At 71.9% G+C, this 57,181-nt stretch carries 53 protein-coding genes and 1 riboswitch (2 of these 54 cut by a window edge); of the genes, 33 read left to right on the top strand and 20 right to left on the bottom strand.

The features are described 5' to 3' along the window. The 4 genes from macS to ACGFYU_RS17620 form a co-directional block, all read left to right on the top strand. A protein-coding gene (macS, locus tag ACGFYU_RS17635; RefSeq protein WP_393828184.1) for a MacS family sensor histidine kinase crosses the window boundary here: on the top strand, positions 1-209 show its 3' end. The gene continues 1,009 nt to the left of window position 1, outside the view; 209 of the gene's 1,218 nt are visible here — the last part of the coding sequence; its start codon lies beyond the left edge, outside the window; it ends in the stop codon at positions 207-209. A gap of 29 nt (positions 210-238) precedes the next feature. Then, positions 239-883: a response regulator transcription factor gene (locus ACGFYU_RS17630; RefSeq protein ID WP_215015121.1), complete on the top strand. Its 645-nt coding sequence runs from the start codon at positions 239-241 to the stop codon at positions 881-883. A 153-nt stretch (positions 884-1,036) separates the two neighbouring features. Beyond that, the gene (locus ACGFYU_RS17625) at positions 1,037-2,065 is read left to right on the top strand and encodes a 6-phosphofructokinase (RefSeq protein WP_393828272.1); all 1,029 of its coding nucleotides are present in this window, start codon (positions 1,037-1,039) and stop codon (positions 2,063-2,065) included. An 82-nt stretch (positions 2,066-2,147) separates the two neighbouring features. After that, positions 2,148-3,146: a 2-hydroxyacid dehydrogenase gene (locus ACGFYU_RS17620; protein WP_393828183.1), complete on the top strand. Its 999-nt coding sequence runs from the start codon at positions 2,148-2,150 to the stop codon at positions 3,144-3,146. Between the two features lie 39 nt (positions 3,147-3,185). Here the strand turns inward: ACGFYU_RS17620 and ACGFYU_RS17615 are convergent, their stop codons facing one another. Further along, on the bottom strand, positions 3,186-5,072 hold the full coding sequence (locus ACGFYU_RS17615; RefSeq protein ID WP_393828182.1) for an anthranilate synthase family protein: 1,887 nt from the start codon (positions 5,070-5,072) through the stop codon (positions 3,186-3,188). A 335-nt stretch (positions 5,073-5,407) separates the two neighbouring features. Here ACGFYU_RS17615 and ACGFYU_RS17610 point away from each other — a divergent pair, with 335 nt between their 5' ends. Both ACGFYU_RS17610 and ACGFYU_RS17605 read left to right on the top strand, forming a co-directional pair. Then, positions 5,408-6,772, top strand: a complete 1,365-nt coding sequence (locus tag ACGFYU_RS17610; protein ID WP_393828181.1) for a class II 3-deoxy-7-phosphoheptulonate synthase — start codon at positions 5,408-5,410, stop codon at positions 6,770-6,772. A gap of 157 nt (positions 6,773-6,929) precedes the next feature. Then, entirely contained in the window at positions 6,930-7,235 is a 306-nt protein-coding gene (locus ACGFYU_RS17605; protein WP_393828180.1) for a bacterioferritin-associated ferredoxin, read from the top strand. 14 nt (positions 7,236-7,249) lie between these two features. Here the strand turns inward: ACGFYU_RS17605 and bfr are convergent, their stop codons facing one another. Beyond that, on the bottom strand, positions 7,250-7,726 hold the full coding sequence (gene bfr / locus ACGFYU_RS17600) for a bacterioferritin (protein ID WP_030707395.1): 477 nt from the start codon (positions 7,724-7,726) through the stop codon (positions 7,250-7,252). A 173-nt stretch (positions 7,727-7,899) separates the two neighbouring features. Here bfr and ACGFYU_RS17595 point away from each other — a divergent pair, with 173 nt between their 5' ends. Next, positions 7,900-8,532, top strand: a complete 633-nt coding sequence (locus ACGFYU_RS17595; protein ID WP_393828179.1) for a sulfite oxidase-like oxidoreductase — start codon at positions 7,900-7,902, stop codon at positions 8,530-8,532. A 5-nt stretch (positions 8,533-8,537) separates the two neighbouring features. Here ACGFYU_RS17595 and ACGFYU_RS17590 read toward each other — a convergent pair whose 3' ends face one another. From ACGFYU_RS17590 to ACGFYU_RS17570, 5 genes are all read right to left on the bottom strand, one after another. Beyond that, entirely contained in the window at positions 8,538-9,158 is a 621-nt protein-coding gene (locus ACGFYU_RS17590; protein ID WP_393828178.1) for a DUF4396 domain-containing protein, read from the bottom strand. Between the two features lie 88 nt (positions 9,159-9,246). Then, a complete protein-coding gene (locus ACGFYU_RS17585; RefSeq protein WP_393828271.1) occupies positions 9,247-10,104 on the bottom strand; it encodes a deoxyribonuclease IV in 858 nt (285 codons plus the stop codon). A gap of 9 nt (positions 10,105-10,113) precedes the next feature. Next, positions 10,114-12,021, bottom strand: a complete 1,908-nt coding sequence (gene pknB, locus ACGFYU_RS17580) for a Stk1 family PASTA domain-containing Ser/Thr kinase (protein WP_393828177.1) — start codon at positions 12,019-12,021, stop codon at positions 10,114-10,116. Between the two features lie 735 nt (positions 12,022-12,756). Continuing rightward, positions 12,757-12,981 (bottom strand): hypothetical protein, encoded by a 225-nt coding sequence (locus tag ACGFYU_RS17575; protein ID WP_393828176.1) that lies wholly within the window; start codon positions 12,979-12,981, stop codon positions 12,757-12,759. Further along, positions 12,974-13,144 (bottom strand): hypothetical protein, encoded by a 171-nt coding sequence (locus tag ACGFYU_RS17570; protein ID WP_393828175.1) that lies wholly within the window; start codon positions 13,142-13,144, stop codon positions 12,974-12,976. Before ACGFYU_RS17570 ends, ACGFYU_RS17575 begins: the two co-directional genes overlap by 8 nt. Before the next feature lie 154 nt (positions 13,145-13,298). Between ACGFYU_RS17570 and ACGFYU_RS17565 the strand changes: the two genes are divergently transcribed. Then, a complete protein-coding gene (locus ACGFYU_RS17565; protein WP_393828174.1) occupies positions 13,299-14,390 on the top strand; it encodes a helix-turn-helix domain-containing protein in 1,092 nt (363 codons plus the stop codon). 16 nt (positions 14,391-14,406) lie between these two features. Further along, a complete protein-coding gene (locus tag ACGFYU_RS17560; RefSeq protein WP_393828173.1) occupies positions 14,407-15,075 on the top strand; it encodes a YdcF family protein in 669 nt (222 codons plus the stop codon). A 748-nt stretch (positions 15,076-15,823) separates the two neighbouring features. Here ACGFYU_RS17560 and ACGFYU_RS17555 read toward each other — a convergent pair. The 3 genes from ACGFYU_RS17555 to thiO all read right to left on the bottom strand — a co-directional run bounded on the left by ACGFYU_RS17555 (position 15,824) and on the right by thiO (position 18,053). Next, entirely contained in the window at positions 15,824-16,618 is a 795-nt protein-coding gene (locus ACGFYU_RS17555; RefSeq protein ID WP_393828172.1) for a thiazole synthase, read from the bottom strand. A gap of 5 nt (positions 16,619-16,623) precedes the next feature. Further along, positions 16,624-16,872 (bottom strand): sulfur carrier protein ThiS, encoded by a 249-nt coding sequence (thiS, locus tag ACGFYU_RS17550; RefSeq protein WP_393828171.1) that lies wholly within the window; start codon positions 16,870-16,872, stop codon positions 16,624-16,626. Then, entirely contained in the window at positions 16,869-18,053 is a 1,185-nt protein-coding gene (gene thiO / locus ACGFYU_RS17545; protein ID WP_393828170.1) for a glycine oxidase ThiO, read from the bottom strand. Before thiO ends, thiS begins: the two co-directional genes overlap by 4 nt. Next, positions 18,051-18,163, bottom strand: a riboswitch (TPP riboswitch). (Overlaps the previous gene by 3 nt.) Positions 18,164-18,249: 86 nt before the next feature. On the opposite strand from thiO, the gene ACGFYU_RS17540 reads away from it, so the two are divergent. The 5 genes from ACGFYU_RS17540 to ACGFYU_RS17520 all read left to right on the top strand — a co-directional run bounded on the left by ACGFYU_RS17540 (position 18,250) and on the right by ACGFYU_RS17520 (position 22,633). Then, positions 18,250-19,467, top strand: a complete 1,218-nt coding sequence (locus ACGFYU_RS17540; protein WP_393828270.1) for an NAD(P)/FAD-dependent oxidoreductase — start codon at positions 18,250-18,252, stop codon at positions 19,465-19,467. Positions 19,468-19,570: 103 nt separating this feature from the next. Further along, positions 19,571-19,936, top strand: coding sequence for an Rv2175c family DNA-binding protein (locus tag ACGFYU_RS17535; RefSeq protein WP_393828169.1), 366 nt, complete (start codon positions 19,571-19,573; stop codon positions 19,934-19,936). Positions 19,937-20,012: 76 nt separating this feature from the next. Next, on the top strand, positions 20,013-20,651 hold the full coding sequence (thiE, locus tag ACGFYU_RS17530) for a thiamine phosphate synthase (RefSeq protein WP_393828168.1): 639 nt from the start codon (positions 20,013-20,015) through the stop codon (positions 20,649-20,651). A 114-nt stretch (positions 20,652-20,765) separates the two neighbouring features. Beyond that, entirely contained in the window at positions 20,766-21,680 is a 915-nt protein-coding gene (metF, locus tag ACGFYU_RS17525; protein WP_393828167.1) for a methylenetetrahydrofolate reductase [NAD(P)H], read from the top strand. Between the two features lie 44 nt (positions 21,681-21,724). Next, complete coding sequence (locus tag ACGFYU_RS17520; RefSeq protein ID WP_393828166.1) at positions 21,725-22,633, top strand: hypothetical protein; 909 nt, start codon at positions 21,725-21,727, stop codon at positions 22,631-22,633. Positions 22,634-22,660: 27 nt separating this feature from the next. Here the strand turns inward: ACGFYU_RS17520 and ACGFYU_RS17515 are convergent, their stop codons facing one another. From ACGFYU_RS17515 to ACGFYU_RS17495, 5 genes are all read right to left on the bottom strand, one after another. Next, the gene (locus tag ACGFYU_RS17515; protein WP_393828165.1) at positions 22,661-24,079 is read right to left on the bottom strand and encodes a phytoene desaturase family protein; all 1,419 of its coding nucleotides are present in this window, start codon (positions 24,077-24,079) and stop codon (positions 22,661-22,663) included. A 31-nt stretch (positions 24,080-24,110) separates the two neighbouring features. Further along, positions 24,111-24,737 (bottom strand): DUF4126 domain-containing protein, encoded by a 627-nt coding sequence (locus ACGFYU_RS17510; protein ID WP_393828164.1) that lies wholly within the window; start codon positions 24,735-24,737, stop codon positions 24,111-24,113. Between the two features lie 82 nt (positions 24,738-24,819). After that, on the bottom strand, positions 24,820-25,221 hold the full coding sequence (locus ACGFYU_RS17505; protein WP_382645061.1) for a DUF3040 domain-containing protein: 402 nt from the start codon (positions 25,219-25,221) through the stop codon (positions 24,820-24,822). 267 nt (positions 25,222-25,488) lie between these two features. Continuing rightward, positions 25,489-26,247, bottom strand: a complete 759-nt coding sequence (locus tag ACGFYU_RS17500) for a class I SAM-dependent methyltransferase (protein WP_393828163.1) — start codon at positions 26,245-26,247, stop codon at positions 25,489-25,491. Positions 26,248-26,335: 88 nt separating this feature from the next. Then, entirely contained in the window at positions 26,336-26,866 is a 531-nt protein-coding gene (locus tag ACGFYU_RS17495) for an SAV_6107 family HEPN domain-containing protein (protein WP_393828162.1), read from the bottom strand. A 207-nt stretch (positions 26,867-27,073) separates the two neighbouring features. Between ACGFYU_RS17495 and ACGFYU_RS17490 the strand changes: the two genes are divergently transcribed. From ACGFYU_RS17490 to ACGFYU_RS17480, 3 genes are read left to right on the top strand one after another with little or no spacing between them, the layout of a single operon-like run. Then, the gene (locus ACGFYU_RS17490; protein WP_393828161.1) at positions 27,074-27,889 is read left to right on the top strand and encodes an ATP-binding cassette domain-containing protein; all 816 of its coding nucleotides are present in this window, start codon (positions 27,074-27,076) and stop codon (positions 27,887-27,889) included. Then, complete coding sequence (locus ACGFYU_RS17485; protein ID WP_393828160.1) at positions 27,861-29,948, top strand: YhgE/Pip family protein; 2,088 nt, start codon at positions 27,861-27,863, stop codon at positions 29,946-29,948. The genes ACGFYU_RS17490 and ACGFYU_RS17485 overlap by 29 nt, the downstream gene beginning before the upstream one ends. A 29-nt stretch (positions 29,949-29,977) precedes the next feature. Then, the gene (locus tag ACGFYU_RS17480; RefSeq protein WP_393828159.1) at positions 29,978-30,607 is read left to right on the top strand and encodes a TetR/AcrR family transcriptional regulator; all 630 of its coding nucleotides are present in this window, start codon (positions 29,978-29,980) and stop codon (positions 30,605-30,607) included. Between the two features lie 384 nt (positions 30,608-30,991). Here the strand turns inward: ACGFYU_RS17480 and ACGFYU_RS17475 are convergent, their stop codons facing one another. From ACGFYU_RS17475 to ACGFYU_RS17460, 4 genes are all read right to left on the bottom strand, one after another. Further along, positions 30,992-33,409 (bottom strand): transglutaminaseTgpA domain-containing protein, encoded by a 2,418-nt coding sequence (locus tag ACGFYU_RS17475; RefSeq protein WP_393828158.1) that lies wholly within the window; start codon positions 33,407-33,409, stop codon positions 30,992-30,994. Further along, positions 33,406-34,767: a DUF58 domain-containing protein gene (locus ACGFYU_RS17470; protein ID WP_393828157.1), complete on the bottom strand. Its 1,362-nt coding sequence runs from the start codon at positions 34,765-34,767 to the stop codon at positions 33,406-33,408. Before ACGFYU_RS17470 ends, ACGFYU_RS17475 begins: the two co-directional genes overlap by 4 nt. After that, positions 34,767-35,777 carry an AAA family ATPase gene (locus tag ACGFYU_RS17465; protein WP_393828156.1) on the bottom strand — a complete coding sequence of 337 codons (1,011 nt, stop codon included), beginning with the start codon at positions 35,775-35,777 and terminating at the stop codon, positions 34,767-34,769. Before ACGFYU_RS17465 ends, ACGFYU_RS17470 begins: the two co-directional genes overlap by 1 nt. Positions 35,778-35,913: 136 nt before the next feature. After that, positions 35,914-36,465: a beta-class carbonic anhydrase gene (locus ACGFYU_RS17460; RefSeq protein WP_393828155.1), complete on the bottom strand. Its 552-nt coding sequence runs from the start codon at positions 36,463-36,465 to the stop codon at positions 35,914-35,916. A gap of 320 nt (positions 36,466-36,785) precedes the next feature. Between ACGFYU_RS17460 and rsmH the strand changes: the two genes are divergently transcribed. The 16 genes from rsmH (at position 36,786) to ACGFYU_RS17380 (ending at position 54,980) form a co-directional block, all read left to right on the top strand. Then, complete coding sequence (gene rsmH / locus ACGFYU_RS17455; RefSeq protein WP_393828154.1) at positions 36,786-37,745, top strand: 16S rRNA (cytosine(1402)-N(4))-methyltransferase RsmH; 960 nt, start codon at positions 36,786-36,788, stop codon at positions 37,743-37,745. Next, positions 37,742-38,275, top strand: a complete 534-nt coding sequence (locus tag ACGFYU_RS17450; protein WP_393828153.1) for a hypothetical protein — start codon at positions 37,742-37,744, stop codon at positions 38,273-38,275. Before rsmH ends, ACGFYU_RS17450 begins: the two co-directional genes overlap by 4 nt. Before the next feature lie 213 nt (positions 38,276-38,488). Continuing rightward, positions 38,489-40,480, top strand: a complete 1,992-nt coding sequence (locus ACGFYU_RS17445; RefSeq protein WP_393828152.1) for a peptidoglycan D,D-transpeptidase FtsI family protein — start codon at positions 38,489-38,491, stop codon at positions 40,478-40,480. 36 nt (positions 40,481-40,516) lie between these two features. Next, positions 40,517-42,232: a UDP-N-acetylmuramoyl-L-alanyl-D-glutamate--2,6-diaminopimelate ligase gene (locus ACGFYU_RS17440; protein WP_393828151.1), complete on the top strand. Its 1,716-nt coding sequence runs from the start codon at positions 40,517-40,519 to the stop codon at positions 42,230-42,232. Next, the gene (gene murF, locus ACGFYU_RS17435; RefSeq protein ID WP_393828150.1) at positions 42,229-43,653 is read left to right on the top strand and encodes a UDP-N-acetylmuramoyl-tripeptide--D-alanyl-D-alanine ligase; all 1,425 of its coding nucleotides are present in this window, start codon (positions 42,229-42,231) and stop codon (positions 43,651-43,653) included. The genes ACGFYU_RS17440 and murF overlap by 4 nt, the downstream gene beginning before the upstream one ends. Continuing rightward, positions 43,650-44,720 carry a phospho-N-acetylmuramoyl-pentapeptide-transferase gene (gene mraY / locus ACGFYU_RS17430; protein WP_393828149.1) on the top strand — a complete coding sequence of 357 codons (1,071 nt, stop codon included), beginning with the start codon at positions 43,650-43,652 and terminating at the stop codon, positions 44,718-44,720. Before murF ends, mraY begins: the two co-directional genes overlap by 4 nt. Continuing rightward, the gene (gene murD / locus ACGFYU_RS17425; protein ID WP_393828148.1) at positions 44,702-46,291 is read left to right on the top strand and encodes a UDP-N-acetylmuramoyl-L-alanine--D-glutamate ligase; all 1,590 of its coding nucleotides are present in this window, start codon (positions 44,702-44,704) and stop codon (positions 46,289-46,291) included. The genes mraY and murD overlap by 19 nt, the downstream gene beginning before the upstream one ends. A 68-nt stretch (positions 46,292-46,359) precedes the next feature. Next, positions 46,360-47,721 (top strand): putative lipid II flippase FtsW, encoded by a 1,362-nt coding sequence (gene ftsW, locus ACGFYU_RS17420; RefSeq protein ID WP_393828147.1) that lies wholly within the window; start codon positions 46,360-46,362, stop codon positions 47,719-47,721. Positions 47,722-47,727: 6 nt separating this feature from the next. Continuing rightward, positions 47,728-48,822, top strand: a complete 1,095-nt coding sequence (murG, locus tag ACGFYU_RS17415) for an undecaprenyldiphospho-muramoylpentapeptide beta-N-acetylglucosaminyltransferase (protein WP_393828146.1) — start codon at positions 47,728-47,730, stop codon at positions 48,820-48,822. Between the two features lie 15 nt (positions 48,823-48,837). Next, positions 48,838-49,647 carry a cell division protein FtsQ/DivIB gene (locus ACGFYU_RS17410; RefSeq protein WP_393828145.1) on the top strand — a complete coding sequence of 270 codons (810 nt, stop codon included), beginning with the start codon at positions 48,838-48,840 and terminating at the stop codon, positions 49,645-49,647. 286 nt (positions 49,648-49,933) lie between these two features. After that, entirely contained in the window at positions 49,934-51,139 is a 1,206-nt protein-coding gene (gene ftsZ / locus ACGFYU_RS17405; protein ID WP_393828144.1) for a cell division protein FtsZ, read from the top strand. A 17-nt stretch (positions 51,140-51,156) separates the two neighbouring features. Continuing rightward, a complete protein-coding gene (gene pgeF / locus ACGFYU_RS17400; protein ID WP_393828269.1) occupies positions 51,157-51,870 on the top strand; it encodes a peptidoglycan editing factor PgeF in 714 nt (237 codons plus the stop codon). Then, a complete protein-coding gene (locus ACGFYU_RS17395) occupies positions 51,871-52,590 on the top strand; it encodes a YggS family pyridoxal phosphate-dependent enzyme (protein ID WP_393828143.1) in 720 nt (239 codons plus the stop codon). 149 nt (positions 52,591-52,739) lie between these two features. Next, positions 52,740-53,357 (top strand): cell division protein SepF, encoded by a 618-nt coding sequence (locus ACGFYU_RS17390; RefSeq protein ID WP_393828142.1) that lies wholly within the window; start codon positions 52,740-52,742, stop codon positions 53,355-53,357. Positions 53,358-53,416: 59 nt separating this feature from the next. Next, complete coding sequence (locus ACGFYU_RS17385) at positions 53,417-53,713, top strand: YggT family protein (protein WP_030155988.1); 297 nt, start codon at positions 53,417-53,419, stop codon at positions 53,711-53,713. 82 nt (positions 53,714-53,795) lie between these two features. Next, positions 53,796-54,980 carry a DivIVA domain-containing protein gene (locus ACGFYU_RS17380; protein ID WP_393828141.1) on the top strand — a complete coding sequence of 395 codons (1,185 nt, stop codon included), beginning with the start codon at positions 53,796-53,798 and terminating at the stop codon, positions 54,978-54,980. Positions 54,981-55,160: 180 nt separating this feature from the next. Here ACGFYU_RS17380 and ileS read toward each other — a convergent pair whose 3' ends face one another. Further along, on the bottom strand, positions 55,161-57,181 hold the 3' portion of the coding sequence (gene ileS, locus ACGFYU_RS17375; protein WP_393828140.1) for an isoleucine--tRNA ligase. The gene runs 1,126 nt beyond the window's last position; only the last 2,021 of its 3,147 coding nucleotides appear in the window; its start codon lies beyond the right edge, outside the window; it ends in the stop codon at positions 55,161-55,163.

Below are 57,181 nucleotides of genomic sequence, written 5' to 3'. Positions count from 1 at the left end.
GGGGCGACGAGGTGATCGTGACCGTCCGGGACGACGGCCCGGGCATCCCGGCGGGTCGGCTCGACCAGGCGGAGGGCGAGGGCCGGATGGGGGTGGCCCTGTCCATCCGCGGCAGGCTGCGTGACCTCGGCGGCACCGCCGAGCTGGTGTCCGTCCCCGGGCAGGGCACCGAAGTGGAACTGAAAGTACCCAGGGGGAGGACCCAGTGAGCACGCACGAACCGCACGAGATCAGGGTGATGGTCGTCGACGACCATCCGATGTGGCGGGACGCGGTCGCCCGCGACCTGGCCGCCGCCGGCTTCGACGTGGTGGCCACCGCCGGCGACGGCCCCGAGGCGGTCCGCCGGGCCCGCGCCGTCACCCCCGACGTGCTGGTCCTCGACCTCAACCTGCCGGGGATGCCCGGCGTGCAGGTCTGCAAGGAACTCGTCGGCGCCAATCCGGCGCTGCGCGTCCTGGTCCTGTCGGCGAGCGGCGAGCACGCGGACGTCCTGGAGGCGGTGAAGTCCGGCGCGACCGGCTACCTGCTGAAGTCCGCGGGCGCCCAGGAGCTGATCGACGCGGTCCGCCGCACGGCGGCCGGCGATCCCGTCTTCACCCCGGGCCTGGCCGGACTGGTGCTCGGCGAGTACCGGCGCCTGGCCACCGACCCGGCGCCGACCGCCTCCGACGAGCCGAAGGCGCCGCAGCTGACCGACCGGGAGACCGAGGTGCTGCGACTGGTGGCCAAGGGGCTCTCGTACAAGCAGATCGCGGAACGGCTGGTCATCTCGCACCGCACGGTGCAGAACCACGTCCAGAACACCCTGGGCAAGCTCCAGCTGCACAACCGGGTGGAGCTCGTCCGGTACGCGATAGAGCGAGGCCTCGACGACGCGTAGGGGCGCAGGCGCTGTCGTACGTCGTACTTACGTCCTCGTACGAGTGAACGGGCGTACGCAACGCCCCGCGATTCCACCGGAATTGACCCCTCCAGGGCCCTTGCTGTGACCTGGCTCACCACTAGCGTGACCGTCATGGCGAAGGGAGATTCCATGAAGGTCGGAGTGCTGACCGGCGGCGGCGACTGCCCCGGGCTCAACGCGGTCATCAGGGGCGTCGTCCGCAAGGGCGAGCAGGAGTACGGCTACGGGTTCATCGGCTTCAAGGACGGCTGGCGCGGCGCGGTCGAAGGCGCCACGGTCCCGCTGGACATCCCGGCCGTCCGCGGGATCCTGCCCCGGGGCGGCACCATCCTCGGTTCCTCGCGCACCAACCCGTTCAAGACCGAGAACGGCGTGCGCAACATCAAGGAGAACCTCGCCAAGTACGAGGTGGACGCGCTCATCGCGATCGGCGGGGAGGACACCCTCGGGGTCGCCGCCAAGCTGTACGAGGAGTACGGCGTCCCGTGCGTCGGCGTGCCGAAGACCATCGACAACGACCTGTCGGCGACGGACTACACCTTCGGCTTCGACACCGCGGTCGGCATCGCGACCGAGGCCATCGACCGGCTGCACACCACGGCCGAGTCGCACATGAGGGTCCTCGTCGTCGAGGTCATGGGCCGGCACGCGGGCTGGATCGCCCTGCACTCGGGTCTCGCGGGCGGCGCCAACGTGATCCTCATCCCGGAGCAGCGCTTCGACATGGACCAGGTGTGCGCGTGGGTGACCTCGCGCTTCAAGGCGAGCTACGCGCCGATCGTGGTGGTCGCGGAGGGGGCCATGCCCAAGGACGGGGACCTGGTCCTGAAGGACGCCACCAAGGACTCCTTCGGACACGTGCGGCTGTCGGGCGTGGGTGAGTGGCTGGCCAAGGAGATCGAGGCGCGGACCGGGAAGGAGGCCCGTACGACGGTGCTCGGGCACATCCAGCGGGGCGGTACGCCGAGCGCCTTCGACCGGTGGCTGGCGACCCGGTTCGGGCTGCACGCGATCGACGCGGTGCGCGACGGGGACTTCGGCAAGATGGTCGCGCTGAAGGGGACGGACATCGTGCGGGTGCCGATCGCCGAGGCGACGGCGAAGCTGAAGACGGTGGATCCGGCGCTGTACCAGGAGGTCGGCGTCTTCTTCGGCTGAGCCGCCGGGCGAGCGTGATCCATGGGTCGTAGGGTGACAAACGACCCATGGATCGACGTACTTCGACGGATCGGGAGCAAGCGTGGAGATCCTGGCATTCGGTGTGACCGCCGACGAGAAGCCGCTCCTGGAGCAGGCCTTCGCGGGACAGCACGAGGTCCGCTGCCTCGAAGTCTTCATGACCGAGGACACCGCACCCATCGCGGCCGGCTACGAGATCGTCTCCTCCAGCGTCAACGCCGACCTGAACGGGCGGGTGCTGCGGATCCTCGCCGCGGGCGGGACGAAGATGATCGCCCAGCGGTCGACGGGCTTCAACAACATCGACCTGGACGTGGCCCGGGAGCTGGGCATGACGGTCAGCCGGGTCTCCTACTACTCGCCGTACTCGGTCGCCGAATTCGCCTGGGCCCTGGCGATGGCGGTCAACCGGCGGATCGTACGGGCTTCGAACCGCACGCGGGACTTCGACTTCCGGCTGAACGGGCTGATGGGCCGGGACATGCGGGGCCGTACGGTGGGCGTCCTGGGCACCGGCAAGATCGGCGAGGCGTTCACGCGGATCGCGCACGGGTTCGGCATGAACCTGCTGGGGTGGGACGTGGCGCAGAATCCGGCGTGCGTGGAACTCGGCATGAAGTACGTGGACAAGGAGACGCTGTTCACGTCCTCGGACCTGATCAGCCTGCACGTGCCGCTGCTGGAGTCCACGCACCACATCGTCGACTCGGCGGCGCTGAAGCTGATGCGGGACGACGCGATCCTGGTGAACTCCAGCCGGGGCGGTCTGGTCGACACGGACGCGCTCGTAACGGAGCTGCGGGCGGGGCGCTTCGCGGGGGTGGGCCTGGACGTGTACGAGGCGGAGGCGGGGGTCTTCTTCCTCGACAAGTCCCTGGTGGCGGTGGAGGACGACACGCTGGCGCGGCTGGTCACGTTCCCGCACGTGGTGGTGACCTCGCACCAGGCGTATTACACGAGCGACGCGGTGGGGCAGATCATCGACACCACCGTCGCCAACGTGGCGGACTACGTGGCGGGCCGCCGCTCCGAGAACACCCTGGTTCCGTCTTCGGCGTGACACCCCCGCCGGGCCTTCCCGGCCCGGCAGGGGTGACGGCTACGCCGGTGTCGGGGTCGTGACGCGCGTCAGGAGGTCGCGCAGGAGGTCCGCGCCGCGGAGGGTGAGGACGGACTCCGGGTGGAACTGGACCCCCGCGAAGCCGCCCGCCGCGGAGCGGAGCGCGTGGACCTCGCCCGTGGCCGGGTCCCGGGAGACCTCCACGCCGGACCCCGCGAGGCGCTCGGCCGTCGCCGCGTCGCAGCGCGCCGTGTACGTGTTGTAGAAGCCGACCACCTCCTGCGCCCCGAAGAGGTCGATCCGCGTCTGCGCCCCCTGCGCCGGCTCCGCCTTGCGGACCAGCGGCAGTCCGAGCTCGGCCGCCAGCAGCTCTTGGCCCAGGCAGACCCCGACCAGCCCGTGGCGGTGCCCCGCCAGCAGTTCCGCCGCCAGCCCGCGCAGCATCCGCATCTTGGGGTCGGCCGCGTCCGCCGGGTTCCCCGGCCCCGGGCCCAGGACCACCGGTCCCTCCCACGACAGGGCCGCCGCCCGCAGCCCCGGATCGTCGTAGCGGCGTACGGTCACCTCCAGCCCGGCCACCCGCAGGACGTGGGCCAGCATCGCCGTGAAGGTGTCCTCCCCGTCCACCACCAGGGCGCGGCCGGTCAGCGAGGAGGGCTGCTCCTGCATCCGGAGCCAGAAGGGCGCCAGGTCCTGCCGGCGGGCCGCCAGCGCCGCCCGCACCCGGGGGTCGTCCGCCAGCCGGGGGCCGGCGCCGGCGGGCCGCGGGGCGGCCGGTCGGACCCCGAGCGCCGCCAGGACGCCCGCCGCCTTGGCGTGGGTTTCGGCCACCTCGCCCGCCGGATCCGAGTGCCGTACGAGCGTGGCCCCGACCGGTACCCGGAGCACGCCGTCCGCCGCGATGTCGGCGGTACGGATCAGGATGGGGGAGTCGAGGGTCTGGGCCCCGGCCGCGTCGACGCCCAGCAGCGCCAGCGCGCCCGCGTAGTAGCCGCGGCCCCCGGCCTCGTACCGCTCGATCACCCGGCAGGCGTTCTGCACGGGCGACCCGGTCACCGTCGCCGCGAACATCGTCTCCCGCAGCACGTCCCGCACGTCCAGCGAGGAGCGTCCCCGCAGCTCGTACTCGGTGTGGGCGAGGTGCGCCATCTCCTTCAGCCGCGGCCCGACGACGACCCCGCCCCGGTCCCCGACCGTGCACATCATCTTCAGTTCCTCGTCGACGACCATCGACAGCTCCTCGGTCTCCTTGCGGTCGCCGAGGAAGGCGAGGAGCGACTCGACGGTGGGACCGCCCGCCGGATGGCGGTACGTGCCGCTGATCGGGTTCATCACGACCGTCCCGCCGGACATCCGCACGTGCACCTCGGGGCTGGCCCCGACCAGGGTCCGGTCGCCCGTGTGGACCACGTACGTCCAGTACGCGCCCCGCTCGCCCTCCAGCAGGCGCCGGAACAGCGCGAGCGCGTCGGCCCGGCCGAAGCCCTCGATCCGGCCCTCGTAGGTGCGCCGGATGACGAAGTTCGCGCCCTCGCCCCGGCCGATCTCGTCCTCGATGACCCGCGCGACGGTGGCCGCGTACGCCTCGTCGGGCACGTCGAAGCCGCCACCCTCCACCCGGACCTCGTGCGCGGGGAGTCCCTCCAGGGCGTGCGCGAGCGGGATCTCGTACGCCTCCTCGGCGACCAGCACGCTCAGCGGCGTGCCGTCGTCGCGTACGTCGAACCCGCGCTCCCGGATCTGCCGGAAGGGGACGAGGGCGAGGGTGGGCAGCTCCCGTACGGGCAGGTCGGCGAGGCGCTCGGCCTCGTGGACCGCGCCGAGCAGCACCTCGACGGTGTCGTGGTCGCGGCCGGGGGTCCGCCGTCGCAGCAGGGCGAACGGCGGGCAGGAGTCGTCGAGCAGTCGGCTGATGTCCAGCGGCATGGGGTGGGCGTCCTTCCGGTGGGAGGAGCGGCCCGGTTTCCCTGCGCGGTGTTTCTTCACCGCATGCGGAAGGCCGCCCCTCGGGGCGGCCTTCGCGTCGGTCGTGTCAGTGGGTACGCGCGAGGAGTGGGCCGCCGGGAGCGGGCCACCACCAGTTCTGGTTCGAGTGCGCGTACATGCGAGGCACCTTAGCCCAGAGCGGCCTCCGGGCGCAGGATCCGTCTCATGGCGCGGGATGAACCATGGATTCCGTATCAATGCGTGCCGTCTGCCTTCGAGCCACTCCCGTCTCACCAGGTGGTCGCTGGGCCGGACGTGACCAATGACGCCGTAATGTGTACGAGGTGACCGTGAACGCTGAAACCCAAGCCCTCGCCGCCAAGGCGACCTGGCGAGACCTTCCCGCGGCGCAGCAGCCTTCGTACCCCGATGCCGAGGCTCTGCGCGCTGTCGTCGCGGACCTCGAGTCGTATCCTCCGCTCGTCTTCGCGGGCGAGTGCGACCAGCTGCGCGCCCGTCTGGGAGCCGTCGCCAAGGGCGAGGCGTTCCTGCTTCAGGGCGGCGACTGCGCCGAGGCCTTCGACGCCGTGTCCGCAGACCACATCCGCGCCAAGCTGAAGACGCTGCTCCAGATGAGCGCCGTCCTGACGTACGCGGCCTCCGTGCCCGTCGTGAAGGTCGGCCGTATCGCGGGCCAGTACTCCAAGCCGCGCTCCAAGGACACCGAGACCCGCGACGGCGTCACCCTGCCGACCTACCGCGGCGACTCCGTCAACGGCTTCGCCTTCACCGAAGAGGCCCGCGTCCCGGACCCGGAGCGGCTCAAGCGCATGTACCACGCGTCGGCCTCGACGCTGAACCTGGTGCGCGCCTTCACCACCGGTGGTTACGCGGACCTGCGCCAGGTGCACGCCTGGAACCAGGACTTCGTGAAGTCCTCCCCGTCCGGGCAGCGCTACGAGCAGCTCGCGCGGGAGATCGACAACGCGCTGAACTTCATGAAGGCCTGTGGCACCGACCCGGCCGAGTTCAAGGCGGTCGAGTTCTACGCCTCCCACGAGGCGCTGCTGCTCGACTACGAGGGCGCGCTGACCCGCACGGACTCCCGTACCGGCAAGCTGTACGACACCTCCGGCCACATGGTCTGGATCGGTGAGCGCACCCGCCAGCTGGACCACGCGCACATCGAGTTCTGCTCGCAGATCGCCAACCCGATCGGCATCAAGCTCGGCCCGACCACCACGGTGGACGAGGCGCTGACCTACATCGACCGCCTGGACCCGGAGCGCGAGCCGGGCCGGCTGACCTTCGTCGTCCGCATGGGCGCCGACAAGGTCCGCGACAAGCTCCCCGAGCTGGTCGAGAAGGTCACCGCGTCCGGTGCGACCGTCGCCTGGGTCACCGACCCGATGCACGGCAACACCTTCGAGGCGGCCTCCGGCCACAAGACGCGCCGTTTCGACGACGTGCTCGACGAGGTCAAGGGCTTCTTCGAGGTCCACAAGGGCCTCGGCACCCACCCGGGCGGCATCCACGTCGAGCTCACCGGTGACGACGTCACCGAGTGCGTGGGCGGCGGCGACGAGATCTTCGTCGACGACCTGCACCAGCGCTACGAGACGGCCTGCGACCCGCGCCTCAACCGCAGCCAGTCCCTGGACCTGGCGTTCCTGGTCGCCGAGATGTACCGCGACCAGTAAGTAGCTGCCTGTGACGATGGGGCGCGGATCGATGTGATCCGCGCCCCATCGTCGTATCCGGGTCTTTTAGGGAACCCTAACTTTGGGTACGGTTAGGTAAGCCTCACCGATCTAGGGGATGGCTGGCCGAACCATTCCGCCCTGGGAGGTGAACCGCGTGTACGTCTGCTCTTGCTTCGGCATCACCGACAAGCAGGTCAAGGAGCACGCGGCGGCCGGTGCCTGCACCCCGCGCCAGATCGCCTCGGCCACGAAGGCCGGCACCGACTGCGGCTCCTGCGTGCGCACCATCCAGGGAATCCTCGGCCGCGGGGCCTGCCCGCGCCGGGAGCTGCTGGAGAAGGGCAACGTGGCGGCCGTGCTCGCCGCCGACCCGGAGCTGACCTCCGCGCCCTCGCTCTCGCCCGTTCCCGCGCCGGTCGCCTCTCCCTCGCTCTCGCCGGTGCTGGCGGACGCCGCCTGACCGTCTGACCGCTGCTAGCTCGGCTGCTCGATCAGCTGCGCGATGTACAGCGGCTCGCCCAGGGACTCGATGAGCTCCAGCTGGGTGTCGAGGTAGTCGATGTGGTGCTCCTCGTCCTCCAGGATCTCCTCGAAGAGGCGGGCGGAGGTGATGTCGCCCTTGCCGCGCATGACCTCGATACCGCGCTTGAGGCGGTCGATCGCCTCGACCTCGACCTGCCGGTCCGCCTGGAACATCTCCGTGATCGTCTGCCCGACGCGTACGTGGAAGAGGCGCTGGTAGTTCGGCAGACCGTCGAGCATGAGGATGCGCTCGGTGATCTTGTCCGCGTGCTTCATCTCGTCGATGGACTCTTCACGCGTGTACTTGGCGAGCTTGGTCCAGCCCTTGTTGTCCTGGATGCGGTAGTGCAGCCAGTACTGGTTGATGGCCGTCAGCTCGCCGGTCAGCTGCTCGTTCAGAAACTCAAGGACCTCGGGGTCGCCCTGCATCGCAGAGGCTCCTTCCAGGCAATGTCAGCCACGTGACGGGGTAGGTGGGCGCATCCTTGCACCGCCGTCGGGGGCCGTCCAGTAAGTGCCTCCTTAGTGCGAGTTACCGTGACTTGCCCGAATCGGCCCAGACCTGGTCATGACCACCCCGCCACGTCTGTCACCATGGAGTCATGGGTCAGCCGGAAAGCCGGGAATCTCCGGGAGCAGAGCAGCTGGAGCTTCCACCGGGGCAGCGGTTGCAGCGGGGCTGGCCGGTCACCCACTACGGTCCCGTGCCCAAGTTCAAGCCGGACCGCTGGGAGTTCCGGGTCTTCGGTGCGACGGCCGACGGTGACAAGCACTGCTGGAACCACGAGGAGTTCACGGCCCTGCCCTTCGACTCCGTCGTGGCGGACCTGCACTGCGTCACGAAGTTCAGCATGCAGGGCGCCGAATGGGGCGGTGTGCTCGCCCGTACGATCCTCGCCCTGGCGCCGCCGGCGCCGCAGGTCACGCATGTGATGGTGTGGGCCGAGTACGGCTTCAGCTCCAACATGCGGCTGGCCGACTTCGCCTCCGAGCGGACCGTCTTCGCCACCCACCAGGGCGGTGAACTGCTCACCGCGGAGCACGGGTTCCCGCTGCGGCTCGTGGTCCCGCACCTGTACGCCTGGAAGGGGCCCAAGTGGGTCCGCGGCGTCGAGTACATGACCGCCGACCGGCGCGGCTTCTGGGAGGAGCGGGGCTACCACAACATCGGCGACCCCTGGCGCGAGCAGCGCTACTCGTACCAGGAGGAGCCGGGGGACGGCCCCGAGCTGTAGTTCGCTCAGTGGTGGTACTGGTGGACCACCGCGTGTCCCTTGCCGCGGCCGATCATCCACTTGTTGACCGGGGTCGTGATCACGAAGGCGGCCGCCAGAGCGATGGCCAGGACGATCCAGAACAGCGCCTCCGACAGGTGTGCGTCCATCGCGCCCGGCCACAGGGCGATCACGCCGTTGTCGATCAGCTCCATGACGGCGATCGACAGGGTGTCCGCGGCGAGCGCCACCCGGATGGCCGAACGGAGGTCGACGCCTGCCGCGAGGATCCCGCGCAGGGTGAGCGCGTAGCCGAAGAAGAACGCGAGGACGATCGCCAGGATCATCGTGCCGACGTTCCCCCAGCCCAGCGCGGTGCCGATGATCATGCCGAGCACCTCGCCGATGGCGCATCCGGTGAGGCAGTGGAGGGTGGCCTTGGCGGCCATGGCCCAGCTGACCGGGCCGTGGCCGTGGTGGCCGTGCTGGCCGTGGTCGTGGCCCTGGTGCTCTTGCGCGTGATGTCCGTGATGCTCGTGGTGTTCGTGTTGCTGATGGTCACCGTGGTGCTCGTGGTGGCCCTGGTGCTCGGGCTGCTGTCCGGTGGGCGCGTGCTGCTCTCCGTGGTGCGTGTGTGCGTGGTCCATCGAATCCCCCTGGGAACGCCGGATTACGGTCCTGCGGATATGCAGAAACGTATACCCCCATGGGGTATTCCTCAAGGGGTTGAGTGGATCACTCCGGGCCGCGCAGCTCCTTCAGCAGCGCCACGTCCGCCGCGTGCCCTTCCTTGCCGCCGGGCGTCTCGATGATCAGCGGCACGCCCTCCGTCGCCGGGTGCGTGAACAGCTCGGCGAAGGCGTCCCGGCCGATGTGGCCCTGGCCGATCTGGGCGTGCCGGTCCTTGTGGGCGCCGACGCCCTCCTTGGAGTCGTTCGCGTGGATCAGCTTCAGCCGGCCCTCGCCGACCGTGTCCACCAGCAGGTCGAGGGTCTGCTTGGTGCCGCCCGGCTCCGCCAGGTCGTGGCCGGCGGCGAAGATGTGGCAGGTGTCGAGGCAGATCCCCAGCTTCGGGTGGTGGTCGAGCGCCTCGAAGTACGGCCCGAAGTCCCAGGTGCGCGAGCACAGCGAAGAGCCCTGGCCGGCCGTGGACTCCAGCAGCAGGAACGGGTCGTCTTGGTGCGTCAGCTCGTCCAGCAGCGGCAGCATGTGCTCCCTGACCTGCGCGTACGCCGCCTCGCGCGGGCGGCCTCCGGTAGCCGAGCCGGTGTGGACCACCACGCCGAGCGCGCCGATCTCCCGGCCCCGGCGCAGCGAGTGGCGCAGGGACTCCACCGACTTCTCCACGGTCGCCTCGGTGTGCGAGCCGAAGTTGATCAGGTACGGCGCGTGCACGTACGCCGGGATCGACTCGGCCGCGCACTGCTCCCGGAAGAGCTCGTCCTGCTTCGGATTGCCGGACGGGGTGGCCCAGCCGCGCGGGTTCGCGACGAAGACCTGGACGGCCTCGGCGCCCATCTCCCGGGCGTAGGTCAGCCCGACCGAGGCGAGACCGCCCGCGACGGGGACGTGCCCGCCCACTGGATTGCGTATCACTGCTGCCTACAGCCCCTTGGTCCGGATGGTGATCGTGCTGCCCTCGGGGGCGTTCTGCCCGGCCGGTACCGACTGGGCGTCCACGGTGTTGCTGAAGGAGAGGAAGGGCCGGTCCACCTTCACCTTGAAGCCCGCGGCCTCCAGGGCCTTGCGGGCCGCCTCCACGTCCTGGCCGGTCACGTTCGGGACCGGGAGCTGGCGGGGACCCTTGGACAGGGTCAGCGTGACCGTGTCCCCGGCCGCGGCCTGGGTGCCGGCGCCGACCGACTGGTTGGCGACCGTACCGGTCGGCGAGGGGGAGTTGACCTGCTCGGGGGCCGTGGCCACCTTCAGGCCGAGGCCCTCCAGGGTGGCTCGGGCCTGCTCGAAGGGGACCCCGGCCACGCTCGGGACCTGCACCGGGCGGCCCTTGCTGACCACGAGCGCGACGGCCGTGTCGGGGGCCCGCTTCTCGCCGCCCGGCGGGTCCGAGGCGATCACCGAGCCCTGGGCGACGTCCTGGCTGAAGGCCAGCGTGACCATGCCGGGGGCCAGGCCGGCGTTCGTCAGCTCGGTCTTGGCCTCCTCCAGGGGGCGGCCCTTGAGGTTGGGCACGGCCACGACCTGGGGGCCGCGGGAGATGGTGATCGTCACCGCGCCGTTGCCGCGGATGCGCTTGCCGCCCGGCGGGTCGGTGTTCATCACCGTCCCGCGGTCGAAGGAGTCGCTGAACTTCCGGTCGACGCCCTTGACGCCGAGGCCGGCCGCGGACAGCTGTTCGCGGGCCTGCGCCTCGGTCTTGCCGAGCAGGTTGGGGACCTTGGTGAACTGGCCGGAATTGATGTACCAGACGCCGGTGCCGATGCCGAGGGCCAGCAGGACGCCTACGACGACCATGAGCGTGCCGCGGCGGGGCCGCCGGGAGGGGGCCGGCCGATGCGTGGGCGGAGCGGGCGGCGGCAGCGTCTCCAGCCGGGAGGTGTGGTTCACGGGCTGCGCGGCCACCGGGCGCGGGATCACCCCCGTACGGTCCTCGGCGGACGAGCGCTCCTCGGCCCGGGCCTGCGGGGGCAGGGCGTCCAGCTCGGCGTCGCTGAGCTGGAGCCGGGCCTCGCGGGTCAGGCCGAGCAGGGCGGCGGCGTCGTAGGGGCGCAGCTCCGGATTGCGGGCGGTCGCGTGCGCGACGAGCTCGTCGAGGCCGACGGGGAGGCCGGGGACGGCCGCCGACGGGGGCGGGACGTCCTCGTTGAGGTGCTGGTAGAGCACCTGGGCGGGGGTGCCGCCGGTGTGTGGCTTGGCGCCGGTGAGCATCTCGTACAGCACGACACCGCAGGCGTAGACGTCCACGCGGGTGTCGGCGACGCCGTTCTCGATCTGCTCGGGGGCGAGGTAGGAGACGGTGCCGAGGACCGACCCGGTGGTGTTGGTGACGGAGTCGACGGACCGGACCAGCCCGAAGTCCGCCACCTTGACCCGGCCGTCGTCGCCGATCAGGACGTTCTCGGGCTTCATGTCGCGGTGCACGAACCCGGCCCGGTGCGCGGCGCCGAGCGCGGCGAGGACGGGCTCGGCGATGTCGAGGGCCGCCCGGGGCTGGAGCGCGCCGCGCTCGCGGAGCACGTCGCGCAGGGTGCAGCCGGAGACGTACTCCATGGCGAGGTACGTGTACGGCCCGTCGGTGCCCTGGTCGAAGACGGCGACGACGTTGGGGTGGGCGAGGCGGGCTACGGACTTCGCCTCGCGGATGAACCGGTCGACGAAGGCGGCGTCGGCGGCGAGCGCCGGGTGCATCACCTTCAGGGCGAGGACGCGGTCGAGGCGGGTGTCGACGGCCCGGTAGACCGTGGCCATGCCGCCCGCCGCGATACGGGCGTCGACGCGGTAGCGGCCGTCGAGCACGCGCCCGACGAGGGGGTCATCCAGGGTCGTATCCACCCGCCGATTCTATTGGCGCGCCATGCCCCCCTGGCCCGTGCGGGGTGGCTTGCAGCTCAGCTGTGACGTGGGGGCGGGGGCGGGGGCGGGGCTGTCCCCGCGCACTCGGGCCTTCACCCCCCCGCTCACCACCACCTCGGGCGGGGGCTGCCCACCCGCCCCCCTCGGCAGCGAGACCGAGAGGCGTCCAGTCGGCGAGCGGGGTCGGTCCCATCGGCATTTCCCTCAACCAAGCCGACCCGCTGGTCGGCGGCTTCGGGATTCGGGACCCAGCCACCCGGTATCAGGGAGGGTTTGGGGGCTTCCCGTCAGTCTCATCGTCTCTCCGGTTCGGGCCGCCCTGTCAAGGGCGCTCCTCCTTCGTCGTCGCGTCGCTTCGCGATGGCCTTCGGCCACCCTTGACAGGGCGTCCCGAACCGGAAAAACGAAGACCGACGGGAAACCCCCAAAAGAACGGGCCGGGTCAGAGACGTTCACACGGGGAGGCCAGGGAGGCGCGGCCCCGCTCCGCCAAGTCAGCCAAGGCCCGTCATCGAGGCTGGACGGCGCCAGGGCCACGGGCATCGGGCACGCCTCCGCCCAGGACCCTGTACGCGCATGATCCGGGCCGGGGGGGCGGCTCCACCCGCACGAAACAGCGGCGAGAAGCCCATCGGGAGCCCCAGCGCGTCAAATCGCTACGCGCTCCTCAATGACGGCGTCCGACGGCCGCCTGGGGCTGGGCGGCCCGAGCCGTCAGATGGTGCGCTGGTCATTGGCTGGCTGGACGTTGCCGACTACGGTGGTGAACTCACGGCCGGACGCGGCTCGGATGTAGGCAAGCTTCATCCAGTGTTCGTGAACGGAGTCAGACACGTCCTCGTTGACCACGGCCATCAGCTCGCCCTCAACCCCGGATGCAACATCGCGTACACGGTGGCCCAGCAGGTGGTGGGGGACGTACTCGTACTGTTCAGCCATCGGACGGCTCCTGGATGGAGGAGACGAAACGCTCCCAACCGGCCAGGGCGCGGTCGAGGAGTTCCTGGCTGAGCTCGGACCTGCCCCACGGGATTGGCCAGGGCCCGTCGGGGGTCTTGGGGAGATTCTTGACGCCCCTTTGAGATGTGGTCTTGGGTTCCATGCTCGTGTCCCTCCAGATGGGGCGTCGGCTGGTCACCCCTCAGCCTGGGCCTCCTCCAGTGCTGCGGAAATGACCCTCTGTTGTACTTCCGTTGCACTTCCGTCCCCCCACGCGTCGGGGCCGTGCTTCGATGGCGGCAGGAGGGGAGCGACGCGTGGCGACCGTGCACCATTGGACTGGCCTGGAGGCCCGCGCCCTGCGCCTTGCGCTGCGGATGAGCGTCCGATCGTTCGCAGGCCACCTCGGCGTCGGCATTCGGACGATCTCCAAGTGGGAGAAGCTCCTGGCCGCGACCGAGCCCCGTCAGGACACCCAGGCAATCTTGGATACCGCTCTGGCCCGCGCGGATGCCGCCGCGCATCTCCGGTTCGAGACGTTCCTGTCCGAAGTCGGCCGGGCCATCTACGCGGAGGGCGCCGGCGGGCCGTTGGCCTGGGAGTACGAGTCGTGGACCGACGATCTCGACCGAGCCGTGGTCGCCCTCTCCCGGCAGGATTTCGCCTTCGCCGACAGCCTGATCCGCCGCTGGCTCGGCCGGTTCAACCTGAGAAGCGGCCTCGACGACAAGGGTCTGTATCTCTTCGCCCGCTCCACCACCCTGCTGGGCGATCTCCAGCGCGACCAAGGGGCCGTGCTCGGCCCCCTGTCGGCCCAGCACTCCTATGCGTCAGCGAAGTCGTTGTTCGGTCAGTTGGGCATCCCCCGCCGCGTCGCCCAGCTCGACCTGTCCCTCGCGGTCGTCGCGGAGATGTCGGGGAAGCTGGAGATCGCTGCCCAGCAGTACGAATCCCTGGCCGTTGACGACCGGCTTTCCCGCCGTGACCGGGCCCGGGCCCGGCTGTGGGTGGGCACAGCCCTCAGCAAGGACGGAAACTACAGCTATGCCTCTCGCGTCATGCTTGCCGCGACCAGGGAGTTCGAGGATCTCGCCGAGCCCGAGGACTGGTCGGTCGCACACCAGAAGCTCGCCCTCGCCCACCGAGGGGCCGGAGACCTGGCCAAAGCCCTGCACTTCATCGGCATCGCCCGCAGCACAGCGGCCACGGACGCGCCGATGCAGAGGGTCCGCCTGGAAACCGCCCACGGCCACATCCTGCTGTCCGATCCGGCCACCCGCGATGATGGGCTGACCACCCTCGACAAAGCCGCCAGACTGGCGGGGCAGTTCGGCCTCAGCCACCAGCTGGCCAGCATCGAGGGCATCAGGGCCATGAGCGAGGGTGCATCCGCCCCCCGACGACGGTGACCAGGGAGAGAAGCGCGTGACGGACACCCACCAGGCGATCACCGAGGATCAGTGGCAGCGGGCGAAGCTGATCTGGGACTACCACCAAATGGGGCACGATGTGGCGCCCGTGGATGTCGCGATCGGTCTGGGCAGCCACGACCTCGGCGTCGCCGCGGCCTCCGCCGACCTCTACAGAACCGGCCTGTTTCCGGTACTCGTATTCACCGGCGGAAACAGCCCCACCACCCAGGCTCGGTTCCCCCGCGGGGAAGCCGTCCACTTCCGCGAGCACGCCCTCGAACTCGGCGTCCCCGACCACGCGATCCTCGTCGAGCCCAACGCCGCCAACACCGGCCAGAACATCACCCTCACCCGCGACCTTCTGGCCGCGAACGGCATCACACCGAAGACCGTATTGCTGGTCTCCAAGCCCTACATGGAGAGGCGCTCCTTCGCCACCGCCCGCAAGCTGTGGCCCGAGGTCGAGGTGCTGTGCGCGTCCGAGCCGCTGGAGCTGGACGACTACATCAAGAGCATCGGCGACGAGAAGCTCGTCCTGGACATGCTCGTCGGCGATCTCCAACGCGTGATGGAGTATCCGAAGCTCGGGTTCGCCATCGCCCAGGACGTCCCCGAGGAGGTGCGTGCCGCGTATGAATCCCTCATCCGCGATGGCTTCACCAGCCGCCTCATCGACTCCTGACCCCAACCGCCGCTTGTTCTTGACCACTCCCATTCCGCCGCCCAATGGGCACAGAGAGCCGCTGTCGCCGTCCTGGGGTCGCTTGTAGCGATCTTGGGCGGCTTATGTCCAGCCCCAGGCGGCCGTCGGACGCCGTCATTGAGGAGCGCGTAGCGATTTGACGCGCTGGGGCTCCCGATGGGCTTCTCGCCGCTGTTTGGTGCGGGTAGAGCCCGTCCCGGCCCGGAGCATCCATGTGTGTGGGCCTGGGCGGAGGCCTGCCCGGTGCCCGGGCCCTCGTGCCGCCCGGCCTGGGTGGTGGGCCTTGGCTGTGGCGCAGGGAGGCGGGCCCGCGCATCCCTGGCGGGCCCGTGCCTGTGTCTCTGACCCGTGACCGTTCTTTTTGGGGGTTTCCCGTCGGTCTTCGTTTTCCGGTTCGGGACGTCCTGTGAAGGGTGGCCGGAGGCCATCGCGAAGCGACGCGACGACGAAGGAGGAGCGCCCTTGACAGGGCGGCCCGGACCGGAGAGACGATGAGACTGACGGGAAGCCCCCAAACCCTCCCTGATGCCGGGTGGCTGGGTCCCGAATCCCGAAGCCGCCGACCAGCGGGTCGGCTTGGTTGAGGGAAATGTCGATGGGGCCGACCCCCGCTCGCCGACTGGACGCGTCTCGGTCTCGCTGCCGAGGGGGGCGGGTGGGCAGCCCCCGCACCGCAGCGGCGGTGAGAGGGGGCGAAGGCCCCGGCCGGCGGCGGGGCCCCACCCCCTCAGAACGCCGGCCGCTCCGGGTCCAGCGTCGCGCGGCCGTCCGTCGGGGACGAGGCGTGGGCGAAGCGGCGTTGGGGGATGCGGCCCGCGCGGAAGGCGAGGCGGCCCGCCGTGACGGCGTCGCGCATCGCGGCCGCCATCAGGACCGGTTCCTGGGCGCGGGTCACCGCCGAGGCCAGCATCACCGCCGCGCAGCCCAGTTCCATGGCCAGGGCGGCGTCCGAGGCCGTGCCGGCCCCGGCGTCCAGGATCACCGGGACCCCGGCCCGCTCCACGATCAGCTCGAAGTTGTGCGGGTTGCGGATGCCCATGCCGGAGCCGATCGGTGAGCCGAGCGGCATGATGGCCGCGCACCCGACGTCCTCCAGCTTGCGCGCGAGCACCGGGTCGTCGTTCGTGTACGGGAGCACCGTGAAGCCCTCGTCGACCAGGATCTCGGCGGCGTCCAGCAACTCCACGCCGTCGGGCAGGAGGGTCCGCTCGTCGGCGACCACCTCCAGCTTGATCCAGTCGGTGCCGAGCGCCTCCCGGGCCAGCCGGGCCGTGAGGACGGCCTCGCCCGCCGTGAAGCAGCCCGCCGTGTTCGGGAGGACGGCGATGCCCAGCTTGGACAGGACGGACAGGACCGAGCCCTGGACCGTCGGGTCCAGGCGGCGCATCGCCACCGTGGTGAGTTCGGTGCCGGAGGTGACGAGGGCCCGTTCCAGGGTGTCCAGGCTCGGGGCGCCGCCCGTGCCCATGATCAGGCGGGAGGAGAAGGTCCGGTCGCCGAGGGTGAAGAGGTCGTCCGCCATGCCGATCAGCCTCCCTGGACCGCGGTGAGGATCTCGACCCGGTCGCCCTCGCCCACCGGGGTGGCCGGCCACTGCCCGCGCGGGACCACGGTCTCGTTGAGCGCCGCGGCCACGCCCGAGGGGGCCGTGGTGAGGGTGGCGACCACCGCGTCGAGGGTGGTGCCGGCCGCGACCTCGCGCGGCTCGCCGTTGACCGAGATGGAGACCGGGATGGAGACCGGGTCGGATCCGGAGTCGGAGGAGAGGAGGGTCATGCGAACGACTCCTGTCGTGCGGCGGAGAAGCGGCGGGGGGTGAAGGGGCGTGCGATGTCCGGCAGTTCGCCGGTGGTCAGCAGCTCCGCCATGACCTCGCCGGTGAGCGGGGTCAGCAGCACCCCGTTGCGGTAGTGCCCGGTGGCCAGGTGAAGGCCCGGCAGGTCGGTCGGGCCCAGCAGGGGGGCGTTGTCGGGGGAGCCGGGCCGCAGTCCCGCCCGGGTTTCGGTGAGGGGGAGTTCGGTGATGCCGGGTACCAGCTCGTGGGCGTCGCGCAGGAGTTCGTAGACCCCGCCCGCGGTGACCGTGGTGTCCCAGCCGAGCTCCTCGCTGGTGGCGCCGACGACGAGTTCGCCGTTCTCGCGCGGCACCAGGTAGACGTGGCTGCCGCGCACGACCGCCCGTACCGTCCGCGACAGGAACGGCGCGTACGCGGCGGGCACGGTGAGCCGCAGCACCTGCCCCTTGACGGGCCGTACGGGGGCCACGACCTCCGGCGGTACGCCCGCCAGCCGGCCGCTGAGCGAGCCCGCCGCCAGGACCACCTGGTCCGCGCGCAGCTCCGTACCGTCGTCGAGGACGGCTCCGGCCGCCCGGTCGGCGGTGACGAGCAGTCGTTCCGCGGCCGTCCGGTGGATGGTCACCCCGGCCCCCTCGCACGCGGCGAGCAGGGCGGCCGCGAGCCGGCGCGGGTCGACCTGGTGGTCGCCATCCACGCGCAGGCCGCCGCGGACGCCCGGGGCCAGCATCGGCTCCAGGCGGCGGCACTCGCGGCCGGTGAGCCACTCGGACTCCAGGCCGCAGCGGCGCTGGAGGGCGTGCAGCTCCCGCAGGTGGAGCCGGTCGTCGGCGTCGAGGGCGACGGCGAGGGTGCCGCAGGCGCGGTAGCCGATGTCGGTGCCGCCGGTCGCGTCGGCGAGCTCGGCGGCGAACTGTGGGTAGCGCTCGGCGGAGGCGAGGCCCAGGCCCAGCAGGGACTCCTCGCCGTAGTGCAGCTCGGTGACGGGGGCCAGCATGCCGGCCGCGACCTGGGCGGCTCCGCCGCCGGGCGCCGGGTCGGCGAGCACGGTGCGCAGGCCCCGCCGCGCCGCCTGCCAGGCCGTGACCAGGCCGATGATGCCGCCCCCGATGACGAGGACGTCGGATCCGTTTCGTCCGGATCCCTTACGGGATGAGTGCATGGGCGTCCAGCCCCTCCCTTCGCCGGCATGACCCGGATCAGGTTCGTACGGTCGGAGGCCGGCCAGCCTCCCTCTCAGCCCGGTGCGCCCGGACTCCCGCGATAGGTACGGTGGCCAGACTAACCCCGCCGTGGACGGCGGGTAAGGGGCACCTCTTCCTGACGGGTCGTCAGATGATTAGGCTGTGCGGATGATCATGCAGAAGGAACAGACCGAGAACGGCGTCGTCATCGTCGGCGCCGGAATGGCCGGGGTGCAGACCGCGGTCGCCCTGCGGGAGCAGGGGTTCACCGGCCCGGTGACCCTGCTCGGCGCCGAACCCCACCAGCCCTACGACCGGCCCCCGCTCTCCAAGGCGGTGCTGCTCGGCAAGGCCGAGGACTCCGCCTTCGACGTGGACTTCGAGGGGCTCGGCATCGAGCTCAGGCTCGGGTTGGAGGTCACCGGACTGCGGGCCGCCGACCGCGAACTGGACACCGAGGCGGGCTCGGTCCCGTACGGGATCCTCGTACTGGCCACCGGCGCCGAACCGCTGACCCTGCCCGGCACCGCCGGCGTCCCCGGCGTGCACCTGCTGCGCACCCTGGACGACGCGGCGCGGCTGCGCCCGGTCCTGGCCGAGGCGCCGTCGACGGTGGTCGTCGGGGCGGGCTGGATCGGCGCGGAGTTCGCCACCGCGGCCCGCGAGGCGGGCTGCGAGGTGACCGTGGTCGAGGCCGCGGACCGGGTCCTCGCCGGGGCGATGCCCGCCGAGGTCGCCGAGCCCATGGCGGGCTGGTACGCGGAGGCCGGCGCCGAGCTGATCACCGGCGCGAAGGTCGCGGGGATCGAGGAGGGCCGGGTCCTGCTCGCCGACGGGCGGACCCTGCCCGCCGGCGCCGTGGTGGTCGGCATCGGTGCCCGCCCCGCCACCGGATGGCTGGCCGGGACCGGCGTGGAGCTGGGCCCCGACGGGGCGGTCGTCGCCGACGAGTACCTGCGCACCTCGCTGCCCGGGGTGTACGCGGTCGGCGACTGCGCCTCCTTCCCGTCCGGTCGGTACGGCAAGCGGCTGCTCGTGCACCACTGGGACAACGCGCTCCAGGGGCCCCGCGCGGTCGCCGCGAACATCCTGGCCGGCGAGCCGGTCAAGGTCTACGACCCGGTGCCGTACTTCTGGTCCGACCAGTTCGGGCGCTTCGTCCAGTACGCCGGCCACCACGGCGGGGCCGACACCCTGCTCTGGCGCGGGGACCCGGCCGAGCGCACCTGGTCGGTGTGCTGGCTGCGCGACGGCGCCCTGGTCGCCGTCCTGGCCGTGGGCCGCCCGCGCGACGTGGCGCAGGGCCGCAGGCTCATCGAGACGGGCGTGCCCGTGGACCCGTCGAAGGTCGCCGACCCGGCGGTCCCGCTGAAGTCGGCGCCCTCGGCCTGACGGCCGCCCGGATCCCCCCGGGTGCGGGCCCGGGGGAGGCCGGGTGACCCGGACGGGGCGGCTCGGGTACCGGCGGCGCAGCCGAGGTGGCAGGCTTGTGCCCGTGACCGAGATTGACGCAAAGATCGATGCCCTTGTCCCCGCCTGGCTCCACCTCCCCGACATCGCGGAGATGCTCGACATCGAGGTGACCCGGGTCCGCCAGATGGTCAAGGAAGGGCAGCTGATCGCCGTTCGCAGGGGCGAGAACCGCACCCTGCAGGTGCCGGCCCCCTTCATCGACGGCGACAAGGTCGTCAAGGGACTCGTCGGCCTGCTGACCGTGCTGCGCGACGACGGCTTCACCGACGAGGAGATCCTGGAGTGGCTCTTCACGGCCGACCCGACCCTGCCCGGCACCCCCGCCCAGGCGCTGAGCGAGAATCGCGGCACGGAGGTCAAGCGCCGCGCCCAGGCGCTCGCCCTCTGACCTGATCCGCATCCGCTCCACCGCGGTGTACGGGCCCGCGGGGTCCGTACACCGCCTCCACCACGGGGGTACACCCATGCAGCAGCTGTCCGACGCCCGGCTCTACCTGTGCACGGACGCCCGCAAGAAGCAGGGTGACCTCCCCGAGTTCCTCGACGCGGTGCTGGCCGGCGGCGTGGACATCGTCCAGCTCCGCGACAAGGGCATGGAGGCCGGCGAGGAGCTCGAACACCTCCAGGTCTTCGCCGAGGCCGCACGCCGCCACGGCAAGCTCCTCGCCGTGAACGACCGCGCCGACGTCGCCCACGCCATCGGCTCCGACGTGCTGCACCTGGGCCAGGGCGACATCCCCGTCCCCGCCGCCCGCGCCATCCTGGGCGAGCAGGTGCTGATCGGCCGCTCCTGCCACGCGGAGGCCGAGGTCGACGCGGCCGTCGCCGAGCCCGGCGTGGACTACTTCTGCACCGGCCCCTGCTGGCCCACCCCCACCAAGCCCGGCCGCTACGCCCCCGGCCTCGGGCTGGTCCGCTACGCGGCCTCCCTGGAGCAGGACCGGCCCTGGTTCGCCATCGGCGGCATCGACGCCACCAACCTGGACGAGGTGCTGGACGCCGGAGCCACCCGCGTGGTGGTCGTCCGCGCCCTCACCGAGGCCACCGACCCCGGCGCGGCCGCCGCGGACCTGGCCAAGCGGGTCCGCGCCCGCCTCGGCTAGAGGGACTGGAGGGACGCACGACGACACGCGCGTCCACCGGCGCGTTTGTCCAAAAACGTGTCCAAAACATGGACACCGCTTCGACGCCCGCCTGGCCCCGTCTAACCTGCCCGTATGGCCCATGGCACCTCTTCCACCTGGACGGACCGCGCACACACGGTCCGCGACCTCCTCGCGTCCGGGCGCTCGTACTCCTTCGAGTTCTGGGCCCCGAAGACCGAGAAGGGCGAGCGCAACCTCTGGAACGCGCTCCGCCGGATCGAAGCGGTGTCCCCGAGCTTCGTCTCCGTCACGTACGGAGCCGGCGGCTCCACCCGGGGCGGCACCGTCCGCGCCACCCAGCAGATCGCCGCGGACACCACGCTGACCCCCGTCGCGCACCTCACCGCCGTGGACCACTCGGTCGCCGAGCTGCGCAACGTCATCGGGCAGTTCGCCGACGCGGGCATCCGGAACATGCTCGTCGTGCGCGGAGACCCGCCGGGCAACCCCATGGGCGAGTGGGTGCCGCACCCGGAGGGCGTGCACTACGCCGCCGACCTGGTGCGCCTCGTGAAGGAGTCCGGCGACTTCTGCGTGGGCGTCGCGGCCTTCCCCGAGATGCACCCGCGTTCGACGGACTGGGACACGGACATCCGGCACTTCGTGGACAAGTGCCGCGCGGGCGCCGACTACGCCATCACCCAGATGTTCTTCGATCCCGAGAATTATCTGCGGCTGCGCGACAGCGTCGAAAGGGCGGGCTGCGAGACCCCGATCATCCCCGAGGTCATGCCTGTTGTGGCGATCAAGCAGCTCGACCGGCTGCCCCAACTCAGCAACGCAATCTTCCCCGCGGACGTGAAAGAGCGCATGCTCGCGGTCAAGGACGACCCGGCCGCTGTACGCTCCATTGGCATCGAGTTCGCCACGGAGTTCTGCGCGCGGCTGCTGTCCGAGGGTGTCCCGGGGCTGCACTTCATCACGCTGAACAATTCCACGGCGACTCTCGAGATCTACGAGAACCTGGGCCTGCACCAGCGGGCCTGACCGGCCGGACCCGTGGGCGGCGGCCGTACCGAGAGGGGCCATGCATGGGTATGACGGTCCTCTACATCGCGTTCGGCTTCGTCGCGCTGTGGTTGCTTGCCGAGGTCCTGATGCAGTACAAGGCCCGGCTGCGCTGGCGCCTGCTGGCTTTCACCGGCTTCCTCGGGGTGGTCGCCGGGGTGGTCCTGCCGTCGGTGCCGGTCATCGGCGCCGGCGCGGCCGCGTTCGCCCTGGGCCAGACCCTGGTGACGCTCTCCTTCCGCAAGGGCTTCGTGGCCGGCTGGGCGCTGCGCCGCGGCGGCGAGCCCGTGCGGCAGTCCCGGCGCCGCCGGTCGGGCGGTCCGCGCCCGGAGCCGGCGCTGGAGGTCACCGCGCTCGAGTACGAGTCGGAGTCCGAGGCCGGCTCCGACTCGGCGTACGAGTCCCCGTACGGCTCGCGGGACGCGGCCGGAGCGGCCGAGGAGGTCTACCGCCCGGAGCCGGTGCCCGAGGAGACCGGGTCCTACGGGATCCAGAGCTTCGCCACCCCGCAGGTCCCCGACCCCGGCCAGACGGCGGCCTTCGCCTCGCCGTTCACCACGGCCGAGCAGGACGCCCACCAGTACGCCGCGTACTACGACCCGTCGTACCAGGCGGGCACGGGCGGGTACGACTACTCCGCCGGCTATCCGACGGGCGGGCAGCAGCAGGTCTACGCCGCCTACTCCGACCCGTACATCGGCACGGGCGGCTCGATCCCGCCCCAGCCGTACGACTACACCCCGTACGCCGGCTACGGGGCGGGGCAGGGCCAGGAGCAGTACTCCATGGACACCCCGCCCGGCGGGGTCTGGGTCCCGCAGCAGCGGTCCACCGACGAATACGGGCGGCCCTACCCGGAGGAAGGGCAGGCCGAGGCCCCGCCGCAGTACCCGTACCCGCAGCAGGGCGAGTACGGGCAGTACCGCTACTAGCCACTAGCCACTAGCCACTAGCCCTCGTCACTGCGAGCCGCGGAACTCCGCGCCCTCCACGATCAGTCCGGCCACCAGCGCCCCGGTCATCCCGGCGTGCGGCAGCCCGCCGCCGGGGTGCGCCCAGCCGCCCGCCAGGTACAGGCCGGGCACGGCGGTGGTGTTGGCGGGGTACAGCAGCCGGCCCCCGGCACCCGCCAGGGCCGGCGGGGGCACCGCGCCGCCCAGCGCGCCCGTCGCCGCCTCGACGTCGGCCGGGGTGCGCACCTCGTGCCACAGCAGCCGCTCCCGCAGCCCGGGCACGGCCTGTCCGGCGAGCTCCAGCAGCTCCTCGGCCGCCGGGGCCTGCTGCGGGCCGCACACCGCGCTCACCGTCACCGCCTCGTGCTCGGCATCGGGCCGCGTGGCGGCGTCGTCCGGGCGCAGCACGGTGATCTGCGGCCCGGGGGAGTGCACGAGGGTGCGGTGGGCGGCCCCGGCCGGGCGGGAGCCGCGCAGGGCGAGGAAGAGCGTCATCCGGCTGGGCACCCCCGCCCCGCGGGCGGGGACCGCGTCCGGCGGCCAGGGCAGCGAGGAGGCCGGCAGCCGCCGCGGGTCGATCCCGCAGACGACGTGGTCGGCGGCCGGCTCGGTACCGTCGGCGAGCAGCAGACCGGAGGCCCGGCCTTCCGTGGTGCGGACCTCCCGGACCTCCGCCCCGAAGACGAACTCCACCCCCCGCTCCCGGCAGCGCTCGTACACGGCGGTGGCCAGCGCCCGCATCCCGCCGCGCACGTACCAGGTGCCGAAGGTCTGCTCCATGTACGGCAGTACGGCGGCCGAGCCGGGCGCCCCGCCGGGGTCGACCCCGTACGAGCGCACCAGGCCGGTCAGCAGCTCCCCGAGCCCGCCTCCGAGCTCCCGGGCGGCGACCTCGGCGAGGGTCGGCGGGCGGCGGCGCAGCAGGCCGCTCTTGCGCAGGGCCGGGTACGGGTCATCGCCGAGCTGCTGCCGTTCGGGCCGCAGCGGTTCCTCCAGCAGCGGGCGGCGGGTGGCGTCCCAGGCGTCACGGGCCCGGCCCAGTACGCCGTTCCAGCGCTCGCCCGCGCCCTCGCCGAAGGCGGTGTCGAGGGCGGCGGCGGCACCGCCGCGCGAGGCGCCGGGGAGGGTGACGTCGATGCCGTGGTGGGGGAGTACGTGCCGGACGGCCGGGTCCACCTGGACCATGTCGACGCAGTCCTCCAGGGACCGCTTGCCGGTCTTCACGAACAGGTCGCGGTAGACGGCGGGCAGGTGCAGCAGCCCCGGCCCGGTGTCGAAGGCGAATCCGTCGCGCTCGTACCGGCCGACCGCGCCCCCGTACGTCGCCCCGCGCTCGTACACCGTCACCTGGTGCCCCGCCACGGCCAGCCGGGCCGCCGTCGCCATCGCGCCCATGCCGGCGCCGATCACCGCAATTCGTGCCATGCGGCTGAGCCTATCGAGGTACCCCCTGCGGTCAGGGGGGCGGTGCGGTGGTGTGCGCGCGAGCTTCGGAGGCGAGGCGCTTCTCCTCGCGGCGCTGGGCGCGGCGGCGCAGGAAGCGGCGGATCCGGCTCCAGAGGAAGATCAGCAGGGCGAGCCCGGCGGCGAGCAGGACGGCCGCGATGATCGCGGCGGCCTCGGGGTTGAACATCGCGAACGTTATGATCCCGCCCACGCCGAGGTCCTCGGCGATGCTCATCGCGACGTTGGTGAACGGCTCGGGTGAGGTGTTGACCGCCATCCGGGTGCCGGCCTTGACGAAATGACTGGCCAGGGCGGTGGAGCCGCCGATCGCGCCGGCCGCGATGTCGGAGAGCGAGCCGCTCTGCCCGGCCAGCAGCGCGCCGATCACCGCACCGGACACGGGGCGGATCACGGTGTGGACGGTGTCCCATATCGAGTCCACGTACGGGACCTTGTCGGCGACGGCCTCGCAGAGGAACAGGACCGCTGCGACGATCAGCACGTCGGTGCGCTGCAGGGACGCGGGGACCTCGTCGGTCAGGCCGGTCCGGCCGAAGATGCCGAGCAGGAGGACCACGGCGTAAGCGTTGATCCCACTGGCCCAGCCGCTGGTGAAGACCAGAGGGAGCACACTCATTGGATCATCATGCCGTACGCAGAGCAGTGAGGGGACGGCCGCGCGGAAGCGGCCGTCCCCTCACTCACGATGTCGGGGGCTGCTACTGCCCCTGTTCGTCACGGCGGCGCTGCCACCGTTCCTCGATGCGGGTCATCATCGACCGACGCTGCCGGTTCTGGCCACGGGCCGAACCACCTGCACTTCCGGAGGCGGGCTGCTCGCCGGGCTTGGGTGCTTTGCGCCAACCGGTGACCACGAGGACCGTGCAGCCCAGCATGACGAGGAACCCCACCACGCTGATCCAGAGCACGTTCGGAATGATCACACCGGTCATGAGGAGCGCGATACCCACCACAATGCCTGCGACTGCCTGGTAGACCCGTCGCCGGGTGTACGTACGCAGTCCGCTTCCCTCAAGCGCTGTCGCGAACTTGGGGTCTTCGGCGTACAGCGCTCGCTCCATCTGCTCGAGCATTCGCTGCTCGTGCTCCGAGAGCGGCACGGGAGTCCTCCTCATCCGTCGGTCGCGGGGGGTAGCGACCAGGGGTCCCCTTCAGGATAGGCGGGGAATCGCCCCCGTGATACCCGCCCTCTACGCCACGTTCCAAAAAGCAAAACCACTGCGCAGAACCGTACCGCCGCGGGAGCGGTCACTGAGGCGCTTATTCCCCACTGGCCCGTTCACCATGCCGGTCACTGCCCCGATCATACGGTCCCGGCCGTCGTATCGGAGGGTGTGTGGCCGACTCCGTCCGAGGAAGATCGCAGATCAGGCCTGCTTCTCGCCGAGCACGTGCAATTGGGTGGCGACCGCGTGGAAGGCGGGCAGCTCCGCGGCGGCCTCCTCCAGGCGCAGCAGCGCCTCCACCGCGCCCGGTTCGGTGTCCACCAGGACGCCCGGAACGAGGTCGGCGAAGATCCGTACGCCGTGGACCGCACCGACCGCCAGACCGGCCCCGCCGACCAGCTCGGAGAGCTGCTCGGCGGTGAAGCGGCGCGGTACCGGGTCGCCGGATCCCCAGCGGCCGGCCGGGTCGGTGAGGGCCGTACGGGCCTCCGTGAAGTGCCCGGCCAGCGCGCGGGCGAGCACGGCCCCGCCGAGGCCGGCGGCGAGCAGGCTGAGCGTGCCGCCGGGGCGCAGGGCCGCGACGGCGTTGGCCACGCCCTCCGCCGGGTCGTCCACGTACTCCAGCACGCCGTGGCACAGCACCACGTCGTACGCGTCCCGCTCGACGACGTCCAGCAGGCCCTGGGCGTCGCCCTGGACGCCGCGGACCAGATCGGCGACGCCGGCCTCGGCCACCCGGCGCTCCAGCCCGAACAGCGCGTTCGGGCTGGGGTCGACCACGGTGACCCGGTGGCCCAGGTGGGCCACCGGCACGGCGAACTTGCCGGTGCCGCCACCCGTGTCGAGCACGTCCAGCACATCCCGCCCGGTCGCCTTCACCCGGCGGTCGAGAGCCTCCTTGAGGACCTCCCACACCACGGCGGTGCGGAGGGAGGCGCGGGGGCGGGAAGTGTCCGACACGGCTGATGGCTCCTCGGCGCGGTAGGGAAGGGGTCAGTGGTGTGGGCCCCATTCCGCCCTACCCTATTGCCTCCCGCCGCCGGTCAGCTCATCCCGCGTCGGGACGCTGCGGCCGTGGCCGGGGACGCGGCTGCGGCACGGCCTGCCCCGGCGCCTGGCCCCCCTTCGGGTCGAGGGTCGGCTGCGCCGCGGGGAGGGCGAGCATCCGCTCCACGAGGCGCAGGAACATCGAGACCGCGCGCACCAGGTCGTCCGCGTCCCGGCCGCTGGCCGCGTCCGGTATCCCCGCCTCGGCCCGGGCCCGCCGGGCGGCGCCGGAGGCGAAGAGCGCGCTCCACTCCGTCAGCTCTGGCGCTATCTCCGGCAGTACCTCCCACGCGCTGCGGATCCGGGGCCGCCGCCGCGGGTGCACCGGTTCGGGCCGCCCGCGCGCGGCGAGCACGGCCGCGGCGGTGCGCAGCGCGGCGAGGTGGGCGGTGGCGTACCGCTCGTTGGGACGGGGCAGCCGGGCGGCCTCGGCCAGGCCGCTGTGGGCCTTGGCGAGCAGGTCGAGCGCGGCGGGCGGAGCCGCCGACCTCCGCGGGACCGGGTGGACAGGGGACGGGGACGGTGTGGCCATGACGAACCTCCTGTCGATGCGTTCGTGCGTGCGGCGCTTCGATGCTTTCGATGCGCTCCAACCATCGTGACGGCCCCCACTGACAATCGCTCTGACCTGCGGTTTTGCGCTCCCGGGCGCGGCAACTGCCCCCTCCTGCCCACCCGGTGCGCCAGGGGATGCTAGTTTTTAGACTGACCGGTCAGTTCAAAAGAAGGGGGGACCGGCGTGGACAGCCCGCACGGCGCGGCCGTCAAAGCCGAGGACTTCGGACTCAAGGGCCCGCGCGGCTGGGCCTTCCGGGGAATCGGCGTCGACGCGGCGCCCGGCTCGCTCATCGCGGTCGAAGGCCCCTCCGGCAGCGGCCGCACCTGCCTGCTCCTGGCTCTCACCGGCCGGATGAAGCCCACCGAGGGCCACGCCGAGATCGGCCGCCACCGGCTGCCGAAGAAGATGGCCGCGGTCCGCCGGATCGCCGCCCTCGGCCCGGTCGCCGGGGTCAACGACCTCGACCAGGCCCTCACCGTCGCGGAACAGCTGCGCGAGGGAGCCCTGCTCCAGCGCCGCTACGAGGGCCCCTTCCGGGCCCTGCTGCGCCCCCGAGCCGAGCGCCGCACCGCCACCCAGGCCCGGATCGACGCCGCCCTCGCGGCCGCGGGACTCGACCTCGCCACCCTGCCCAAGGGCCCGCGCACCTCCGTACGGGACCTGGAACGCCTGGAGTCCGTACGGCTGTCCGTGGCCATCGCACTGCTGGGCTCCCCGCGGCTGCTGGCCCTCGACGACCTCGACCTCAAGCTCTCCGACGCCGAGCGCGCCGAGGCCTGGGACCTGCTCCGCTCCCTCGCCGCCGCCGGCACCACCGTGCTCGCCGTGTGCAGCAAGGCACCCGCCGACGCCGTGGTCCTGCGCACCGCCGCAGCGGACACCGAGCCCGAAAGCGCCGAGCCCGAAGCCGCGGACACCGCACCCGCGGACACCGAAGACGCGAACGACGACACGAAGGGGGCGGACGATGCGCTCGCCGAAGCTGGCCGCGCTTGAGCTGAAGCGGTTCGGGCGGGGGAAGCTGCCCGCGGCCGCTCTCATCGCGCTGCTCCTGATCCCGCTGCTCTACGGAGCCCTGTACCTCTGCTCCTTCTGGGACCCGTACAAGCGTCTCGACAAGGTGCCCGTCGCCCTCGTCAACGCGGACAAGGGCACGACCGTCGAGGGCAAGCGCCTCGACGCCGGCGGCGAGATCACCAAGAAGCTCCACGCCAGCAAGACCTTCGACTGGCGCGAGGTGAGCGCCGAGGAGGCGGCGAAGGGGCTGGAGAAGGGCACGTACTACCTGACCCTCACCATGCCCGCCGACTTCAGCGCGAAGATCGCCTCCAGCTCCGGCGACGACCCCACCACCGGGGCCCTCCAGGTCCGCACCAACGACGCCAACAACTACATCGTCGGCTCGATCTCGCGCACCGTCTTCTCCGAGGTCCGCGCGGCCGCGTCCACCAACGCCTCCCGCGGCTTCCTCGACAAGATCTTCGTCAGCTTCTCCGACCTGCACGACAAGACCGCCGAGGCCGCCGACGGCGCCGACCAGCTCAAGGACGGCGCGGGCAAGGCCCAGCAGGGTGCGAAGGACCTCGCCGACGGCCTCGACACGGCCAAGGAGAAGACCGGCGAGCTCACCGGCGGCCTGAAGAAGCTCAACACCGCCGCCGGGCAGCTGGAGACCGGCTCCCAGCAGGTCGCGGACGGCACGCAGGCCCTCGCCGACAAGGTCAACGGCGCCGCGGCCAAGGCCCGCCCCTTCGTCAAGGACCCCAAGAACCTGGCGGACACCGCCAAGCTGGTCGCCGACACCGCCAAGGTGGTCAACAACCACCTGGAGAAGTTCGCCGAGAAGGCCCCGGCCGCCGCCTCCGCCGCCAAGAAGGCCTCCACCGGCGCCGACGCCTACTACACGAAGCACTGCCTCACCCCGGGCACGGAGCCGCACCTGGCCTCCTGCCCCGACCTCAAGAAGGTCAAGGACGACGCCGCCGAGGCCGCCCTCCTCTCCGGCGACGTCAACACCCTCGTCGGCAACACCAACGGCGACGTCACCAAGCTCCGCACCCAGCTGACCGACCTGGAGAACAAGGCCCGCGAGCTCGTCGACAAGGCCCCCGGCCTCGCCGGCGACCTCGACGCGGCCGTCGCCAAGGTCAACGCCCTCAACACCGGCGCCCACAAGGTCGCCGACGGCATGGTCCAGCTGCACGCGGGCATCGGCACCGCCACCGGCGGCTCCGGCGCCATCAACGCCGGCGTCGGCAAGCTCGGCGACGGCGCGCACACCCTCGACGGCGGCATGTACAAGCTCGTCGACGGCACCGGCGCGCTCGCCGGCGGTCTGCACGAGGGCGCGGGCAAGATCCCGGACTACGACGAGCAGCAGCGCGACACCCGTACCGAGGTCATGGCCGACCCCGTCCGGCTCGCCAACCAGTCCCTGCACAAGGCGCCCAACTACGGCACCGGCTTCGCCCCGTACTTCATCCCGCTGTCCCTCTGGGTCGGCGCGATGGTCGCCTACATGCTGATCGCGCCCATGAACCGGCGGGCCCTGGCCGCCGGCGCCTCGCCCTGGCGGATCGCCTTCGCCGGCTGGCTGCCCGTGGCGGGCATCGGCGTCGCGCAGGTGGGTGCGCTGATGTCCGTACTCCACTGGGGCCTGGGCCTGGAGATGGCCCGGCCGGCCCTCACCATCGGCTTCCTGATGCTGGTCACCGGCTGCTTCGCGGCGATCGTCCAGTGGCTCAACGCCAAGTTCGGCGCCGCCGGGCGGATCCTGGTCCTCGCCGTGCTGATGCTCCAGCTGACCTCGGCGGGCGGCACCTACCCCGTGCAGACCAGCCCGGACTTCTTCAACTGGATCCACCCGTACCTGCCGATGTCGTACGTCGTCGAGAGCCTGCGCCGCCTCATCACCGGCGGGGACCTCACCCCCGTCTGGCAGGGCTGCGCGGTCCTGGTGGCCTTCACGGCGGGCGCCCTGGCGCTCACCGCGCTCGCGGCCCGCGGCAAGCAGGTGTGGACCATGGACCGGCTGCACCCGGAACTGAGCCTGTAGGGAGCGGTTGACCTGTGAGAATCAGCGTCATGGAAAGCAGCACCGGTACGGGCACCGGCGGCACTCGACGCCAGGCCACCCGCCAGAAGCTCTACGAAGCGGCCGTCACGCTCATCGCCGAGCAGGGTTTCTCCGCGACCACGGTCGAGGAGATCGCCGAGCGGGCGGGCGTCGCGAAGGGCACCGTCTACTACAACTTCGCGAGCAAGAACGACCTCTTCGAGGAGCTGCTGCGGCACGGGGTCGGCCTGCTGACCGCCTCGCTGCGGACCGCGGCGGAGGAGACGGAGGCGCGGGGCGGCAGCCGGGTCGAGGCGCTCGACGCGATGATCCGGGCCGGGCTCGTCTTCATCGACCGGTACCCGGCCTTCACCCAGCTCTACGTCGCCGAGCTGTGGCGCACCAACCGGGCCTGGCAGTCCACGCTGATGGTCGTACGGCAGGAGGCGGTGGCCGTCGTGGAGACGGTGCTGCGGGAGGGCGTCGAGCGGGGGGAGCTGAGCGCGGAGATCGACGTGCAGCTGACGGCCGCGGCGCTGGTGGGGATGGTGCTGGTGGCGGCGCTGGACTGGCAGTCCTTCCAGAGCGAGCGGTCCCTGGACGACGTGCACTCGGCGCTGTCGCTGCTGCTGCGGGGGCGGGTCAGCGGGAACCGCTGACGCGGCGGGAGGTACGGCGGCACCCCCCAGTCGGCGGTGCCGCCGGGGGCCGGATGGCCGTACAACTGGTGGGGCCCGCCGCGGCGACTGAGTATCCGTACCTAGGTGCAGAGATGAGTACGTGCGCGGATGGGCTCCCACCTGCGCGAACGCCAGACTGGGGGCAGCGGACAGGAGACCCGGTCCGCACCGCGGACACGGGGCCGCGGAGCGGACCGGGTGCCTCCTCCGCGATGCGGTACGCCTGCGCGGCGGGGCTCGGGGGGATCGAGCCTCGCCGCGTTCGCGCGTCCGCGGGTGCCTCGGCGCCGCGCCGTTGCCGGGGCTCCGCCCCGGACCCCGCCCCTCAAACGCCGGCGGGGCTGGATTTCGGCCCCCGCAGTGTCAGCCGCGGCCCCGGAGGGGCAGGCGGAGGCGGAGGGCCGTCAGCCGGGTGGACACGGTGCTGGTCAGGGCTGACCAGCGGGTGGAGATCGCCCAGCCGACGCGGGCCGCCGAGCGGGGGAAGAGGAGGGCTCGCAGGCGGGTGGCGCGGCCTGCCGAGGCCAGCAGGCCCGTGCGGGCCTTCAGGACGTCGGCCGACAGGGTCGGGTACGAGGTCGCCGAGCCCGGCGGTGCGTACAGGGCGCGTTCCACCGCTCCCGCGACCCGGTGGACCGCACCGGCGGACTCGGGGTCCAGGCGACCCAGCTGCACGATCCGGGCCGCCGCCCGCCGGGGCGACAGCGCCTCGTCCGGCGGTACGCCCACGTCCCAGGCGGCGTCGCCCAGCTCGCGCCAGGCCGCCGCCACCTCCCCGGTGCCCAGCCGGCGCGCCCTGACGCGGCCGCGCCACAGGAGCGGGAGGAGGGGGAGGGCCAGGACCGCCAGGATCCCCGCGGCCCAGCCGACGACCGTCATCGCCGACGGGCCGGAATCACCCTTCGGGCCCTGCGCGGGCGCGGCCGCCCCGCACTCGCCGAGCTTCTTCAGCTCCGGCGGGCAGTCGTCCGTCTTCGACGGCGCGGCCGACGGCTCCGGGGCGGCCTGCGAGGGCAGCGCCGACGGCGCGGACGGCTGGGGCGCGGGAGCCAGCGGCCGGGAGTAGTCCGGCACGTTGATACCCGAGCGGGGCGTCGGCTCGAACCGCGTCCACCCGACACCCTCGAAGTACAGCTCCGGCCACGCGTGCGCGTCCCGCATGGTCACGTTCACACTGCCGTCCGACTGCTTCTCGCCCGGCGTGAAGCCCACCGCCACCCGCGCCGGAATGCCCAGCGAGCGGGACATCGCCGCCATCGAGAAGGCGAAGTGGACGCAGAAGCCCTCCTTGTCGGCGAGGAAGCGGGCGACCGCCTGCGGACCCGTACCGGAGGCCGTCTTCGTGTTGTAGCGGAACCCGCCGCTCACCGCGAAGAAGTCCTGCAGCTTCACGGCCCGCGTGTAGTCGTCCTTCGCACCCTGCGTCACCTGGCGGGCCGTGTCGGCGACCACCGGCGGCAGGTTGTCCGGCAGCTTCGTGTACTCGTCGCGGATCGCCTGGTCCGGCGCGGGAGCCTTCTGCAGCTGCTGCGCCGTCGGCCGCAGCAGCAGGCTGCGCACCGTGTACATGGCGCCCTGGACGTTCTGGAACCTGTCCTTGGCCAGCTGGTCGCCGACCAGCGTCCGGCCGGCCGGCTCGAACCGCCACTTCCCGCCGATGTCCACCTGCGTCGCCGGATACGGCATCGGCAGGTAGCGCTGCGTGTAGCTGTCCGCCGCCGAGATGCTGGTGCGCACCTCGACCGCGCCCGCCCGGATCCGCTCGGCGAGCCCGGGCGGATTCGGCAGCCGTTCCGGTACGTCGGTCAGGGCCCGCCCGGACGCCTCCCACTTGACCCCGTTGAACTCGTCGAGCGCCAGGATCCGCAGGTACTGCTCGCCCTGCTGCGGGCTGTCCGTCCGGTACTTCAGCACCACCCGGTTGTCCTGCGCGTTCAGGTTGCTCTGGAGGGAGACCAGCGGGTTGACCGCCGAGATCGTCCCGCCCACCCCGCTGCCGTCGCCCGCGGCCTCGCCCTGCGCGCCGAGCAGCCCGCCGCCGAGCGAGGGCAGCGCCGCCGGCACCGCCAGCGCCAGTCCCAGGGCCACCGCGCCGATCCGCCGGCCGGTCCGCACCGGGGCCGTCGCCTGACCGCCCGGGCCGCCGCCCAGCCCGGAGGAGGCCGAGACCCCACCGCGCGGGGCCCCGCCGAAGACCCGGCCCCACTGGGCCAGCCGGTCCCGGCCCTCGGCCAGCAGCATCAGCAGGTAGCCGGAGCCCGCCAGCAGGAAGGAGAACCAGGAGGCGTTCCCGCCGCCCGACAGGCCCGCGGCCACCGAGTACAGCGCGAGCAGCGGCAGCCCGGCCGCGGCGGCCGTCCGTACGGTCACCGCCAGCAGGTCCACCAGCAGCCCGATCAGCAGCACCCCGCAGACCAGCAGCAGCCGGATGCCGTCCGTCAGCGGGGCCGGGATCGCGAACTCGCCCACGTCCTGCACACCGCGCCGGAACAGCGCGCCGAAGTCCGTCACCAGGTAGGCCACCGGCCCGGTCCCGCCGGTCCCGGCCTTGCCGCCGAAGAGGAACGCGAGCAGCACCAGCGACACCAGCAGCTGCGCGGCCACGGTCAGCGACCGCGCCAGCGGCACCCGCCGGGCCCCGGCCCCCACCGCGCTCTGCACGGCCAGCAGCAGCGCCGCCTGGAGCAGCCAGCCCGCCGACTCGACCAGCGGGACCAGCGACCACGAGGTGAGCAGGGTCGCCAGTGCCGCGAAGATCGTCACTCTCGCCCGGCCGCTCATGCCCGCCCCCCGGAGGTTCCCGTGCCGAGGCGCGCCGTCCCGGCATGGCGCCACAGTTCGCCGAAGGCCACCCCGGGCGGGGCGGCCAGCGCCGTCCAGCCGGCGTCGCGCAGCCTGCTCAGCCGCCGCTCCAGCGGGGGCACGGCGTGGTTCCGCGCGGGCTCTGCGGACCAGGTCGCGGAGTCCAGTACGAAGGCCACCGCGCCCCCGGCACGCTGGCGCATCTTGGCCGCCATTTCCGTTTGTACGTCGTCCAGGTCTCCGAAGAAGGCGATGAGGAGCCCCTCGGCGCCGGCTCCGCCGAATCCGCCGCCGCCGCGCACCGCGTCGTAGGCCCGGGAGAGCCCCGCGCCGTCCGAGTGCCCGACCACCGCGAGGGTGTCCATCATCAGCCCGGCGGCCTCCGCGGACTCGTGCCCGGAGGAGAAGCCACCGCCGCCCTCGCCGGGCACCGAGTCGCCGGTGTCCGTGAGCAGCCGTACCGAGAAGCCCTGCTCCAGCAGGTGCACCAGGGTCGAGGCGGCCCCGGAGACGGCCCACTCGAAGGCGGAGTCGGGTCCCGCGCCCTCGAAGGCGATGCGCCGGGTGTCCAGCAGGACGGTGGCCCGGCTGCGCTGCGGCTGCTCCTCGCGGCGCACCATCAGCTCGCCGTAGCGGGCGGTGGAGCGCCAGTGCACCCGGCGCAGGTCGTCGCCGCGCCGGTAGGCGCGCGGGATCACGTCGTCGTCGCCGGCCAGCGCCAGCGCGCGGCGGCTCCCGTCGCCGTAGCCGGAGGCCTCGCCCGCCAGGTGGACGGGCGGCAGCGGCTCGGTGCGCGGGATGACGGTGAGGGTGTCGTAGGTGCTGAACGAGCGGGTGAGCTCGACCAGCCCGAAGGGGTCGGTCAGCCGCAGCTGGAGCGGGCCGAGCGGATAGCGGCCGCGCAGGTCGGAACGGACCCGGTAGGACACCTCGCGGCGCCCGCCGGGCTCGACCCGGTCCAGGACGAACCGGGGCCGCGGCCCGAGCACGTACGGCACCCGGTCCTGGAGCATCAGCAGACCGGTGGGCAGCCGGGAGACGTTGTCCATCCGCAGCTGCACCCGGGCCTCGCCGCCCGCGGGCACCCGCCCGGGGGTCAGCCGGCGGCTGCCGGAGACCCGGTGGCGGGTGCGGTGCAGGGCGTAGACGCAGATCAGCGGCAGGGCGGCGAGCAGCAGGCCGACCCGGAGCAGTTCGCCCTGGCCCAGTACGTACGCGCACCCGGCGGCGGCGATCCCGGCGGCCAGGAAGGAGCGGCCGCGGGTGGTCAGGCCGGACAGCGAAGCGCGCAGCCCGCCTTCCGGGCGGCCGGCGCCGCGCGGGGCACCGGCGCTCATCAGAAGCCCCGGACGCCGGCGCCGGGCGGCATCTCGCCGCGGGCGTGCGCCGCCGGGACGGGGGTGCGCTGGAGGATCTCGCCGATGACCTGCTCGGCGGTGCGCCGGTTCAGCTGGGCCTGCGCGGTGGGCAGCAGCCGGTGCGCGAGGACGGGGGCGGCCAGCGCCTGGACGTCGTCGGGCAGCACGTAGTCCCGGCCGGCGAGCGCGGCGGAGGCCTTCACGGCGCGCAGCAGGTGCAGGGTGGCGCGGGGCGAGGCGCCCAGGCGCAGGTCCGGGTGGTGGCGGGTGGCGGAGACCAGGTCGACGACGTAGCGCCGGACGGGCTCGGCCACGTAGACCTCGCGGACGGCCTCGATGAGCTTGACGATCTCGTGGGCGTGCGCGACGGCCGTCAGGTCGTCGAGCGGGGAGAGCCCGCCGTGCACGTCGAGCATCTGGAGCTCGGCCTCGGGGCTGGGGTAGCCGACGGAGACGCGGGCCATGAAGCGGTCGCGCTGGGCCTCGGGCAGCGGGTAGGTGCCCTCCATCTCCACCGGGTTCTGGGTGGCGACGACCATGAAGGGGCTCGGCAGCGTGTACGTGGTGCCGTCGATGGTGACCTGGCGCTCCTCCATCGACTCCAGCAGCGCGGACTGGGTCTTCGGCGAGGCGCGGTTGATCTCGTCGCCGATGACGATCTGCGCGAAGATCGCACCCGGCTTGAACTCGAACTCGCGGCGCTGCTGGTCGTAGATGCTCACGCCGGTGATGTCGGAGGGCAGCAGGTCCGGAGTGAACTGGATGCGGCTCACCGAGCAGTCGATGGACTTGGCCAATGTCTTGGCCAGCATGGTCTTGCCGACGCCGGGGACGTCCTCGATCAGCAGGTGCCCCTCGGCGAGCAGCACGGTCAGCGCGAGGCGAACGACCTCGGGCTTGCCCTCGATCACGCTCTCGACCGTCTGGCGCACCCGCTCCGCCGTGCTGGTCAGATCAGCGAGGCTCGCTCGGTCGTCATACGTGGTCACCTGGTTCTCCTCGGCCCATTCCAGGGCCGACGCCCTCGGCGCATGAACCGGCCCACCCCAAACACGGACACCGGCCCCGGGGGGTTCCCGGGGGGTGTCTCCCCGCATTCTTGACGGCGTTACGGCCCTGTGTCACTCAAGAGCTGGGATCGATCTCCCGCAGGAGACCGGTGTGCACGTCGAAGACGAAGCCTCGCACATCGTCCTTGTGCAGCAGGAAGGGGTTGGTCCGGACCCGCTGCATGGACTGGCGGACGTCCTGGTCGACGTCGCGGAAGGCCTCGACGGCCCAGGCGGGGCGCTGGCCGACCTCGTCCTCCAGCTCGTGGCGGAAGTCCTCGGTCAGGCTTTCGAGACCGCAGCCGGTGTGGTGGATGAGTATGACCGAGCGGGTGCCGAGGGCCCGCTGGCTGATGGTGAGGGAGCGGATGGTGTCGTCGGTGACCACGCCGCCCGCGTTGCGGATCGTGTGACAGTCGCCGAGTTCGAGGCCGAGGGCCTTGTGCAGGTCGAGGCGGGCGTCCATGCAGGCCACGACGGCCACGTGCAGGACCGGGCGCGCGTCCATGCCCGGATCGGCGAACTCGGCCGCGTAGCGGCGGTTGGCCGCGACCAGACGGTCGGTGACGGAATCGCCGCCCGATGCCTCGGGTGCGGAGTCTGTAGGCAGGGATGCGGAAGTCGTCATGGTTACGACGGTACGGGTCACAGCGCGTGCAAGCACTGAGTGAGGGTGGACAAAGAAGGTCAACAAGCCTTGTTGTGAGCTAACCCACAGGAGTGAGGGGGAGGCGGCCAACAGGGTGATTCGCGGCATTTGCGGGTTGGATGCCGGGGGTGCGGACAGCGACGCGCACGGCGCGCGAGGCGGTTCGTTGACCGCGGCGACCGTTGCACTAAAGTGGCGCGAACCGGCCGGAGCCCGGCCCTGACCGGCCGCCCGGCCCCGAAGACTCCGCGTGCGCGGCGCGTACGTACGCCGGTCGCGCCGTTATCTGAGAGGGCGCTTTGACTAGCGAGTCCCGACATGTCCCGGTAATGCTCCAGCGGTGCCTGGACCTGTTGGCCCCGGCGCTGGAGAGGCCCGGGGCCGTCGTCGTCGACTGCACCCTCGGCCTCGGCGGCCACAGCGAGGCCCTGCTGACCCGGTTCCCCGAGGTCCACCTGATCGGCCTCGACCGCGACAAGGAGGCCCTGCGCCTCTCCGGTGAGCGGCTCGCGCCCTTCGGCGACCGGGCCACCCTCGTCCACGCGATCTACGCCGACCTGGCCGAGGTCCTCGACGGCCTGCGCATCCCGACCGTCCAGGGCATCCTCTTCGACCTGGGCGTCTCCTCCATGCAGCTCGACGAGGCCGACCGCGGGTTCGCGTACGCGCAGGACGCGCCGCTGGACATGCGCATGGACCAGACGACGGGCATCAGCGCCGCCGAGGTGCTCAACACCTACGCGCCGGGCGAGCTCGTACGGATCCTGCGCCAGTACGGCGAGGAGAAGCAGGCCAAGCGGATCGTGTCCGCGATCGTCCGGGAGCGGGAGAAGGAGCCCTTCACCAACAGCGCCCGGCTGGTGGAGCTGATCCGCGACGCGCTGCCGCAGGCCGCGAAGCGGACCGGCGGCAACCCGGCGAAGCGGACCTTCCAGGCCCTGCGGATCGAGGTCAACGGCGAGCTGTCGGGGCTGGAGAAGGCCATTCCGGCGGCGGTGGACCGGATCGCGGTCGGCGGCCGGATCGCGGTGCTCTCGTACCACTCGCTGGAGGACCGGCTCGTCAAGCAGGTCTTCGCGGCGGGTGCGACCTCGACGGCCCCGCCGGGGCTGCCGGTCGTCCCGGAGAAGTACCAGCCGAAGCTGAAGCTGCTCACGCGCGGCGCGGAGCTGCCCACCGAGGAGGAGATCGCCGAGAACCGGCGGGCCGCCCCGGCCAGGTTCCGCGGCGTCGAACGCATCCGGGAGGCGCGGCTGTGACGGCCGGGGGCGGCGGCCGGGCCGGCAGGTTCGCCACGCTGACGCGCGGCCGGGCGGCCCGGGTCGGCCGCGCGCTCGGCGGGCCGCCCCGCCCGGGGAGGCCGGGTGGGCAGGCCGCGCGGATGCCGTTCGTCCTGCTGGTCGTGGCGCTGCTCGGCGGGGGCCTGATCAGCCTGCTGCTGCTGAACTCGGCACTGAACGAGGGGTCCTTCCAGCTGACCAAGCTGAAGCGGGAGACCACCGCGCTCACGGACGAGGAGCAGGCGCTCCAGCGGGACGTGGACGGGTACTCGGCGCCGGACGCGCTGCAGCGGCGGGCGCAGGAGCTGGGCCTGGTCCCTGGCGGGAGCCCGGTCTTCATCGGCCCGGACGGAAAGATCACCGGCACCGCGTCCCCGGCCGAACCGCCGGCTCCGCCGTCCCCGCCGCCGTCGCCCGGCGCGCAGTCCCCTTCACCCACGGCTACGCCGTCGCAGTCAGCGGCGGCAGCCGGCCCGACCCCGCAGCCCAACCAGCCTTCTGGAAGGTGACGTCGTGACGCGGATCCCTACGGGGCTCTTCCCCCACCCCGCCCCTTCCCGAGACCGGGGGCTCCGCCCCCAGCCCCCCTCCCGGGGCTCCGCCCCGGACCCGGCGGGGGCTCCGCCCCCGGACCCCCGCGCCTCGAACGCCGGCGGGGCTGGACGTGCCCGCTCGGCGGGCTGGACGGTGCGGCGGTGCGCAGGGCACCGGGCGGTGGCGCTGTGAGGCCGCAGGAGCCGCGGCGGCGGGTGCCGGGGCCGGGCAGGCCGGGGGACAGGGACCGGGCCCGGGCGGCCTCGCGGCCCGCGACCCGGCGGCCCGCCGCGACGAGGCGCCCGCACACGATCCGGCTCGGCAGCCCCAAGCCCCGCCTGCGTCTCGTCAGCGTCGGGCTCACGCTCGTCATGGTCGCCTTCGTCGTCCGCCTGCTCCAGGTACAGGCCGTCGACGCCTCCGCCTTCTCCGCAGAGGCCTCCAAGAACCGCTACACCAGCGTCAGGCTGGCCGCCGAGCGCGGGGAGATCACCGACCGCAAGGGCGTGGCCCTCGCCACCAGCGTCGACGCGTACGACATCACCGCCGACCCGAAGATGTTCACCCCGCAGGACAGCAAGGCCCCGGACGCCCCCGAACAGGCCGCCGCCCTCCTCGCGCCCATCCTCGGCAAGGACGCCAAGGAGCTCACCCAGAAGCTGAGCGCCAAGAACAGCCGCTACGTCGTCCTCGCCCACCGCCAGACCCCCCAGGTCTGGAACCAGATCAAGGACCTCAAGAAGGTCTTCGCGGACAAGGCGGAGGCCGACAAGAGGAGCAACGGCCCCGGCGCCAACGTCCTGGCCGGCGTGTTCAAGGAGGACAGCAGCAAGCGCGTGTACCCCGGCGGCGACCTCGCCGCCGGGATACTGGGCTACGTCAACGCCGAGGGCAAGGGCGCCGGCGGCCTGGAGTCCTCCCTCGACAAGAAGCTGTCCGGCAAGGACGGCGAGGTCACCTACGCCCAGTCGGGCGGCCGCCGCGTCCCCACCGCCGGTTCCAGCGAGAAGCCCGCCGTGCCCGGCGAGGACATCGAGCTGACCATCGACCGCGACATCCAGTGGGCGGCGCAGAGCGCCATCACCGAGCAGGTCCAGAAGTCCGAGGCGGACCGCGGCTACGTCATCGTCCAGGACACCCGCACCGGCGAGGTCCTGGCCATGGCCAACGCCCCCGGCTTCGACCCGAACGACCTGACCCGCGCCCGCTCCGCCGCCATGGGCAACGCCGCGCTCCAGGACGTGTACGAGCCCGGCTCCACCGCCAAGGTGATGTCGATGGCCGCCGTACTGGAGGAGAAGAAGGCCACCCCCGATACCCACGTCGAGGTCCCCAACCGGCTGCACCGCGGCGACCGGCTCTTCAAGGACGACATCGACCACCCGACCTGGTACCTGACCCTCAACGGGGTCCTCGCCAAGTCCTCCAACATCGGCACCATCCTGGCCACCGGCCAGCTCGGGCGCACCCAGCCCGAGGCCAACAAGGTCCTGTACTCGTACCTGGACAAATTCGGCATCGGGCGGCCCAGCGGGCTGAACTACCCGGGCGAGTCCCGCGGCATCCTCGCCAAGCCCGAGGACTGGTCCACCTCCCAGCAGTACACGATCCCTTTCGGCCAGGGCCTGTCCCTCAACGCCATGCAGGCGGCCTCCGTGTACTCCACCATCGCCAACGGCGGAGTGCGGATCACCCCGACCCTGGTGCGCGGCACCAAGGGCCCCGACGGCCGCTTCACCCCGGCCCCGGCGCCCGAGCAGACCCGCGTGATCAGCCAGGAGACCGCCAAGACCCTCTCCGAGATGCTCGAATCCGTCGTCGACGACCAGGAGGGCACCGGCACGAAGGCGAAGATCCCCGGCTACCGGGTCGGCGGCAAGACCGGCACGTCCAACCGGGTGGATCCGGCCACCGGCCGCTACAAGGGGTACACCGCCTCCTTCGCCGGGTTCGCGCCCGCGGACAACCCGCGCATCACCGTCTACTGCGCGATCCAGAACCCGACGAAGGGCAGCTACTTCGGCGGCCAGATCTGCGGCCCGATCTACAAGAAGGTCATGGAGTTCGCGCTGAAGACCCTCCAGGTCGCCCCGACCGGCACGGCCCCCGCGGGGCTCCCGGTCACCTTCGAAGCCGGTCCGCAGCCCGCCCCGCAGCCCAGTCCGCAGCCCGGTCAGTGACCCACCGCCCGGCCCGAAAAGCGTGAGGCACCATCAGTGACAACGATCACCCCGAAACCCGGGAACCAGTCGGCCGCCGGCGCCGAGGCCGGGCCCTCACTTCGCGACCGGCCCGCCGCGCCCGGTACGCTCACCGCCGTGCCCCACGCTGATCAGCCCAGAACCACCCAGAAAGACGCCCCGGCAGCGCCGCCGGGAGCGCCCCGGCCCGTGTCCGCCCGCCCGACCCCGCTGGGCGAGCTGGCCGACCTGCTGGGTCTGCCCGAGTCCGGCGCCGTTCAGATCACCGGCATCACGCACGACTCCCGTGCCGTGCGCCCCGGCGACCTGTACGCGGCCCTCGCGGGAGCCAGGACGCACGGCGCCGACTTCGCCGCCCAGGCGGCCGGCCTCGGCGCCGCGGCCGTGCTGACCGACCCCGCGGGGTCGCAGCGCGCCGCCGCGACCGGCCTGCCCGTCCTCGTCGTCGAGGACCCGCGGGGCCGGATGGGCGAGCTCGCCGCCGCGATCTACGGCCGGCCCGGCGAGGACCTGCTGCAGATCGGCATCACCGGAACCTCCGGCAAGACCACCACGGCGTACCTCGTCGAAGGCGGCCTGCGCGCGGCGGGCCGCAGCACCGGACTCGTCGGCACCGTCGAGATGCGCATCGGCGACGAGCGCATCAAGTCCGAGCGGACCACCCCCGAGGCCACCGACCTCCAGGCCCTCTTCGCGGTCATGCGCGAACGCGGGGTCGAGGCCGTCGCCATGGAGGTCTCCAGCCACGCCCTGCGGCTCGGCCGGGTCGACGGCTGCGTCTTCGACGTCGCGGTCTTCAACAACCTGAGCCCGGAGCACATGGAGTTCCACTCCGACATGGAGGACTACTTCCAGGCGAAGGCGGGGCTCTTCACCCCCCGCCGGGCCCGCCTGGGCGTGGTCAACCTCGACGACGAGTACGGCCGCCGCCTCGCCAAGGAGGCGACGATCCCGGTCGTCACCTTCTCCGCCGCGGGCGACCCGGCCGCCGACTGGCGCGCCGAGGACGTGGTCTTCGGACCGGCGAGCTCCACCCTGACCCTGCTCGGCCCCGATGGACAGCGCGTACGGGCCACCGCGCCGCTGCCCGGCCCGTTCAACGTCGCCAACACCGTCGCCGCGATCGTCACCCTCGCCGCCGCCGGCCTCGACCCGCAGACCGCCGCCGACGGCGTCGCCGCGGTCCCCGGGGTCCCCGGCCGGCTGGAGCGGGTGGACGCGGGCCAGCCGTACCTGGCCGTCGTCGACTACGCGCACAAGACGGACGCCGTCGAGTCGGTGCTGCGCGCGCTGCGCGAGGTCACCACCGGCAGGCTGCACATCGTGCTCGGCTGTGGCGGCGACCGCGACACGACCAAGCGGGGCCCGATGGGCGCCGCCGCCGCCCGCTACGCCGACGTGGCCGTGCTGACCTCCGACAACCCGCGCTCGGAGGACCCCCTCGCGATCCTCGCGGCGATGTTCGAGGGCGCCGTGTCCGTACCGCCCGCCGAGCGCGGCACCGTCCTCGTCGACGCCGACCGGGCCGCGGCCATCGCCGCAGCCGTCGCGCACGCCGGGCCCGGCGACACCGTGCTGGTGGCGGGCAAGGGCCACGAGCAGGGCCAGGACACCGCGGGTGTCGTACGGCCCTTCGACGACCGCGAGGTGCTCCGCGCGGCCATCGACAACGCACTGAAGAACGACGCACTGAAGAACAACGCGCTCAAGCAGGCCGAGGTGAACCAGTGATCGCCCTTTCCCTCGCCGAGATCGCCGACATCACCGGCGGGCGGCCCCACGACATACCGGATCCGTCCGTGCGCATCAGCGGGCCCGTCGTCATCGACTCCCGCCAGGTGGAGGCCGGCAGCCTGTTCGCCGCCTTCGACGGCGAACACGTCGACGGCCACGACTACGCCGGGCGCGCGATCGAGGCCGGAGCCGCCGCCGTTCTCGCCGCCCGGCCGGTCGGCGTACCCGCCATCGTCGTCCCCGACGTAGAGAAGGCGCTCGGCGCCCTCGCCCGGGCCGTCGTCGAGCGGCTCGGCACCGACGTGGTGGCCCTGACCGGCTCGGCCGGCAAGACCTCCACCAAGGACCTGATCGCGCAGGTGCTCCAGGCCCACGCGCCCACCGTGTGGACGCCGGGCTCCCTCAACAACGAGATCGGCCTGCCGCTCACCGCGCTCAAGGCCACCGCGGAAACCCGGCACCTGGTACTGGAGATGGGGGCCCGCGGGATCGGCCACATCGCCTACCTCACCGGCCTGACCCCGCCGCGCATCGGGCTCGTCCTCAACGTCGGCACCGCCCACATCGGCGAGTTCGGCGGCCGCGAGCAGATCGCCCAGGCCAAGGGGGAGCTGGTCGAGGCGCTGCCCTCCGAGGCCGAGGGCGGGATCGCCGTCCTCAACGCCGACGACCTGCTGGTGCGCGCCATGTCCGCCCGCACGAAGGCCCGTACGGTCCTCTTCGGTGAGGCCGAGGACGCCGACATCCGCGCCACCGAGGTACGGATGACCCCCGGGGGACAGCCCGCCTTCACACTCCACACACCGACCGGGTGCAGTGATGTGACCTTGCGGCTGTACGGTGAGCACCACGTGTCGAACGCGCTCGCCGCGGCCGCCGTCGCCCATGTACTGGGCATGTCCGCCCCGGAGATCGCCACCGCGCTCTCCGGGGCGGGCACCCTGTCCCGGTGGCGGATGGAGGTCACCGAGCGGGCGGACGGCGTCACGATCGTCAACGACGCCTACAACGCGAACCCCGAGTCCATGCGGGCCGCCCTGCGCGCGCTTGCCGCGATGGGCGGCGCCGCCAGGGCCAACGGGGGGCGCACGTGGGCAGTGCTCGGTCCCATGGCCGAACTCGGTGACGCATCGCTGGCCGAGCACGACGCGGTGGGGCGGCTTGCCGTCCGGCTCAACGTGAGCAGGCTCGTCGCAGTCGGGGGCAGGGAAGCGTCCTGGCTGCAACTGGGCGCATATAACGAGGGTTCGTGGGGTGAGGAGTCGGTGCTCGTGTCCGACGCGCAGGCGGCGGTCGACCTGTTGCGCAGTGAACTGCGCCCGGGTGACGTCGTGCTGGTGAAGGCTTCCAGGTCGATCGGCCTGGAGCGGGTCGCGCTCGCTCTGCTGGAGCGCGAGGGCGAGGTCGCCGACCGATGAGGCAGATCCTGTTCGCCGGTGTCATCGGCATGTTCCTCACCATCATCGGCACCCCGCTGCTGATCAAGCTGCTGGCCCGCAAGGGCTACGGCCAGTTCATCCGCGACGACGGCCCGCGCGGCCACGCCGGGAAGAAGGGCACGCCCACCATGGGCGGTATCTCCTTCATCCTGGCCACGCTCATCGCGTACGCCCTGACGAAGGTCATCACCGGCAGCGAGCCGACCTTCTCGGGCCTGCTGGTGCTGTTCCTGATGGCGGGCATGGGCCTGGTCGGCTACCTCGACGACTACATCAAGATCGTCAAGCGGCGCTCGCTCGGTCTGCGGGCCAAGGCCAAGATGGCCGGCCAGCTGATCGTCGGCATCGCCTTCGCGGTGCTCGCGCTCCAGTTCAAGGACGCGCGCGGGCTCACCCCGGCCTCCACCAAGCTGTCGTTCGTCACGGACTTCGGCTGGGCGATCGGTCCGGTGCTGTTCGTGGTCTGGGCGCTGTTCATGATCCTGGCCATGTCCAACGGCGTGAACCTGACCGACGGTCTGGACGGCCTGGCCACCGGCGCCGCCGTGATGGTCTTCGGCGCCTACACCTTCATCGGCGTCTGGCAGTTCCAGGAGTCCTGCATCAACGCGCAGACCCTGACGAACCCGAACGCCTGCTTCGAGGTGCGCGATCCGCTCGACCTCGCGGTGGTCGCCTCCGCCCTGATGGGCGCCTGCTTCGGCTTCCTGTGGTGGAACACCTCGCCCGCCAAGATCTTCATGGGTGACACCGGCTCGCTCGCCCTCGGCGGCGCGCTCGCGGGCCTCGCCATCTGCTCCCGCACGGAGTTCCTGATGGCCCTCCTCGGCGGCCTCTTCGTGCTCATCACGATGTCGGTCGTCATCCAGGTCGGCTCCTTCAAGCTGACCGGCAAGCGAGTCTTCCGGATGGCCCCGCTCCAGCACCACTTCGAACTCAAGGGGTGGTCCGAGGTCCTTGTCGTGGTCCGCTTCTGGATCATCCAGGGCATGTGCGTGATCGTGGGTCTCGGTCTCTTCTACGCGGGATGGGCAGCCGACAAGTGAGCACCACCGACCTGGCCGGCGTACTCGGCCCAGACGCCCTGGGCCGGTTCGGCCTGCCGCGTCGGATCACCGTGGCCGGGCTGGGCGTCAGCGGCGTGAGCGCCGCACGCGCCCTGGCCCGGCTCGGCGCGACGGTCACCGTCGTCGACAACGGCGACGGCGACGCGCACCGGGCCCGCGCCGCGGAGCTCGCGGAGCTCGGCATCGAGGCCCGCCTCGGCCACCTGCCCGACGGCACCCGGGCCGGGGAGGTGCTCCCCGAGGGCACCGAACTGGTCGTGACCTCCCCCGGCTGGCAGCCGGACAGCCCCCTCTTCCTGGCCGCCGCCAAGGCGGGTGTGGACGTCGTCGGCGACGTCGAGATCGCCTGGCGGCTGCGGGGGGCAGGCGCCGAGCTCCGGGCCGCCCGAGCGGCCGCGGAAGCCGGCCCGGCGGGCGCTTCCGCCGCCGAGCCCGCCGACTCCGCCGAGGTGCCCGTACGCGGCGCAGCCGAGTGGCTGGCGATCACCGGTACGAACGGCAAGACCACCACCACGCAGATGCTGGCGTCGATCCTGAAGGCCGCGGGTCTGCGGACCGCCGCGGTCGGCAACATCGGCACGCCCATCATCGACGTGGTCCTCGGCGAGCAGCAGTACGACGTACTCGCGGTCGAGCTCTCCAGCTACCAGCTGCACTGGGCGCCCTCGCTGCGCGCCCACTCGGCGGCCGTGCTCAACCTGGCCCCCGACCACCTCGACTGGCACGGCTCCATGGAGGCGTACGCCGCCGACAAGGGCCGGATCTACGAGGGCAACCGCGTGGCCTGCGTCTACAACGTCGCCGACCCGGCCACCGAGAAGCTGGTCGAGAACGCCGACGTCGAAGAGGGCTGCCGGGCGATCGGCTTCACCCTCGGCGCCCCCGGCCCCTCCATGCTCGGCGTCGTCGACGGCATCCTCGTCGACCGGGCCTTCGTGGAGAACCGGCAGAAGAACGCCCAGGAGCTCGCGCAGGTCGAGGACGTCAACCCGCCGGCCCCGCACAACATCGCCAACGCGCTCGCCGCGGCGGCCCTGGCCCGCGCCTTCGGCGTGGAGCCGCGCGCGGTACGCGACGGACTGCGCGACTTCCGCCCGGACGCCCACCGGGTCGCGCACGTGGACGAGGTCGACGGGGTCACGTACGTCGACGACTCCAAGGCCACCAACACGCACGCGGCGGAGGCCTCCCTGGCGGCCTTCGAGCCCGTCGTCTGGATCGCCGGCGGTCTCGCCAAGGGCGCGACCTTCGACGAGCTCGTACAGAAGTCCGCGAAACGGCTGCGCGCCGTGGTGCTGATCGGCGCCGACCGGGCGCTGATCGCCGAGGCGCTGGCGCGACACGCCCCGGAGGTCCCGGTCGTCGACCTCGACCGGACCGACACTGGGGCGATGCTCGCAGCGGTCCGGGAAGCGGCCCGGCTCGCCGAGCGCGGCGACACGGTCCTGCTGGCGCCTGCCTGTGCCTCGATGGACATGTTCGCGAACTACAACGAGCGTGGGGACGCGTTCGCCGACGCGGTGCGCGAACTGGCCGCCGAGAGCGCCTAGACGGGGCTCCTGGAACGGGTCTCTCCGGCCGGCTGCTCGCCTCGTACGAGTGGAGGGGAAGATCACAGATGCCGGCCAAGCAGATGCTGCCGGGGCGGCGGCCGTCCGCCGTCAAGGCGCAGGGCCGCAAACGCCCCGCGGTGAGTATCGGGCGGCCCGCCGCGCGCGGGCCGCTGGCCCGGCTGCGGCGTACGCAGCGGCAGTTGCGCAGGGCCTGGGACCGCCCGCTCACAGCGTATTACCTGATTTTCGGCAGCGCGCTGCTCATCACCGTGCTCGGTCTCGTGATGGTCTACTCGGCCTCCATGATCAAGGCCCTCCAGCTGGGCCTGGGCGACGCCTACTTCTTCAAGAAGCAGTTCCTGGCGGCCCTGATCGGCACCGTGCTGATGCTGATCGCCTCCCGGATGCCGGTCAAGCTGCACCGGGCGCTGTCGTATCCGGTGCTCGCCGGCACGCTGTTCCTGATGGTCCTGGTCCAGGTCCCCGGGATAGGGGTCTCGATCAACGGCAATCAGAATTGGATCTCCCTTGGCGGTCCGTTCATGTTGCAGCCCAGTGAGTTCGGCAAGCTGGCCCTGATCCTGTGGGGCGCCGACCTGTTGGCGCGCAAGGGCGACAAGGGGCTGCTCAGCCAGTGGAAGCACCTGCTGGTGCCGCTGGTCCCGGTGGCCTTCCTGCTGCTCGGCCTGATCATGCTGGGCGGGGACATGGGCACCGCGATGATCCTCGGTGCGGTCCTGTTCGGCCTGCTCTGGCTCGCGGGCGCCCCGACGCGGCTGTTCGTCGGCGTGCTGGCATTCGCCGGTGTGATCGTCGCACTGCTGATCAAGACGAGTCCGCACCGGATGGACCGGCTGGAGTGCATCGGTGCGACGGATCCGGGCAAGAACGACCTTTGCTGGCAGGCCGTCCACGGGATCTACGCCCTGGCATCCGGCGGATGGTTCGGTTCCGGTTTGGGTGCCAGCGTGGAAAAATGGGGGCAACTACCCGAAGCCCACACCGACTTCATCTTCGCCATCACCGGGGAGGAATTGGGTCTGGCGGGGACGCTGTCGGTACTCGCCCTGTTCGCGGCTCTAGGCTATGCGGGTATCCGCGTGGCCGGACGCACGGAGGACTCCTTCGTACGGTTTGCCGCGGGAGGCGTGACCACCTGGATCACGGCCCAGGCCGTGATCAACATCGGTGCGGTGCTCGGCCTGCTGCCGATCGCCGGGGTCCCGCTCCCGCTGTTCTCCTACGGAGGGTCGGCCCTGCTGCCGACCCTGTTCGCGGTCGGACTGCTCATCGCCTTCGCGCGGGAGGAGCCGGCGGCGCGCGCGGCCCTCGCGATGCGACAGCCGAAGACCGGCTGGAGGCGGACCGGGGTGAGATGGAAGTCGATGAGACGGCGCGTCAAGAGGCGTCCGTCCGGAGAGCGGTGAATTTCGGTGCATGTCGTACTCGCCGGTGGGGGGACCGCCGGCCACATCGAGCCGGCGCTCGCCCTCGCGGACGCCCTGCGCAGGCAGGACCCTTCAGTGGGCATCACCGCCCTCGGCACCGAGCGCGGACTCGAAACCCGCCTCGTGCCGGAACGCGGCTACGAACTGGGGCTGATCCCCGCCGTTCCGCTGCCCCGCAAGCCCACCCCGGAGCTGATCACCGTCCCCGGGCGGCTGCGCGGCACCATCAAGGCGGCCGAGGAGATCCTCACCCGCACCAAGGCCGACTGCGTCGTCGGCTTCGGCGGCTACGTGGCCCTGCCCGGCTACCTCGCGGCCAAGCGGCTCGGCGTGCCGATCATCGTCCACGAGGCCAACGCCCGGCCGGGTCTGGCCAACAAGATCGGCTCCCGGTACGCGCACGCCGTCGCGGTCTCCACGCCCGACAGCAAGCTGCGCGGCGCCCGCTACGTGGGCATCCCGCTGCGGCGCTCCATCTCCACCCTCGACCGGGCCGCCGTACGCCCCGAGGCGCGCGCCGCGTTCGGCCTGGACCCCAACCTGCCGACGCTGCTGGTCTCCGGCGGCTCGCAGGGCGCCCGCCGCCTCAACGAGACGATCCAGGCGATCGCCCCGACCCTCCAGCGCTCCGGGATCCAGATCCTGCACGCCGTCGGGCCGAAGAACGAACTGCCGCGTGTCGACAACATGCCCGGGATGCCGCCGTATGTGCCGGTACCGTACGTGGACCGGATGGATCTCGCGTACGCCGCCGCCGACATGATGCTGTGCCGCGCGGGCGCGATGACCGTCGCCGAACTGTCCGCCGTCGGGCTCCCCGCCGCTTACGTCCCGCTGCCGATCGGCAACGGCGAACAGCGGCTCAACGCCCAGCCGGTGGTCAAGGCCGGCGGCGGCCTGCTCGTGGACGACGCGGAACTGACGCCCGAGTGGGTGCTGAGCCAGGTCCTCCCGGTGCTGTCCGACCCGCACCGTCTGTACGAGATGTCCCGTGCGGCCGGTGAGTTCGGCCGCCGCGACGCCGACGAGCTGCTGGTCGGCATGGTGTACGAGGCGATCGCAGCCCACAGGAACCGCTAGCGCAGGAGGCAAGGAGTGGCCGGAGCGACGACCGCACAGCGCGGGAGCCAGGGTTCCGACCGGTCTGCCCGCAAGGGCCCCGGCTCGCCCAAGCCGCCCAAGCCCCCGAAGCCGTCCGGAAAGTCGCGCCGGGTCCGCCTGCTGGCCTCCCTGGCCGCCGCGGCGCTCCTCGCCGGGGGCGGCACCTGGGCGCTCTACGGCTCCTCCTGGCTCCGCGTCGAGAAGGTCGCCGCGACCGGCACCGAAGTGCTCACCCCCGAGCAGGTGCTGGCCGCGGCGGCCGTTCCCGTCGGCGCACCCCTCGTCAGCGTCGACACCGACGAGATCGAGGAGCGCGTCCGCGGCCGGCTGCCGCGCATCGATTCGGTCGATGTCGTACGGGCCTGGCCGCACGGGATCGGGCTGAAAGTGACGGAACGCAAACCGGTCCTCCTCATCAAAAAGGACGCCAACTTCGTCGAAGTGGACGCATCGGGTGTGCGATTCGACACTGTCGCGAAAGCACCCGAAGGCGTTCCGGTCCTCGAATTGAACGCGGGACACTCCCCGAGCGCCCGCCGCTTCGACGAGGAACGGCTGCTGCACGAGGCCGTTCTCATCGCCGGCTCCCTCCCGGAGCCGGTCGCCAAGGAGACCGTGCAGGTCAAGGTGGGTTCGTACGATTCGGTCGTCCTGGAGCTCACGCGGGGCCGGACGGTGGTGTGGGGGAGCGGCGAACAGAGCGACGCGAAGGGGCGTGCGCTGACCGCTCTGCTGAAAGCCGCGCCGAAGGCCGGACACTTCGACGTGAGCGTCCCCACCGCCCCTGCGGTGTCCGGGAGTTGACGTCCGGTCGAACAGCGGCGCACCCTGGTTGGCCAGCGATACGGGTGATCACATAGGGTGAAAAGAAAAACGGGAGGTTCGGCGTGTTCGTTGAACACGCGCTACTTGTCGACTTAGTGTCCTGTTCGGAAGTCCATGGGATCCAGCAACAAGACACACCCCTAACCCTAAACTTCAGGGTGAGGGTTCGGGTCGGCGCGTTCGGACCGTCCCCATTTCGGCATCAGTCGTCGCAACGCAGGCCCGCGAGGCGGCGACACGTAACTCGAGGCGAGAGGCCTTCGACGTGGCAGCACCGCAGAACTACCTCGCAGTCATCAAGGTCATCGGTGTCGGCGGCGGTGGTGTCAATGCCATCAACCGAATGATCGAGGTCGGTCTCAAGGGCGTCGAGTTCATCGCCATCAACACGGACGCCCAGGCGCTGTTGATGAGCGACGCCGACGTCAAGCTCGACGTCGGCCGTGAACTCACCCGGGGCCTCGGCGCCGGCGCCAATCCGGCCGTCGGTCGCAAGGCGGCAGAGGACCACCGCGAGGAGATCGAGGAGGTCCTCAAGGGGGCCGACATGGTCTTCGTCACCGCCGGCGAGGGCGGCGGCACCGGCACCGGCGGCGCACCCGTCGTCGCCAACATCGCGCGCTCGCTGGGCGCCCTGACGATCGGCGTGGTCACCCGGCCGTTCACCTTCGAGGGCCGGCGCCGCGCGAACCAGGCGGAGGACGGCATCGCCGAGCTCCGGGAAGAGGTCGACACCCTCATCGTCATCCCCAACGACCGCCTGCTGTCCATCTCGGACCGCCAGGTCTCGGTGCTCGACGCCTTCAAGTCGGCCGACCAGGTCCTGCTCTCCGGCGTCCAGGGCATCACCGACCTCATCACCACCCCCGGTCTGATCAACCTCGACTTCGCCGACGTCAAGTCCGTGATGTCCGAGGCCGGCTCGGCCCTGATGGGCATCGGCTCGGCCCGCGGCGACGACCGCGCGGTGGCCGCCGCCGAGATGGCGATCTCCTCGCCGCTGCTGGAGGCGTCCATCGACGGCGCCCGCGGCGTGCTGCTCTCCATCTCCGGCGGCTCGGACCTCGGTCTCTTCGAGATCAACGAGGCCGCGCAGCTGGTGAGCGAGGCCGCGCACCCCGAGGCGAACATCATCTTCGGCGCCGTCATCGACGACGCGCTCGGCGACGAGGTGCGGGTGACCGTCATCGCGGCCGGGTTCGACGGCGGACAGCCCCCGGCCCGCCGGGACAACGTCATCGGCGCCGCGTCCACGAAGCGCGACGAGCCGGCCCCGGCGCCGGTCCGCGCGCCCGAGCCGGTCCGCCCGGCCTTCGGCGGACTCGGCACGGTCACCCCGCGCGAGGAGCCCCCGGCCCCCGTCGAGCCGGCCCCGGCCGAGGCCCAGGCCCCCGCGCCGCAGGTCCCGACGGCCCGTCCGTACCAGGACAGCCCGGCCGAGGAACTGGACGTCCCGGACTTCTTGAAGTGACACCGGAGCAGCACCACGTGGGCGGCGCCCACTTCGCCTTCACCGACCGGTGGGGCGGAGTGAGCGCCGTTCCGTACGAAGAGCTCAACCTCGGCGGCGCGGTCGGAGACGACCCGGCCGCCGTTCGCGCGAACCGGGAGCTCGCCGCGAAGTCGCTGGGAATCGACCCGGCCCTGGTGGTCTGGATGAACCAGGTGCACGGCCGGGACGTGGCGGTGGTCGACGGACCTTGGGGAGATCTCGGGGAGATCCCCGCCGTGGACGCGGTGGTGACCGCCCGTCGGGGGCTCGCCCTCGCCGTGCTCACCGCCGACTGCACGCCGGTCCTGCTCGCCGACCCCGTCGCCGGGGTCGCGGGCGCCGCCCACGCCGGGCGGCCGGGGCTGGTGGCCGGGGTGGTCCCGGCGGCCGTCGAGGCGATGGTCGCCCTCGGGGCCGAGCCCGGGCGGATCGTCGCCCGGACCGGACCCGCCGTCTGCGGGCGGTGCTACGAGGTGCCGGCCGAGATGCGGGACGCGGTGTCGGCGGCGGTGCCGGCCGCGCGGGCCGAGACGAGCTGGGGGACACCGGCCGTCGACGTGGTCGCCGGAGTGCACGCCCAGCTCGCGGAGGCGGGGGTGGTGGATGTCCGCCGCTCCCCGGTCTGCACACTGGAGTCGCGGGACCACTTCTCGTACCGCCGCGACCGGGTGACCGGGCGGCTTGCCGGATATGTCTGGTTGGAACAGTAAATGACGGACCGTAAGTCGGAACTCGCGGAGAACCTGGCGCGGGTGGAGGAACGCATCTCGTCCGCCTGCGCGGCCGCGGGACGCAAGCGGGAAGAGGTGACGCTCATCGTGGTCACCAAGACCTATCCCGCGAGCGACGTACGACTGCTGGCGGAGCTGGGTGTCCGTCATGTTGCGGAGAATCGCGACCAGGATGCCGCCCCCAAGGCGGCGGCCTGCGCGGATCTGCCGCTCAGCTGGCACTTCGTCGGCCAGTTGCAGACGAACAAAGTCCGTTCCGTGGCGGGATACGCGCACGTGGTGCAGTCGGTCGACCGCTCCAGGCTCGTGACCGCCCTTTCGGCCGCCGCTGTGAGCGCCGGCCGGGAACTCGGCTGCCTCGTGCAGATCGCCCTCGACGCCGAGTCGGGCGAGCGGGGGACCCGGGGCGGCGCGGCGCCCGAGCAGCTCGCCGAGTTGGCGGACCTCGTCGCCCGGGCGCCGGGGCTGCGGATCGACGGTCTGATGACGGTCGCTCCGCTGTCCGGCCCCTACGCGGGACGCGAACAGGCCGCCTTCGAGCGGCTGGTGGAATTGTCATCCCGCCTGCGCGCGGACCATCCGGCTGCCACGATGGTGTCGGCCGGGATGAGCTCGGACCTGGAACAGGCCGTTGCGGCCGGTGCGACACATGTACGCGTCGGCACTGCGGTACTCGGCGCGAGACCCCGGCTCGGGTAACGTCGCGAAGAAAGTCGGACCACAGCAGAAAATATGGTCATTCCCGCTGATGAGCGGGCAGACCACGTGGATCGCGGGTAGTTGGTGACATTCGTGACACGGCGGCACCTGCGACAGGGCGATCCACCACAGAGCGGAGGACTCAGAGAATGGCCGGCGCGATGCGCAAGATGGCGGTCTACCTCGGCCTCGTGGAGGACGACCGGTACGACAACCCGGGGTACGACCCCGACGACGAGTTCGAGCCCGAGCCGGAACCGGAGCGGGCCCGGGACCGAGACCGCCGACAGCAGCCCGTGCACCAATCGCCTGTAACGGACGAACCGGTACGAGCCGCACAGCCCCCGGCGCAGCGCGAACCTATCCCAATTCCGGTGGAAAGCGGACGTCCTGCGCGAATCGCCCCCGTGGCATCCATCACACCTGATCGCACGAACCTGGAGAAGAACGCCCCCGTGATCATGCCCAAGGTCGTCTCCGAGCGGGAGCCGTACCGCATCACGACGCTGCACCCCCGGACCTACAACGAGGCCCGTACCATCGGGGAACACTTCCGTGAGGGCACTCCGGTGATCATGAACCTCACGGAGATGGACGACACGGACGCGAAGCGTCTCGTGGACTTCGCCGCCGGTCTTGTCTTCGGTCTGCACGGCAGTATTGAACGCGTGACACAGAAGGTGTTCCTGCTGTCGCCTGCTAACGTCGATGTCACGGCGGAGGACAAGGCCCGCATCGCGGAGGGCGGGTTCTTCAACCAAAGCTAGACCGATCCGTCAGACACGGGACCGGGAACAGAGCGAGAACGGGGAGAGGGAAGCGCGGGATGGGTGTCGCACTGCAGGTCGTCTACATCGCGCTGATGTGCTTCCTCATCGTGCTGATCTTCCGACTGGTCATGGACTACGTGTTCCAGTTCGCACGGTCGTGGACGCCCGGCAAGGCCATGGTGGTCGTTCTGGAGGCCACCTACACTGTCACCGATCCACCGCTCAAGCTTCTCCGGCGATTCATCCCGCCGTTGCGTCTCGGGGGCGTGGCACTCGACCTGTCCTTCTTCGTTCTGATGATCATCGTTTACATCCTCATCAGTTTCGTGAGCACCGCTGCGAGAAGCGTGTGAACGATGAGCTTCCCCGCAGGCGCGGGGACAGTCCCGATACGGTCTTGCCGACTGCCGACGACTACGTAGAGGTGAAGAAGACATGCCGCTGACTCCCGAGGACGTGCGGAACAAGCAGTTCACGACCGTCCGCCTGCGAGAAGGCTATGACGAGGACGAGGTCGATGCCTTCCTCGACGAGGTCGAGTCCGAGCTGACGCGCCTGCTGCGCGAGAACGAGGACCTGCGCGCCAAGCTGGCTGCCGCCACGCGTGCCGCCGCGCAGAACCAGCAGCAGCAGGGCATGCGCAAGCCGGAGCCCCAGGACCAGCGCGGCCCGGGTGCCCCCGTGCCCGCGGCCATATCCGGCCCGCCGCAGCAGCAGCAGCCCCAGATGGGCCCGCCCCAGCTGCCGGGCGGCGCGCCGCAGCTCCCGGCCGGCCCCGGCGGACACGGACCGCAGGGTCCGGGCCCGATGGGCGGCCCCATGCAGCAGCACCCCATGGGTGGACCGCAGGGCATGGGCCAGCAGCAGTCGATGGGCGGCCAGAACCCGCTCGGCCAGCAGATGCAGCCCATGGGCCAGCAGATGCAGCCGATGGGGCAGCAGATGCAGCCCATGGGTCAGCCGATGCACCAGCAGCAGCCGCAGCAGCTTCCGCAGCAGGGCCCCGGTGGCGACAGTGCCGCCCGCGTCCTGTCGCTGGCGCAGCAGACGGCCGACCAGGCGATCGCGGAGGCCCGCTCCGAGGCCAACAAGATCGTCGGCGAGGCCCGTTCGCGCGCCGAGGGCCTGGAGCGGGACGCCCGTGCCAAGGCCGACGCGCTGGAGCGGGACGCGCAGGAGAAGCACCGCGTCGCGATGGGCTCCCTGGAGTCCGCCCGCGCCACGCTGGAGCGCAAGGTCGAGGACCTGCGGGGCTTCGAGCGTGAGTACCGTACGCGACTGAAGTCCTACCTGGAGTCGCAGCTGCGTCAGCTGGAGACCCAGGCCGACGACTCGCTGGCCCCGCCGCGCAACCCGGCCGGTCCCGCGCTGCCGCCGTCGCCGTCGCCCTCGATGGCTCCGGCCGGTGCCATGGGCCACTCCATGGGCGGTCCCTCTATGGGCGGCCCGTCGCCCATGGGCGGTCCCTCCCCGATGGGCGGAGGCCCGTCGTACGGCGGCCAGCAGCAGATGTCCCCGGCGATGACCCAGCCGATGGCTCCGGTGCGGCCGGCTGCGCCGCAGCCGATGCAGGCGCCGTCGCCGATGCGGGGCTTCCTGATCGACGAGGACGACAACTAAGCGCCGCCGCGCTTGTCGGCAGTCACTTCACGGGCCGGGCCCGGTTCCCCTGCGGGGGCACCGGGCCCGGCCCGTTCCCGTACCCGGGCGCGGAGCCCCAAGTTTCGGGAAGGGGCGGGGTGGGGGAAAAGGAAGCGGCCCGCACCCCTCTGGCGAGGGGTACGGGCCGCAGGGTTCCGGTTACGCCTTGCGGAGGCGGAAGGTCAGGGACAGGGACTCGTCCGTGAACGGGTCACCGTACGTGGCGTCGGCGTCGCCGGAGGCGAAGTCCGTGGACAGGACCTCGTCCGCGATCAGGGCCGCGTGGTCCGTCAGGGCCGTGACGACCTCCTCGGAGTCCGAGGACCACCGCAGCGCGATGCGGTCGGCGACATCGAGGCCGGAGTTCTTCCGGGCCTCCTGGATCAGGCGGATCGCGTCACGGGCCAGCCCGGCCAGCCGCAGCTCCGGGGTGATCTCCAGGTCCAGGGCGACGGTCGCGCCCGAGTCGGACGCCACCGACCAGCCCTCGCGCGGGGTCTCCGTGATGATGACCTCCTCCGGGGAGAGGGAGATCTCCTCGCCGTTCAGCGAGACGGTCGCGGAGCCGGAGCGCAGGGCCAGCGAGAGCGCGGCCGCGTCGGCGGCGGCGACCGCCTTCGCGACGTCCTGCACGCCCTTGCCGAAGCGCTTGCCCAGCGCCCGGAAGTTCGCCTTCGCCGTCGTGTCCACCAGCGATCCGCCGACCTCCGAGAGGGAGGCCAGGGAGGAGACGTTCAGCTCCTCCGTGATCTGGGACTGGAGCTCGGGGGAGAGCGCGTCGAAGCCCACCGCGCCGACCAGGGCCCGGGATAGCGGCTGGCGGGTCTTGACGCCCGACTCCGCACGCGTGGCCCGGCCCAGCTCGACCAGCCTGCGCACCAGCAGCATCTGCTGGGACAGGGTGCCGTCCACCTGGGACGCGTCCGCCTCCGGCCACGAGGACAGGTGGACGGACTCCGGGGCCTCCGGGGTGACCGGGACGATCATGTCCTGCCATACCCGCTCCGTGATGAAGGGGGTCAGCGGGGCCATCAGGCGGGTGACCGTCTCGACCACGTCGTGCAGCGTGCGCAGCGCGGCCGCGTCGCCCTGCCAGAAGCGGCGGCGCGAGCGGCGGACGTACCAGTTGGAGAGGTCGTCCACGAAGGAGGAGAGCAGCTTGCCCGCACGCTGGGTGTCGTAGGCCTCCATCGCGTCCGTGACGTCGTCGACGAGGGTGTGGAGCTCCGAGAGCAGCCAGCGGTCCAGCACCGTGCGGTCCGCCGGCGCCGGGTCGGAGGCCGACGGGGCCCAGTTCGACGTACGGGCGTACAGGGCCTGGAAGGCGACCGTGTTCCAGTACGTGAGGAGGGTCTTGCGGACGACCTCCTGGATCGTGCCGTGGCCGACGCGCCGCGCCGCCCACGGGGAGCCGCCGGCCGCCATGAACCAGCGCACCGCGTCCGCGCCGTGCTGGTCCATGAGCGGGATCGGCTGGAGGATGTTGCCCAGGTGCTTGGACATCTTGCGGCCGTCCTCGGCGAGGATGTGGCCCAGGCAGACCACGTTCTCGTACGAGGACTTGTCGAAGACGAGGGTGCCGACCGCCATCAGCGTGTAGAACCAGCCGCGGGTCTGGTCGATGGCCTCCGAGATGAACTGCGCCGGGTAGCGCTTCTCGAAGATCTCCTTGTTCTTGTACGGGTAGCCCCACTGCGCGAACGGCATCGAGCCCGAGTCGTACCAGGCGTCGATGACCTCCGGCACGCGGACGGCCTCAAGGGAGCAGCCCTCGGCCGTGCACGTGAAGGTCACGTCGTCGATGTACGGGCGGTGCGGGTCCAGGTTCGAGTGGTCCTGCCCGGACAGCTCGCTCAGCTCCGCGCGGGAGCCGACGCAGGTGAGGTGGTTCTCCTCACAGCGCCAGATCGGCAGCGGGGTGCCCCAGTAGCGGTTGCGGGACAGGGCCCAGTCGATGTTGTTGTTCAGCCAGTCGCCGAAGCGGCCCTGCTTGACCGAGTCCGGGAACCAGTTCGTCTTCTCGTTTTCCCGCAGCATCGCGTCCTTGACGGCGGTGGTGCGGATGTACCAGGACGGCTGCGCGTAGTAGAGCAGGGCCGTGTGGCAGCGCCAGCAGTGCGGGTAGCTGTGCTCGTAGGCGATGTGCTTGAAGAGCAGGCCGCGGGCGTCGAGGTCGGCGG

The sequence above is a fragment of the Streptomyces sp. NPDC048337 genome, assembly GCF_043201175.1.
Lineage (GTDB): Bacteria > Actinomycetota > Actinomycetes > Streptomycetales > Streptomycetaceae > Streptomyces.
Note: the sequence above shows the minus strand (reverse complement) of the source record. Positions and strands in the feature narration are given on the sequence as shown.

Coding starts and splice junctions, on each gene's coding strand:
- ACGFYU_RS17480 (WP_393828159.1), top strand. CDS start 29,978: ATGGAAAGCAGCACCGGTACGGGCACCGGCGGCACTCGACGCCAGGCC.
- mraY (WP_393828149.1), top strand. CDS start 43,650: ATGAGGCAGATCCTGTTCGCCGGTGTCATCGGCATGTTCCTCACCATC.
- ACGFYU_RS17595 (WP_393828179.1), top strand. CDS start 7,900: ATGGGTCAGCCGGAAAGCCGGGAATCTCCGGGAGCAGAGCAGCTGGAG.
- ACGFYU_RS17510 (WP_393828164.1), bottom strand. CDS start 24,737: ATGAGTGTGCTCCCTCTGGTCTTCACCAGCGGCTGGGCCAGTGGGATC.
- thiO (WP_393828170.1), bottom strand. CDS start 18,053: ATGCACTCATCCCGTAAGGGATCCGGACGAAACGGATCCGACGTCCTC.
- ACGFYU_RS17590 (WP_393828178.1), bottom strand. CDS start 9,158: ATGGACCACGCACACACGCACCACGGAGAGCAGCACGCGCCCACCGGA.
- metF (WP_393828167.1), top strand. CDS start 20,766: ATGGCCCATGGCACCTCTTCCACCTGGACGGACCGCGCACACACGGTC.
- ACGFYU_RS17460 (WP_393828155.1), bottom strand. CDS start 36,465: ATGACGACTTCCGCATCCCTGCCTACAGACTCCGCACCCGAGGCATCG.
- ACGFYU_RS17485 (WP_393828160.1), top strand. CDS start 27,861: ATGCGCTCGCCGAAGCTGGCCGCGCTTGAGCTGAAGCGGTTCGGGCGG.
- ACGFYU_RS17470 (WP_393828157.1), bottom strand. CDS start 34,767: ATGAGCGCCGGTGCCCCGCGCGGCGCCGGCCGCCCGGAAGGCGGGCTG.
- ACGFYU_RS17385 (WP_030155988.1), top strand. CDS start 53,417: ATGGGTGTCGCACTGCAGGTCGTCTACATCGCGCTGATGTGCTTCCTC.
- thiE (WP_393828168.1), top strand. CDS start 20,013: ATGCAGCAGCTGTCCGACGCCCGGCTCTACCTGTGCACGGACGCCCGC.
- ftsW (WP_393828147.1), top strand. CDS start 46,360: ATGCCGGCCAAGCAGATGCTGCCGGGGCGGCGGCCGTCCGCCGTCAAG.
- bfr (WP_030707395.1), bottom strand. CDS start 7,726: ATGCAGGGCGACCCCGAGGTCCTTGAGTTTCTGAACGAGCAGCTGACC.
- murD (WP_393828148.1), top strand. CDS start 44,702: ATGGGCAGCCGACAAGTGAGCACCACCGACCTGGCCGGCGTACTCGGC.
- ACGFYU_RS17555 (WP_393828172.1), bottom strand. CDS start 16,618: ATGGCGGACGACCTCTTCACCCTCGGCGACCGGACCTTCTCCTCCCGC.
- ACGFYU_RS17630 (WP_215015121.1), top strand. CDS start 239: ATGGTCGTCGACGACCATCCGATGTGGCGGGACGCGGTCGCCCGCGAC.
- ACGFYU_RS17515 (WP_393828165.1), bottom strand. CDS start 24,079: ATGGCACGAATTGCGGTGATCGGCGCCGGCATGGGCGCGATGGCGACG.
- ACGFYU_RS17475 (WP_393828158.1), bottom strand. CDS start 33,409: ATGAGCGGCCGGGCGAGAGTGACGATCTTCGCGGCACTGGCGACCCTG.
- ACGFYU_RS17570 (WP_393828175.1), bottom strand. CDS start 13,144: ATGGAACCCAAGACCACATCTCAAAGGGGCGTCAAGAATCTCCCCAAG.
- ACGFYU_RS17395 (WP_393828143.1), top strand. CDS start 51,871: ATGACGGACCGTAAGTCGGAACTCGCGGAGAACCTGGCGCGGGTGGAG.
- ACGFYU_RS17390 (WP_393828142.1), top strand. CDS start 52,740: ATGGCCGGCGCGATGCGCAAGATGGCGGTCTACCTCGGCCTCGTGGAG.
- ACGFYU_RS17520 (WP_393828166.1), top strand. CDS start 21,725: ATGGGTATGACGGTCCTCTACATCGCGTTCGGCTTCGTCGCGCTGTGG.
- ACGFYU_RS17540 (WP_393828270.1), top strand. CDS start 18,250: ATGCAGAAGGAACAGACCGAGAACGGCGTCGTCATCGTCGGCGCCGGA.
- thiS (WP_393828171.1), bottom strand. CDS start 16,872: ATGACCCTCCTCTCCTCCGACTCCGGATCCGACCCGGTCTCCATCCCG.
- ACGFYU_RS17495 (WP_393828162.1), bottom strand. CDS start 26,866: ATGGCCACACCGTCCCCGTCCCCTGTCCACCCGGTCCCGCGGAGGTCG.
- ACGFYU_RS17575 (WP_393828176.1), bottom strand. CDS start 12,981: ATGGCTGAACAGTACGAGTACGTCCCCCACCACCTGCTGGGCCACCGT.
- ACGFYU_RS17380 (WP_393828141.1), top strand. CDS start 53,796: ATGCCGCTGACTCCCGAGGACGTGCGGAACAAGCAGTTCACGACCGTC.
- ACGFYU_RS17625 (WP_393828272.1), top strand. CDS start 1,037: ATGAAGGTCGGAGTGCTGACCGGCGGCGGCGACTGCCCCGGGCTCAAC.
- ACGFYU_RS17615 (WP_393828182.1), bottom strand. CDS start 5,072: ATGCCGCTGGACATCAGCCGACTGCTCGACGACTCCTGCCCGCCGTTC.